Origin of the sequence: Burkholderia sp. IO2, from assembly GCF_029522185.1 — a bacterium.
GTDB classification, from domain to species: domain Bacteria; phylum Pseudomonadota; class Gammaproteobacteria; order Burkholderiales; family Burkholderiaceae; genus Burkholderia; species Burkholderia cenocepacia.
Genome location: NZ_JAKWFH010000022.1, coordinates 1 through 57671, shown reverse-complemented (window position 1 = coordinate 57671; position 57671 = coordinate 1). Strand labels below are relative to the sequence as shown.

Below are 57671 nucleotides of genomic sequence, written 5' to 3'. Positions count from 1 at the left end.
CGGCAACCTTCTTCGCAGCGGCCTTCTTAGCCGGTGCTGCCTTCTTCGCGGCGACCTTCTTGGCTGCAACCTTCTTCGTTGCGACCTTCTTGGCTGCGACCTTCTTCGCAGCGGCCTTCTTCGCCGGTGCTGCCTTCTTCGCGGCAACCTTCTTCACCGCGACCTTCTTCGCAGCAACCTTCTTCACTGCGGCCTTCTTCGCCGGAGCAGCAGCCTTCTTCGCAACGGTCTTCTTGGCAGCAACTTTCTTAGCAGCCGGTTTCTTCTTGGCAGTAGCCATGTTGTTCTCCTTCAGGTTCAGATGAGAGTCAGTTCAAACTACACCCTTCGTCAAAACCCGCTTCCCGCGGACGCTGTTCAGGACGTGCGCTTCGAAGCGGGCTATTCATCGGCGTACGCAGATACCGCGCGCTTACGCTAATGAATACGGTATGGCGCGCGTGGCCACCCGGCCTCGCGCGCCAAATCAAGTCGGTAGCCGGCGCACCTCGCGCCGCTACCCCTAATCGCTTGATCAAGCGGACCGCCACATGGCCGTCCGCTTTTTCCGGAGGGAAGTTTGCCCATCCCACTGAAGGGTTCGCAAAGTGCCTGTCGTATCGTTGGGCCGTTAAGGCACCGGGCATGCTTTGCATCAGGCGTTCTTGCTCCTAAACCTTGGGCCGGGGCCGAGAGGCCACCGGCTGCTCCATCATGTAACGGGTTCGCTGCTGCGGGTTATTCCCAGGACAGCGCGCCCCCCGTCTGATACTCGATCACACGCGTCTCGAAGAAGTTGCGTTCCTTCTTCAGGTCGATCATCTCGCTCATCCACGGGAACGGGTTTTCCTCGTTCGGGAACAGCGGATCGAGGCCGATCTGCTGGCAACGGCGGTTGCTGATGAAGCGCAGATAGCTCTTGAACATCGACGCGTTCAAACCCAGCACGCCGCGCGGCATCGTGTCTTCGGCGTAGCGGTATTCGAGTTCGACAGCCTGCTTGAACAGCTCGCGGATCTCGGCGCGGAATTCCGCGGTCCAGAGATGCGGGTTCTCGAGCTTGATCTGGTTGATCAGGTCGATGCCGAAGTTGCAGTGCATCGACTCGTCGCGCAGGATGTACTGATATTGCTCTGCAGCACCCGTCATCTTGTTCTGGCGGCCGAGTGCGAGGATCTGCGTAAACCCGACATAGAAGAACAGGCCTTCCATGATGCAGGCGAACACGATCAGCGACTTCAGCAGCTTCTGATCCGCCTCGAGCGTGCCGGTCTTGAAGGCCGGGTCCGTCAGCGTATGAATGAACGGGATCAGGAATTCGTCCTTCGCGCGGATCGACGTGACCTCGTGATACGCGTTGAAGATCTCGCCTTCGTCGAGGCCGAGCGATTCGACGATGTATTGGTACGCGTGCGTGTGGATCGCTTCCTCGAACGCCTGGCGCAGCAGGAACTGCCGGCACTCGGGCGCCGTGATGTGGCGGTACGTGCCGAGCACGATGTTGTTCGCGGCGAGCGAGTCGGCCGTCACGAAGAAGCCGAGGTTGCGCTTCACGATGCGGCGCTCGTCCTCGGTCAGACCGTTCGGGTCCTTCCACAGTGCGATGTCGCGGGACATGTTGATTTCCTGCGGCATCCAGTGGTTCGCGCAACCGGCCAGATACTTTTCCCACGCCCACTTGTACTTGAACGGCACCAGCTGATTGACGTCAGTCTGGCCGTTGATGATGCGCTTGTCGGCGACATTGACCCGCGCTTCCGTACCGCCGGCGGGAACAGCCGATGCTTGCGGCGGCACCGCAAGATCGCCTTCGAAAATGTCACGGACCTGATGGGCGGCAGGCGTTGCAGCCTGCATTCCGACAGCCATCCCGGCGGAGGTGCGCATCGCGTTTTGCTGCGCTCCGCTCGCGGGGGTTACGGCAGTCTTCTCGTCATCCCAGTTGAGCATAAATTCTCACCATCAATTTAGAACGGTTTGTACCATCTTTTCCTGAGCGATAAAAGGGTTCGCTCACGAAAAATCCTTTTTTCGATTCGCGTTGCGACCTCGATACAACACTTTGAGCAACGCATCGTCGTTCATGCAGCGCGCGATGTGAGTCGCGCTTGTATCGCGAGGTGCGCTCGACGCATCGAACGCTGATCGAAACGCGACGCCGTCGGGGCTGTTTCGATCGCTTGTCACTGCCTGCAACGCAGGTGTCGCGTTACAGATTCCTTATCATTTTTTTAGTTGAGAGCGGCGCACACTGCAACCTCGATCGGTCGTCGTGTGCGCCGCGCAGGCCTGCTTCTCAGGTCAGGCGCACTGCGTTACTGGCACGCTTCGCATTCGTCGAAGCCGGGATCGCCCGGACGCATCGTGCACACCGGACCGTCCGCTTCGACCGGCGCGAGTGCCGGCGCCGCGTTGATCGCACCCGACGATGCATCGCCGCCTGCCGCACCGAAACCGCCCGCCGCGCCTTGCGCGCCGCCGCTGCCCGAGCCGCCGCCTGCACCGCCCGTCGGCACTGCGTTCAGCGCGCCGTGTGCGACCGTCGACTTCTCGACGTGCGTCGCCGCCATCGTGCGGAGGTAGTAGGTCGTCTTCAGGCCGCGCAGCCATGCGAGCTTGTAGACCTCGTCGAGCTTCTTGCCCGACGCGCCGCCCATGTAGATGTTCAGCGACTGCGCCTGGTCGATCCACTTCTGGCGACGCGACGCCGCTTCGACCAGCCACGTCGGGTCGACCTCGAACGCGGTCGCGTAGATCGCGCGCAGGTCGGCCGGGATGCGGTCGATGCGCGACAGCATGCCGTCGAAGTACTTCAGGTCGGCGACCATCACCTCGTCCCACAGGCCGCGTTCCTTCAGGTCGCGGACGAGATACTCGTTCACCACCGTGAATTCGCCCGACAGGTTCGACTTCACGTACAGGTTCTGGAAGGTCGGCTCGATACAGGCCGACACGCCGATGATGTTCGAGATCGTCGCCGTCGGCGCGATCGCGACGCAGTTCGAGTTGCGCATGCCGTGCGCGGCGATCCGCGAACGCAGCGCCGTCCAGTCGAGCGATTCCGACGTGTCGACCTCGACGTAGCCGCCGCGCGCTTCCGTCAGCAGCTTCAGCGTGTCCTGCGGGAGGATGCCGCGATCCCACAGCGAACCGCGGTAGCTCGAGTAGCGGCCGCGCTCTTCGGCCAGCTCGGTCGACGCGTAGTACGCGTAGTAGCAGACGGCTTCCATCGAACGGTCCGCGAACTCGACCGCCGCTTCCGACGCGTACGGCGTGCGCAGCAGGTGCAGGCAGTCCTGGAAGCCCATGATGCCCATGCCGACCGGGCGGTGCTTCAGGTTCGAGTTACGCGCCTTCGGCACCGCGTAGTAGTTGATGTCGATCACGTTGTCGAGCATGCGCATCGCGACGCTGATCGTGCGCTTCAGCTTGTCGTGGTCGAGCGCGTAGCTGCCGTCGGCCTGCTTCACCAGGTGGGCGACGAGGTTCACCGAGCCGAGGTTGCACACCGCGATTTCGGTGTCGCTCGTGTTCAGCGTGATTTCCGTGCACAGGTTCGACGAGTGGACGACGCCGACGTGCTGTTGCGGCGAGCGCACGTTGCACGGATCCTTGAACGTGATCCACGGGTGGCCCGTCTCGAACAGCATGCCGAGCATCTTGCGCCAGAGCTGCTGCGCCGGGATCTTCTTGAACAGCTTGATCTCGCCGCGCGCGACCTTGTCTTCGTAAGCCGTGTAAGCCTTCTCGAAGTCGGCGCCGAACTTGTCGTGCAGGTCCGGGCAGGTCGACGGCGAGAACAGCGTCCAGTCGGCGCCTTCCATCACGCGCTTCATGAACAGGTCGGGGATCCAGTTCGCCGTGTTCATGTCGTGCGTACGGCGACGGTCGTCACCGGTGTTCTTGCGCAGCTCCAGGAACTCCTCGATGTCGAGGTGCCACGATTCCAGGTACGCGCAGACCGCGCCCTTGCGCTTGCCGCCCTGGTTCACCGCGACGGCCGTGTCGTTCACGACCTTCAGGAACGGGACCACGCCTTGCGACTTGCCGTTCGTGCCCTTGATATGCGAGCCGAGTGCGCGCACGCGCGTCCAGTCGTTGCCGAGGCCGCCCGCGAACTTCGACAGCAGCGCGTTCTCCTTCAGCGCTTCATAGATGCCGTCGAGATCGTCCGCGACCGTCGTCAGGTAGCACGACGACAGCTGCGAGCGGTGCGTGCCCGAGTTGAACAGCGTCGGCGTCGAGCTCATGAAGTCGAAGCTCGACAGCACGTTGTAGAACTCGATCGCGCGCGTTTCGCGGTCGATCTCGTTCAGCGACAGGCCCATCGCGACGCGCATGAAGAATGCCTGCGGCATTTCGATGCGGGTGCCGTCGACGTGCAGGAAGTAGCGGTCGTACAGCGTCTGCAGGCCGAGGTAGCCGAACTGCAGGTCGCGGTTCGCGTCGAGGGCTTCGCCGAGGCGCTTCAGGTCGAACTGCAGCAGCTTGTCGTCGAGCAGGCCGGCGTCGACGCCGCGCTTCAGGAACTGCGGGAAGTATTCGGCGTAGCGGGTCGACATCTCGGCCTGCACGACTTCCTCGCCGAGGATCTCGCGGCGGATCGTGTGCAGCAGGATGCGGGCCGTGACCTGGCTGTATGCCGGATCCTTTTCGATCATCGTGCGCGCCGCGAGGATCGCCGAGTCGTAGACCTGGCTCATCGGCACGCCGTCGTACAGGTTCTTCACCGTCTCCGCGACGATCGGGTCAGGGTTAACCGCAGCGCCGAGGCCGTCGCACGCCGACACGATCAGCGCGCGCAGCGCGTTCAGGTCGAGCGGGCGCGTGACGCCGTTGTCGACGACGTTGATGCCGGTGGTCGACTCGCCGCCCGCGGCCGCCGCTTCCTCGCCCGCATGCTGGCGCTCGAGGTGACGCTTCTCGCGATACAGCACGTACGCACGCGCGACGTTGTGCTCGCCGCCGCGCATCAGCGCGAGTTCGACCTGGTCCTGGATGTCTTCGATATGGAACGTACCGCCGTTCGGGCGGCTGCGCACGAGCGCGCGAACGACGTTGTGCGTCAGTTGTTCGACCTGCTCGCGTACGCGCGCCGATGCCGCGCCCTGCCCGCCATTGACGGCCAGGAAAGCCTTGGTCACCGCGATCGCGATCTTCGAGGGTTCGAACGACACCACGCTGCCATTGCGGCGGATCACCTTGTAGTCGGCGAACGTGGCCTGCGGCGCGAGCGCCTTCGCGCCCTGTTCGGTCCCGCCGAGCGGACGGCTCGAGGCGCTCTCGTACTGGGACGTCGCGTTGTCGGTGGTTTGCATGTGCAAAGCTCCTGGTGTTGGATGGTGCGGAGAGAACCGCGGATTAAAACGAACGCTGCGCAATGCGGTGCGCGAGCGGTAAGAGGCGAGCGATGCGCCGGGGAAGCCGGTTCGGTCGATGCGCGACAACCAAACCGGTCGTGTGCTTCGTCATGTATACCCTGCCCCGTCGATGTTCGCTGCGCTGATCGCGACGCCCGGACCGCCCGGCCTGACGCGCCGCCCTGAGAACCCTGTCCGCCAGCGTGGCCGCCGGCCGGTGCCGCTCGGGTTTTCCCCTGCGACACACACTATATCTAGTACAGAACTGCTCAACTGGCACCAAGTATAGTGGACATTCGGAGGACGTCCAAACGGATAATTTGCGATAGAGGTCTTGACATCGCTCACGCGCAGACACGGCAAGGCATTGGTCGGAGAAAAAACTTTCTCCGCTCAAAAAACCCCGCGATCAGTGCTGACGGAAAGGAAAGTATTCGGCGGAAAAACCGGCATCGCTCGCGAAGCGTTGCCAATCGAAATGCGGGCCCGGGTCGGTCTTGCGGCCCGGTGCGACGTCCGAATGCCCGGCGAACGCGTCGACCGGGTAGCGCGCGGCGAGCGCGCGGGAGAGCGCGGCGAGCACCGCGTATTGCGCATCGTCGAACGGCACGTCGTCCGCGCCCTCGAGCTCGATGCCGATCGAGAAGTCGTTGCAGCGCGTGCGGCCGAAGAACTCGGACGCGCCCGCGTGCCACGCGCGCTCGTCGCACGACACGAACTGCACGAGCTCGCCGCCGCGGCGGATCAGGAAATGGGCGGACACGCGCACGCCGCGCAGGTGGCTCTGGTAATAGGGGTGCGCATCGCAGTCGAGGCGATTCAGGAACAGCGCCTCGATCGCGTCGCCGCCGAATTCGCCGGGCGGCAGGCTGATGTTGTGGACGACCACGAGCGTCGGCACCGCACCCGCGGGCCGCATCTCGAAGTTCGGCGACGGCGCATGGCGCGCTTCGCGCACCCAGCCGTTCGCGTCGACCGACAACGCCGGCGCGTCGCTCATCGCGCGTCGCGGCCGTTCACGCGCGCGGCGTGGCGCTGCGCATGCTCGACGCTGCAGAAGTATTCGCCGCTCGCGGCCACGGCGTCGCCCTTCGGCGCATGCACGCCGCATTCGGCGCAGCGCACCATCGGTTCCGGCAGCGACCGCGCGTCGCCGCTCGGGCGCGCCGCGCCGGCGCCAGCACCGGGCGCACCGTCGTAACCGGCGCCGCGGCCGGCGCGCGCCTGCGCCTGTTCCTGCGCGTGGCGCAGCTTGCGCGCGAGCCACGAACCCGCGAAGAAGAGAAGGATCAGGAGAAGAATCTGTCGCATCGGAAACCTGCGGTCAAACCACGGAGCGGTGCAGCAGCACCTCGAAAACGAACCGGCTGCCGACATACGCGAGCAGCAGCGCGGCGAACGACACGAGCACCCAGCGCGCGGCGCCGCGGCCGCGCCAGCCCGACGTCTTGCGGGCAACCAGCAGGCCGCCGAACATCAGCCACGACAGGATCGCGAACACCGTCTTGTGGTCGAGCCGCAACATGCGCGCGTCGATCTGCTCGCTGAACAGGATGCCCGACGCGAGTGTCAGCGTCAGCAGCACGAAGCCGGCGCCGATCAGGCGGAACAGCAGCTTCTCGAGCGTGAGCAGCGGCGGCAGCGTTTCGAGCCAGCTCGCGATCCAGCCCGTCGAGCCGTCGCGCCCACCGCTTCTCAGCGACTGCAGGCGACGCTCGACCATCAGCATCAGGATCGCGTGCAGCGCGGCGATCGCGAACAGCCCGTAGGCGATGTTCGCGATCAGGAAATGCAGCTTGAACAGCGGCGCTGCGGCATAAGGAAGCACCCGCACGCCGCCGAACACGAGCGGCAGCAGCGACGCGCCGCACGCGAGCGGCAGCACCAGCAGGCGCAGGCTGTCGAGCGGGAAGAAGAAGCTCTCGATCCAGTAGATGCCGGCGCCGAGCCAGAACATCGCCGACAGCGCGAACGCGAAGCCGAACACCATCGCGTCGTTCGGAAAGATCGTCATGTGGAGCAGCACGCCGTGCGCGACCAGCGCGGCGAACAGCAGCGCGCGGCCGGCCCCGCTCATCCCGGACGCGGCGGACGCCGGAACCGGCACGGCCGGCACGCTCGCGACGAGCGGCGTCGCGCCCTGGCGGTGCGAGCGCCAGCCTGCGACGGCGAGGCCGCCGTACAGGAATGCGGTGAGGGCATACAGTACAATATCCATGTTCGAAGTTTACACTAGGCCCCCTTCCCGCGACGGCTCCCTTTGTTCGGTTCCGCCGCGCCTTCGGGCCCCACTGTCCATCGCTCCCCATGCTCGACAATCTCACTCAACGGATGGCGCGCGTCGTCAAGACGCTGCGCGGCGAGGCCCGGCTCACCGAGGCGAACACGCAGGAGATGCTCCGCGAGGTGCGTCTCGCGCTGCTGGAAGCCGACGTGTCGCTGCCGGTCGTTCGCGAATTCATCGCCAAGGTCAAGGAAAAGGCGCTCGGCGAAGAAGTGATCAGCAGCCTGTCGCCGGGCCAGGCGCTCGTCGGCGTGGTCCAGAAGGAACTGACCGCCGTGATCGGCGGCGACTACGAAGGCAAGGCCGCCGAGCTGAACCTCGCGGTCACGCCACCCGCCGTGATCCTGATGGCCGGCCTGCAGGGCGCGGGCAAGACCACGACCGTCGGCAAGCTCGCGAAGCTGCTGCGCGAGAAGTACAAGAAGAAGGTGCTGACCGTGTCGTGCGACGTGTATCGCCCGGCTGCGATCATGCAGCTGAAAACGGTGACCGAGCAGGTCGGCGCCGACTTCTTCCCGTCCACGCCGGACCAGAAGCCCGTCGACATCGCGCTCGCCGCCGTCGACTGGGCGAAGCGCCACTACCATGACGTGCTGCTCGTCGACACGGCCGGCCGCCTCGGCATCGACGAGGCGATGATGCAGGAAATCGCCGCGCTGCACGGCACGCTGAAGCCGGCCGAAACGCTGTTCGTCGTCGACGCGATGCTCGGCCAGGACGCGGTCAACACCGCGAAGGCGTTCAACGACACGCTGCCGCTCACCGGCGTCGTGCTGACCAAGCTCGACGGCGACTCGCGCGGCGGCGCCGCGCTGTCGGTGCGTCACGTCACGGGCAAGCCGATCAAGTTCGTCGGCGTCGCCGAGAAGCTCGACGGCCTCGAGGTGTTCCACCCCGACCGGATGGCGAACCGGATCCTCGGCATGGGCGACATCCTCGCGCTCGTCGAGGAGGCGCAGCGCGGCGTCGATGTCCAGGCCGCGCAGAAGCTCGCCGACAAGGTCAAGAAAGGCGGCGATTTCGACCTGAACGATTTCCGCGCGCAGATCTCGCAGATGAAGAACATGGGCGGCCTGTCGTCGCTGATGGATAAGCTCCCCGCGCAGTTCCAGCAGGCGGCGGCCGGCGCCGACATGGGCCAGGCCGAGAAGTCGATCCGCCGGATGGAAGGGATCATCAGCTCGATGACGCCCGCCGAGCGCGCTAAACCCGAAATCATCAAGGCGACGCGCAAGCGCCGCATTGCAGCCGGCGCGGGCGTGCCGGTGCAGGAAGTCAACCGGATGCTGAACCAGTACGACCAGATGCGTACGATGATGAAGAAGCTGAAGGGCGGCAACATGCAGAAGATGATGCGCGGCCTGAAGGGCATGATGCCCGGCATGCGCTGATTTCGCCCGTCGGCCGGCGCGCGGGTTTTTGCCGTAGCGCGCGCCTGCCGTTCTGCTTCATTCTTATTTGTATACCGACTGCCCGCCAGAACACATGAACCGCGAAGAAGCCCTCCACATTTTCGACCACTCCGAAGAGATCGTCTCGGCCGACGCCGTCAACGCGTCGATCTCGAAGATGGCCGACGCGATCCGCGCCGAGATCGGCGACGCGTTCCCGCTCGTTCTCTCGGTGATGGGCGGCGCCGCGGTGTTTACCGGGATGCTGCTGCCGCATCTCGATTTCCCGCTCGAATTCGACTACATCCACCTGACCCGCTACCGCAACACGACGCAGGGCAGCCCGGAGATGCACTGGCGCGTCGCGCCGCGCGAATCGGTGAAGGACCGCATCGTGCTCGTACTCGACGACATCCTCGACGAAGGCGAGACGATGGCCGCGATCCGCGACCGCATCCTCGACATGGGCGCGCAGCGTTTCATGTCGGCCGTGCTGTGCGAGAAGACGCTCGCGAAGGCGAAACCGCTGCACCCGGACTTCTGCGGCTTCTCGGTGCCGGACCGCTACGTGTTCGGCTGCGGGATGGACGCGAAGGGCTACTGGCGCAACCTGCCGACGATCCGCGCGCTGACCGCGAACGTCTGATCGCCGCCCTGCCCGCCATATAAATAGAAAGCGGCGCGCCGGTTTCCCGGCGCGCCGCTTTTTTCGTCGACCGCCCGCCCGCGCTACGGCTGCAACTGGTGCACGAACGCGCGAATGCCCGCGAGCAGCATCTCGACCGAGATCGCGACGAGCACGAGGCCCATCAGCCGCTCGAACGCCGCGACGGTCCGCTCGCCGAGCCACGCCTGAATCCTTTCGGCCAGCACCAGCGTGATCGCGCAGACGATCATCGTGACCGTCAGCGCGCCGACCCACTCGAACATCTTGCCCGGCGCCTGCGACGTCAGCAGCATCACGGTCGCGAGCGCGGACGGCCCGGCCAGCGCCGGAATCGCGAGCGGCACGATGAACGGCTCGCCGCCCGCGCGCGGATCGCTGCCGAGCGCGCCGTCCGGATGCGGGAAGATCATCCGCAGCGCGATCAGGAACAGCACGATCCCGCCGCCGAGCCGCAGCGACAGGTCGGTGAGGCTCATCATCCGCAGGAAGCGGTCGCCGACCACCATGAAGAACAGCAGGATCACGAACGCGATCCCCACTTCACGCAGGATCAGCTTCACGCGCCGCTCGCGCGGCACATCCCGCATCGCCGAAATGAACAGCGGGATGTTGCCGAGCGGATCCGTGATCAGCACGAGGAGCACGGTGGCCGACAGGAACGTGTATTCCATCGTGTCCCCCGGTCGCCGCGCTTAGTGCGCGAGCGCGGCGCGGATCTTCTCGGCGACCGTCGCCGCGGCCGTGTCGGCCGGCAGCAGCGTCGCTTCGGCATCGCGGCGGCCCTGGTACTCGATCTTGCCTTCCTTCAGGCCACGCTCGCCGATCACCAGACGATGCGGCACGCCGATCAGTTCCCAGTCGGCGAACATCACGCCCGGGCGCTCGCCGCGATCGTCGAGGATCACGTCGATGCCGGCCGCGACGAGTTCCGCGTACAGCTTGTCGGCCGTCTCGCGCACCAGGTCGCTGCGGTCATAGCCCATCGGGCACAGCACGACCTCGAACGGCGCGATCGACTCCGGCCAGATGATGCCGCGGTCGTCGAAGTTCTGTTCGATCGCCGCGCCGAGAATACGCGTGATGCCGACGCCGTAGCAGCCCATCAGCATCGGCTGCGGCTTGCCCGACTCGTCGAGGAACGTCGCGCCCATCGCTTCCGAGTACTTGGTGCCGAGCTGGAACACGTGGCCGACTTCGATGCCGCGGCAGATGTCGATCACGCCCTTGCCGTCCGGCGACGGATCGCCCTTCTTCACGTTGCGCACGTCGGCGACGTCCGGCTCCGGCAGGTCGCGGCCCCAGTTCACGCCGGCGATGTGATAGTCGACCTCGTTCGCACCGACGACGAAGTCGCTCATGTTCGCGACCGTGCGGTCGGCGATCACCTTCACCGGCTTCTTCGTGCCGACCGGGCCGAGGTAGCCCGGCGGCGTGCCGAACCACTCGACGATTTCCTGCTCGGTCGCGAAGCGGTGGTTCTTCAGGCCCGGCAGCTTCGACACCTTGATCTCGTTCAGGTCGTGGTCGCCGCGCAGCATCACGAGCCAGATGGTCGGCTCGGCGCCTTCGTTGTCGGTCGCGAGCACGATCGACTTGATCGTGCGCTCGAGCGGGATCGACAGCAGTTCGGCGACGGCCTCGCACTTCGCCTTGCCGGGCGTCGCGACCTTTTCCATCGCTTCGGCGGGCGCCGCGCGCTCGGCAATCAGCGGCAGCGCTTCGGCCGCCTCGACGTTCGCCGCGAACTCGGACGTCGGGCAGTACGCGATCGCGTCCTCGCCGGTGTCGGCGATCACGTGGAACTCGTGCGAGAAGTTGCCGCCGATCGAGCCGCTGTCGGCCGCGACCGCGCGAAACTCGAGGCCGAGGCGCGAGAAGATGCGCACGTACGCGTCGTACATCTTGCGGTACGACTCGTTCAGACCGGCCGCATCCTTGTCGAACGAATACGCGTCCTTCATGATGAATTCGCGGCCGCGCATCACGCCGAAGCGCGGACGGATCTCGTCGCGGAACTTCGTCTGGATCTGGTAGAAGTTCACCGGCATCTGCCGGTAGCTCTTGATCTGGTTGCGCGCGATGTCGGTGACGACTTCCTCGTGCGTCGGCCCGATCACGAAATCGTTGTCCTTGCGGTCCTTGAAGCGCAGCAGCTCGGGGCCGTACTGCTCCCAGCGACCCGACTCCTGCCACAGCTCGGCCGGTTGCACGGCCGGCATCAGCAGCTCGATGGCGCCCGCCCGGTTCATTTCCTCGCGCACGATCGCCTCGACCTTGCGAATCGAACGCAGGCCGACCGGCAGGTAGTTGTAGATGCCGCCGGCGACGCGACGGATCATGCCGGCGCGGACCATCAGCTTGTGGCTGACGATCTCTGCGTCGGCGGGTGCCTCTTTCAGGGTGCCGATAAAGAAACGGGAAGCTTTCATGCGGACGGTTCCAAAAACGGCGCCCCCAGGCGGGGCGCCCGAAAAAGTTTCAAGGTGAAAAAGCTGCGCGCGGCGAACAACGAGGGACGACGATGGCGCAGACGACGTAGCAGACTAATCAGGGACAATTCAGCCGGCGTACCCCGCGCGGATTCGCTCCGTCACGGTGCGCAGCGCCCGTTATCTGTTTATAATCAAAGCAATTTTAAAGGATTCGAAGGTGGTTGTATGCTGGATCGTGAAGGCTTTCGCCCGAACGTCGGCATCATCCTCTTGAACGCGCGCAACGAGGTGTTTTGGGGCAAGCGGCTCCGCGAGCATTCCTGGCAGTTTCCTCAAGGTGGGATCAAGTACGGCGAGACCCCCATGCAGGCGATGTACCGGGAACTGCACGAGGAAACGGGCCTGCATCCGGAACACGTCAAGATAATCGGCCGCACTCGCGACTGGTTGCGTTACGAGGTGCCTGACAAGTTCATCAAACGCGAAGTACGCGGTCATTACCGCGGCCAGAAGCAGATCTGGTTCCTGCTGCGGATGGTTGGACGCGATTGCGACATTTGCTTGCGCGCGACCGACCACCCGGAGTTCGATGCGTGGCGCTGGAACGAGTACTGGGTGCCGCTCGATGCGGTGATCGAGTTCAAGCGGGATGTCTATCAGTTGGCGCTGACGGAACTGTCGCGCTTCCTGCGCCGCCCGGCGCAGCGAGCCGAGAAGCCGCGCGGGCCGCGTGTGTCGCGCTATCCGCGCGTCATCGGCGCACAGGCCCAGACGCTGACGATTGTCGACGCATCGGTAGTCTGTTCGGAGATCGAAGTGGAGGCGAGCACGCTCGACGAGATGCCGCCCCGCGTGATCGTCGGCAAATGACGAGTCGGACTGCATGACCGGGCGCGACCTTGTGTCGCGCCCTTTTTTTACGAGGAATGCATATTGAAAGCGATTGCTCTCGCGCTCGCATCGATCGCCGCGCTGGCCGCCCTGGCCGGCTGCGCGAACTCGAAAGCGCCGTCCAACAAGGATGACAGCGAGTTCGTGTACCTGCTCGACCGTCAGGGAAGCTGGAAGGAAAATACCGTCGACACGCTGCCGCCGCTGCCGCAAACAGGCGATCTGCTGCCGTTCAACGTGTCGCAGAACACGCCGCTCAAGTTCTTCGTCGATGCGAAGTCGCTCGACGTCGGCACCGACGGCGTCGTGCGCTACGCAGTCGTCATCACGAGCCCGGCCGGTGCCCGCAACGTGAACTACGAAGGCATCCGCTGCGACACCTACGAATGGCGCCAGTACGCGGGCCTGAACGCCGACCACAACGGCTGGGATCGCACGGTCGAGAACGACTGGCGGCGCATCGAGAACGGCGAGCTGAACGCCTACCACTCCGCGCTCTACCAGGACTACTTCTGCGCGAACAAGATGCCGCAGGGCTCGACCCGGCAGATCCTCGAAAACATCCGGTTCCACCGCACCGCGATGACGCAGTTGCGCTGACGGTACGCGATGCGGGCCGCCCGCATCGTCCCGCCGCACGAAAAAGCCCGCATTGCGCGGGCTTTTTCATTTGAACGACGGCACCCGGCCGGCGATCACACCAGCACGAGGTTGTCGCGATGAATCAGTTCGGGCTCCAGCATGTAGCCGAGCACGGTCTCGATCTCGCCGCTCGGCTTGCGGTGAATCAGCTTCGTTTCCGCACTGCTGTAGTTCGTGAGCCCGCGCGCCACCTCGCGCCCGTCCGGGCCGACACATGCGATGACTTCGCCGCGCGCGAATGCGCCCTGCACGTCGATCACGCCGATCGGCAGCAGGCTCTTGCCGCCGGCCGTCAGCTTCTCGACCGCGCCCGCGTCGATCACGACGTGGCCGCGGACCTGCAGATGGTCGGCCATCCATTGCTTGCGTGCCGCCATCCGCGCGGTCCGTGCGATCAGTTGCGTGCCGATCGCCTCGCCGGCCGCCAGACGCACGAGCACGTCGGCCTCCCGGCCGCTCGCGATCACGGTATTCGCGCCGCTGTGCGCCGCACGCTTCGCCGCGAGGATCTTCGTCAGCATCCCGCCGCGACCGAGACTCGAACCCGCGCCGCCTGCCATCGCCTCGAGCTCGGGGGCGCCCGCATTGGCCTCGCCGACGAGCGTCGCATTCGGGTCCTTGCGCGGATCGGCCGTAAACAGCCCCGACTGGTCGGTGAGGATGATCAGCGCATCGCCTTCGATCAGGTTCGCGACGAGCGCGCCGAGCGTGTCGTTGTCGCCGAACTTGATTTCGTCGGTGACCACCGTGTCGTTTTCGTTGATGATCGGCACGACGCCGAGCCGCAGCAGCGTGAGCAGCGTCGAACGCGCATTCAGGTAGCGCTCGCGGTCCGCCAGATCGGCATGCGTGAGCAGGATCTGCGCAGTGCGGATGCCGTGCTCGGTGAAGCGGCTTTCGTAGACTTGCGCGAGCCCCATCTGGCCGACCGCGGCGGCGGCCTGCAGCTCGTCGATTTCCCGCGGCCGCTTGCTCCAGCCGAGCCGCTGCATACCTTCGGCAATCGCGCCCGAACTGACGAGCACGACTTCCTTGCCCTGCGCACGCAGCGCAGCGATCTGGGCCGCCCAGCGGCCGATTGCAGCATGATCGAGCCCCTTGCCGTCGTTGGTCACGAGGCTGGAGCCCACCTTCACCACCAATCGCTTCGAATCCGCGATGATCGAACGCATCCTGCACTGTCTCCTGTATCTGATGCCTGCCCGGCCGGGCGCGATTGAACGCCAACGCCGGGCGGCACGCCCGGCGCGTTGGCGAACGCTCAGGCGTCGTCGCCCGGCGTCGCACCGCCCTTCGCCGGCGGCGCATCGCGGAAACGCACGTCGGCCGCGAGATCCTCCGCCTCCGCCGCGCGATGCGCGTCCGAATGCTCGGAAAGGTAGTCGTAGATCGCGTAGCACAGCGCTTCGCAGCCCTGGCCCGTCAGCGCCGAGATCTCGAACACGGGGCCGTCCCAGCCGAAGCGGTCGAGGAAATCCGCGACGCGCGCCTCGCGCTCGTCTTCCGGCACCATGTCCAGCTTGTTGAGCACGAGCCAGCGCGGCTTCTCGTAGAGCGCCTCGTCGTACTTGCGCAGCTCGCCGACGATCGCCGTCGCTTCCGCGACCGGATCGACGCTTTCGTCGAACGGCGCGAGATCGACCAGATGCAGCAGCACACCGGTACGCTGCAGATGGCGCAGGAATTGATGCCCGAGGCCCGCGCCTTCGGCCGCGCCTTCGATCAGCCCCGGGATATCGGCGATCACGAAGCTCTTGCTCGGACCGACCCGCACCACGCCGAGATTCGGCGCGAGCGTCGTAAACGGGTAGTCGGCGATCTTCGGCTTCGCGTTCGACACCGACGAGATGAAGGTCGACTTGCCCGCGTTCGGCATGCCGAGCAGGCCGACGTCGGCGAGCACCTTCAGCTCGAGCTTCAGCATGCGCCGCTCGCCCGGCTTGCCGTCCGTCTTCTGGCGCGGCGCGCGGTTCGTGCTCGACTTGAAATGCAGGTTGCCGAGGCCGCCGGCGCCGCCCTGCGCGAGCATCACCCGCTGGTCGTGCTCGGTCAGGTCGGCGATCAGCTCGCCCGTGTCCATGTCGCTGATGATGGTGCCGACCGGCATGCGCAGCGTGACATCGTCGCCGCCCTTGCCGTAGCAATCCGAGCCGCGACCGTTTTCGCCGTTGCGCGCGAGGTGCTTCTTCGCGTAACGGTAGTCGATCAGCGTGTTGATGTTGCGGTCGGCGATCGCGTAAACGCTACCGCCGCGGCCGCCGTCGCCACCGTCCGGCCCGCCGAACGGGACGAATTTCTCGCGGCGCATCGACGCGCTGCCATCGCCTCCGTCGCCGGCGATGACTTCGATTCGTGCTTCGTCAATGAACTTCATTCGTCACTCCGCCCAGTATTTCCGCTATTGTGCCGCGCGCCGGCACGCTTGAACAATCTGCCGTTCGGCCGATCGTACGCCGGTCGCGCGAGGGTCGCCGGCCCGCATTTGCAGGCGGCGACCCAATAAAAAAGGCCCCGCGAAGACTGCGGGGCCTTTCGGCTACGAAGCCCGTGGGTGCCTGACTTAGGCAGCCGCCGGGACGACGATGACCAGATGCTTCTTGTCCGCGCCCTTCGTCGCGAACTTGACGTGACCGTCGACCAGCGCGAACAGGGTGTGATCCTTGCCCATGCCGACGTTCTCGCCAGCGTGCATGCGCGTACCGCGCTGACGCACGATGATGCCGCCGGCATTGATTGCCTGGCCGCCGTACACTTTCACGCCGAGACGTTTCGACTCGGAGTCGCGGCCGTTCCGGGAAGAGCCGCCTGCCTTTTTGTGTGCCATCTGATTGCTCCTTTACCGAGGCGCTTACGCGTTGATCGCGTCGATGCGCAGCTCAGTGTAGTTCTGGCGGTGGCCGCCGTGCTTTTGGTAGTGCTTCCGGCGACGCATCTTGAAGATGGTGACCTTGGCATGACGACCGTGCGACACAACGGTGGCCTTGACGGAAGCCCCACTGACCAGCGGCGTACCGAACTTAATCGATTCGCCTTCGCCCACTGCGAGAACCTGGTCGAGCGTGATTTCAGCGTCAATGTCAGCCGGTATCTGTTCTACTTTGAGTTTTTCGCCAACGGCAACCTTGTACTGCTTGCCGCCGGTTTTTATGACCGCGTACATTGAGAACCTCACTCTGGATCCAATTTTTCCGCACACCACGCGCGGAAAACACGTGATTATACATGGGGTTAGCACCGAAGTCAAAACCGATCGACGATTACCGCGCGCGGGCCTCGGCCAGACGGCCAAAATCGCGCTGCCGGTACGGCTGACAGACCGGCATATCGCGGATTCGACTTATAATCCGCCGCATCACCCAATTCCATCATCATGTCGTCGTCCACCGCCTCCCCCACCCTCAGCGCCGCCCACCTGCTCGCCCCGATCACCAGCGACATGGAGCAGGTGAATCGCGTTATCCGGCAAAGCCTCGCGTCCGACGTGCTGCTGATCAACCAGATCGCCGAGTACATCATCGGCGCGGGCGGCAAGCGGCTGCGTCCGGCGTTGCTGCTGCTCGTCGCCGGCGCGCTCGGCGAAACGTCGCACCAGCGGCACGTGCTGGCCGCCGTCGTCGAGTTCATCCACACGGCCACGCTGCTGCATGACGACGTCGTCGACGAATCCGAGCTGCGCCGCGGCCGCCAGACCGCCAATGCGCTGTTCGGCAACGCGGCGAGCGTGCTGGTAGGCGATTACCTCTACTCGCGCTCGTTCGAGATGATGGTCGGCGTCGGCAAGATGCGCGTGATGGAGATCCTGTCCGAAGCGACGACGATCATTTCGGAAGGCGAGGTGCTGCAGCTCCTGAACATGCACGACGCGGACGTCGACGAAACGCGCTACATGCAGGTGATCCGCTACAAGACGGCCAAGCTGTTCGAGGCGTCGGCGCGCCTGGGCGCGGTGCTCGCGGGCGCCGATGCGCCGACCGAGGCCGCCGCCGCCGAATACGGCCGCCGGATCGGCACCGCGTTCCAGATCATGGACGACTGGCTCGACTATGCGGGCACCGCCGAGGCAATGGGCAAGAATGCCGGCGACGACCTGCGCGAAGGCAAGCCGACGCTGCCGCTCATCTATCTGATCGAGCGCGGCACGCCCGAACAGTCGGCGCTCGCACGCGAGGCGATCGAACAGGGCGGCACCGATCGCTTCGACACGATTTTCGAAGCGATCACGCGCTCGGGCGCGCTCGATCACACGCTCGAATGCGCACGCCAGGAAGCGCAGGCCGCGGCAGCGGCGATTGCCGCGTTCCCCGATTCGATCTACAAGGAAAGCCTGCTCGGGTTGTGCTCGTACTCGACGTCGCGGCAGTCATGAACACGCCGCGAACGGGACGCGGCGCCTTGTCCCGAAAAATTTCTTCATCAAAGTATTCCCTTTTAGAAAAAACATCGTTATAGTTACGTTCTTGCTTGAGACGACGCAGCGATCTTCACGAAGACAGCGAAGTCCGAAGAGCAAAAATCGGGGTGTAGCTTAGCCTGGTAGAGCGCTACGTTCGGGACGTAGAGGCCGGAGGTTCGAATCCTCTCACCCCGACCAGATTTAAAAAAACCGTGCACCGTGTGCACGGTTTTTTTTCGTCCGGCCGCCGCGAGCCCCTCGTGTCGCGCGCGACACATCGCGGTCGCCGGCCTCTGCTATATTTCCCCCATCCCTGTCCTTCACTGCCCTTTCCAACGCGTGGACCAAATTCCCTTATGGGCGCAAATCGGCGCCGTCTTCCTGCTTCTCCTCTGTTCCAGCTTCTTTTCCATTTCCGAGACCGCGATGATGGCGCTCAATCGCCATCGGCTGAAGCATCTCGCCGGCCAGGGCGCACTCGGCGCGAAAACCACGCAGGGGCTGCTCACGCGCACTGACTTGCTGCTCAGCGTGATCCTGATCGGCAACAACCTGTTCAACACGATCATCCCCGTCCTCACGACGTCGCTCGCGCTCCATACGTTCGGCCGCAACAATCTCGCGCTGTCGATCGCGACCGGCGTCGTCGCGTTCCTGATCATCGTGTTCGCGGAAATCGCGCCGAAGATCGTCGGCGCGACGTTCCCCGAGCGCATCGCACTGCCCGCGAGCCTCGTGATCGCCCCGCTGATGCGCGTGTTCAAGCCGGTCGTCTGGTTCGTCAATGCGCTCGCGAACGGCGTGCTGTGGGTGCTGCGCATCAACACGAAGAAGGGCCGCGACCAGCGGATGTCGGCCGACGAGCTGCGGGCCATCGTGCTCGAATCGAGCAGTTTCATGCCGACCAAGCACCGCAGCATCCTGCTCAACCTGTTCGACCTCGAGAACATCACGGTCGACGACGTGATGGTGCCGCGTCGCCAGATCGAGTCGCTCAACTTCTACGCGCCGCTCGACGACATCCTCCATCAGCTCGAAACCTGCTATCACAACCGGCTGGTGGTCTACGAAGGCGACATCGACAAGGTGCTCGGCGTGCTGCACGTGCGCAAGACGCTCACCGCGCTGCACAACCAGGATTTCGACCGCGAGACGCTGCGCTCGCTGCTCACCGAACCGTACTACGTGCCGTCGGGCACGCCGGTGGTCCAGCAGCTCCAGTTCTTCCAGGAAACCCGGCATCGCACCGCGCTCGTCGTCAACGAATACGGCGAACTCGAAGGGCTCGTCACGCCCGAGGACATCATCGAGGAACTGATCGGCGAATTCACGACGTCGATGCCGCGCAGCGAACGCGCGGGCGGCTGGGACGAGAACGGCGAATGCATCGTCTCGGCCAGCATGCCGCTGCGCGAACTGAACCGCTGGCTGCACCTGAAACTGCCGACCGACGGGCCGAAGACGCTGAACGGGCTGGTACTCGAGATCCTCGAGGAAATTCCGGAAGACGACGTGTGCCTGAAAATCGGCGACGTGATGCTCGAAGTGATGCGCAGCGACGATCAGGCAGTGCGCACCGTCAAGCTGTTCAAGCCGCGCGGCGCGCGCACCGGACGCACCGCCGCGCGCTAGGGCCTGTTCGCACTAATAACGGGCTTGCGCTGGCCCTAGCCGAACGGCCGACTGCCGGCGCCGCCCGCGGCGCGCGATCATCTGCGCATCACGGTCAACAGGCGGCCCGCGTGCCGGCTCACATGCATTTCCCTTCCTCCGGGGCGCCGCTGCACCCGCAGTCGTCGCCCGCGCACGCCGGCGCGCCGCCCACCGCGCCCCACGCACTCGATGCGGCCCAGCTCGACGATGCTCCCGCCGTACGGCTGCTGACGGACACGCTGCATGCGGCGCGCGTGCGCGACGCGTCGGACATCCACGTCGAGCCATTCGAAGCCGGCTGGCGCATCCGTCTTCGCATCGACGGCGTGCTGCACGAACATGCGCGCCCGCCGCTACACCTGCGCGATGCGCTCGTCACGCGGATCAAGGTGCTCTCGCGCATGGACATCGCCGAGCGGCGGCTTCCGCAGGACGGCCGGCTGCGCATCGCGATCGACGGCGGCACGCGCGGCGACTACCGCGTCAGTTCGCTGCCCACGCTGTTCGGCGAAAAACTCGTGCTGCGGCGGCTCGAAACACTGCCGCCCGATCTCTCGCTTGCCAACCTCGGCTTCGACGCGCGGCAGGCCGCCGCGATGGAGGCCGCGATCCGCGCGCCGCACGGCCTCGTGCTCGTCACGGGCCCGACCGGCAGCGGCAAGACCCTGTCGCTCTACTGCGCGCTGCAGATGCTCGATCGCGACGCACACAACGTCTGCACGGTCGAGGATCCCGCCGAGATCCAGCTCGACGGGATCAACCAGGTCGGGGTCGCCGACAAGGCGGGACTCACGTTCGCGACCGCGCTGCGGGCGCTGTTGCGGCAGGATCCGGACGTGATCATGGTCGGCGAGATTCGCGATGCGGAGACGGCCGATGTCGCGATCAAGGCTGCGCAAACCGGCCACCTCGTGCTGTCGACGCTGCACACGAACGACGCGCCGGCCGCCGTCGCGCGGCTGCTCGATATCGGCGTCGCGCCGTACAACCTCGCGGTCGCGCTGCATCTCGTCACCGCGCAGCGTCTCGTCCGGCGCCTGTGCGTCGCCTGCCGCGTGCATTCGGACGCATCGGTGCGTGCGCTGCGGGAAGCCGGCTGTGACCCGGCGGCGCTGGCAGCCGGATGGCGGCCGTTCGTCGCGCGCGGCTGTTCCGCCTGTCACGGCATCGGCTATCGCGGCCGCATCGGCCTGCATCAGACGATGCCGGTATCGCCCGCGCTGGCGGAGCGCATCGTCGCGCGGGCGAGCGTCGGCGAACTCGCGCAGTGCGTGGCGGCCGAGGGGGTCCGCAGCCTGCGCGACGCGGCATTCGCCCGCGTCCTGGACGGCACGACGAGCATCGCGGAAGCCGTCGCGGCCACACCTGCGGCATGAGCATAAGTATGCGCACGCCACCGCGCGAAACCCGCTTTGCATGGCGCGGCCGCCATCGCGACGGCTCGCCGCGCCGCGGGATCGTCGTCGCCTTCGACGCCGCGGCCGCGCGCGCCACGCTCGCACGCGACGGCATCGCGGTACTGTCGCTCGACGGCCGCGGGCCGGCCCGTCCGCCCGCGGCGGCCGCACGCGACATCACGCGCTTCACGCGCCAGCTCGCAAGTCTGCTGCAGGCCGGCCTGCCGCTTGCGCCGTCGCTCGAGATGCTCGCCCGCACCCGCACGCGCGACGGCGTGCCGCGCATCGCCGCGGGACTCGCCCGTGAAATCGTCGGCGGCCGGCGCTTTGCCGATGCGCTCGCACGCTATCCATCGCAGTTCGGCACGCTGTATCGCCAGTTGATCGAGGTCGGCGAGGCGTCCGGGTCGCTCGGCATCGTGCTGACCCGGGTCGCGGAACATCGCGAGCGCGCCGATGCGCAATGGCGCAAGCTGCGCGCCGCACTCGCGTATCCGGCCGCCGTCATCCTGTTCGCGCTCGCGATCTCGGCAGCCTTGATGGTGTGGGTCGTGCCGACCTTCCGGCAGATCTTCGACGGTTTCGGCGCCGCCCTGCCCGCGCCGACCCGCGCACTACTCGCGCTGTCCTCGGCACTGTCGGCGTGGGGCGGTGTGCTGCTGGCCGGTGCGGCCGCCATAGCGCTGGCCGGGCAGCATGCGCTGCGGCGCTCGGTCGCGCTGCGTCATGCGCTCGCGCGGCGCCTGCTGCGCGCGCCGCTCGCGGGCAGCGCGCTGGAACGGTTCGCGGCCGCACGCTGGTGCCGCTCGCTGGCGACCCTGCTCGGCGCCGGCGTGCCGCTCGCCGATGCGTTCGCCACGCTCGAGCGCACGGCCGGCCACCCGGTGTTCGCGCACGCCACCGCGCACATCGCCGCACGCGTGTTGCGCGGCGTCCGTCTGGCCGATGCGATGCATTCGGCCGGCTGCTTTCCGGACGACGTCGTGCAACCGATCGCCGTCGCCGAGGAAACCGGTGCGCTCGACTCGATGCTCGGCGACATCGCCGCATTGTGCGAACGCCAGCTCGACGCGCGTCTCGATGCGCTCGCGGCGCTCGGCGAACCGTTGATCGTGATCGTCCTTGGCGCGCTCGTCGGCGGCCTCGTGATCGCGATGTACCTGCCGATCCTTCAGCTCGGCAACGTGGTGTAGCATCGCAACCGATTCTGTCGCCTTTTAGTCCGATCCTTGAGCCTCATGACGCCAGCGCCCCTGTCCGCCGTTTCCGATTCGCCCGAGAGCACGCTGCTCGCGCTGGCGATGCTGCCGCCCGCGCTGCAGTATGCGTTCGCGGTCGTCATCGGCCTTTGCATCGGCAGCTTCCTGAACGTGGTCGTGCACCGGTTGCCCGTGATGATGCAGCGCGCGTGGCAGGCCGAGATCGCCGAAGCGACGGGCGCCGCAAGCACCCCGCCCGACGATGGTTATCCGCCGCGCTACGATCTGTGGCGCCCGCGCAGCGCCTGCCCGCATTGCGGCCACGTGTTGCGCGCATGGGAGAACATCCCGGTCGTCAGCTATCTGATGCTGCGCGGACGCTGCCGGTGCTGCGGCCATGCGATCGGCATCCGCTATCCGCTCGTCGAGCTCGCGTGCGCAGGGCTCGCGGCCGGCTCGCTCGCGGCGTTCGGCCCGACCGTCGCCGCGCTTGCCGCGTTCGCGCTGTGCGCGGCGCTGCTCGCGATGAGCGCGATCGATATCCGGACCGGCTACCTGCCCGATTCGATGACGCTGCCGCTGCTGTGGGCCGGGCTCGTGCTGAACCTCGGCGGCACGTTCGCTTCGCTGCGCTCGGCCGTGATCGGCGCGATGGCCGGCTACCTGTTCCTGTGGTCGATCTACTGGCTGTTCAAATGGCTGCGCGGCATCGAGGGCATCGGTTTCGGCGACCTGAAGCTGCTTGCCGCGCTCGGCGCATGGATGGGCTGGGCCGCACTGCCGCAGGTCGTACTGTTCGCGGCGGTGACCGGCGCGGTCGTCGGGCTCGTCGCGACCTGGCGCGGCCGCATGCGCTTCGAGGAGCCGATTCCGTTCGGCCCGTTCCTCGCGGCCGGCGGCGTCGCCACGCTGTTTTTCGGCACCCCTTTCTATGCGGCGCTCGGAGGCTGACATGTTTTCAGTAGGACTCACGGGCGGCATCGGCAGCGGCAAGACGACCGTTGCCGACCTGTTCGGCGCCCGTGGCGCATCGCTCGTCGATACCGACCTGATTGCCCATCGCATCACCGCGCCGGGCGGTCTCGCGATGCCGGCTATCGAGCACGCTTTCGGTCGCGGCTTTGTGGCCGCCGACGGCTCGCTCGATCGCGCGAAGATGCGCACACTGATCTTCAGCGACGACGACGCGCGCCGGCGCCTCGAAGCGATCACGCATCCGCTGATCCGTGCGGAGACCGATCGCGAGGCGCGCGAGGCCCGGGGCCCGTACGTGATGTTCGTCGTGCCGCTGCTCGTCGAGTCGGGCACGTGGAAGGCGCGCAGCGATCGCGTGCTGGTCGTCGACTGTCCGGTCGAAACGCAGATCGCACGCGTGATGCGGCGCAACGGCTTCACGCGCGAACAGGTCGAAGCGATCATCGCGCGACAGGCGACGCGCGAGGCCCGCCTCGCGGCGGCCGACGACGTGATCGTCAACGACGCGGTCACGCCCGACGCGCTCGCCGCGCAGGTCGATGCACTGCACCAACGCTACGTCGCGTTCGCGGCCGCCGCGCACTGAGCATCGCGCGCAATCGTGATGGTGTACGAAATTGGCGCGTTGCTAGGGTAGAGAGGGGGCATTAGAATGTCCTTCATTGTTTCAATCCCTACCCAAGAGGCGAGCGCGCTTGATTCTTTACGAGTATCCGTTCAACGAGCGAATTCGCACGCTGTTGCGTCTCGAAGATCTGTTCGAGCGCTTCGCGTTCTTTTTGGCTCAGGAGGACCCGCGTGAACACCACGTCGCGCTGACGACGCTGTTCGAAATCGCCGAGGTAACGGGCCGCGCGGACCTGAAATCGGATCTGATGAAGGAGCTCGAACGTCAGCGCCAGACGCTCGCCCCCTTTCGCGGCAATCCGGGCATCGAGCAGAACGCGCTCGAAGCCGTGCTCGGTGAAATCGAGCAAACGCTCGCGAATCTTGCGCAGATGCAGGGCAAGACCGGCCAGCACCTCGTCGACAACGAGTGGCTCGCCAGCATCCGCAGCCGCGCGGTGATTCCGGGCGGGACATGCAAGTTCGACCTGCCGTCGTACTACGCGTGGCAGCAATGGCCCGCCGAGCAGCGGCGCCAGGACATCGCGAAGTGGGTCCTGCCGATGCTGCCGTTGCGCGACGCCGCGGCGATCGTGCTGCGGCTTGCGCGCGAATCAGGCCAGGCGTCGAAGGTCATGGCGATGCAGGGCAGCTACCAGCAGATGCTGTCCGGCCGCACCTATCAACTGATGCAGGTGCGGGTAGCGCCGGAGCTGCGCGTCATTCCCGAAGCGAGCGCCAACAAATACATGCTGTGGGTACGGTTCACCATGCAGGACGGCGACGTGCGGCCGCGTGCGGTGGACATCGACGTGCCGTTCCATCTGACCCTGTGTAATCTGTAACGGCCGCGTGCCGGTTCAACGCTTTCGTATGACTACCGTTGTGAAATGTCCGTCGTGCGGCGCAGAAGTGCGCTGGACGCCTGAAAACAAGTTCCGTCCCTTCTGTTCGGCCCGCTGCAAGCAGCTCGACCTTGGCGCATGGGCCGCGGAAAAGTATCGGATCGGCGGCGCCTCCGACGAGGGCCCGTCGTCGGAAGAGGACGGCACGGACAACCGCCGCGACAGCTGAGCGGCGCGCGGCGCCGCCGTCCGCCGATATGGCCCGCGTTTCCGGCGGGCCGCCGCGGCGTCATTGCGACGCCGCTTCCTTCTCGAGCAGTTCGAGCACCGGCAGCGCCGCCGGCAACAGCGGCGCGACCTCGACCGGCAGTTGCTGCCATACGAACGCCTGCCCTTCCTTGCTGTGCGGCTCGCCCGTCCAGCCCGTCACCTTGCAGAAATAGAGCCGCACGTACGCGTGCGGATAATCGTGCTCGAGCGTGTGCCAGCGGTGGCTGGCCGTGACCTCGATGCCGAGTTCCTCGTGCAGCTCGCGCGCCAGCGCATCCTCGACGCTTTCGCCGGCCTCCAGCTTGCCGCCCGGAAACTCCCAGTAACCTTCATACGGCTTGCCCTGCAGGCGTTGCGCGAGCAGATACCGACCGTCCGGCTGCACCATCACGCCGACCGCGACTTCCGTCACCTTGCGGCCGTCCGGCGCCCGCACGGCGCCCTGTGCCAGATCCGCGCTCATGCCTGCTCCTTGCGGCCCGACCAGTCCCGCGCGAACTGCCACGCGACGCGGCCCGAGCGCGAACCGCGCTCGAGCGCCCACACGAGGGCGTCGCCGCGTGCCGTGTCGATCTCCGTCTCCGGGCAGCCGAAGTGGCGCAGCCAGTGCGCGACGATGTCGAGGTAGTCGTCCTGCTTGAACGGATAGAAGCTGACCCACAGGCCGAAGCGCTCCGACAGCGAGATCTTCTCCTCGACCACTTCGCCGGGGTGAATCTCGCCGTCAGGAAGATGCTTGTACGACTCGTTGTCGCTCATGTACTCGGGCAGCAGGTGGCGACGGTTCGACGTCGCGTAGATCAGCACGTTGTCCGACTGCGCGGCGATCGACCCGTCCAGCGCGACCTTCAGCGCCTTGTAGCCCGATTCGCCGTCCTCGAACGACAGGTCGTCGCAAAACACGATGAACCGCTCCGGACGCTGCGAGATCAGGTCGACGATGTCGCCGAGATCGTGCAGGTCGTCCTTGTCGACTTCGATCAGGCGCAGCCCGTCGTTCGCGTACGCATTCAGGCACGCCTTGATCAGCGACGACTTGCCGGTACCGCGTGCGCCGGTCAACAGCACGTTGTTGGCCGGCTTGCGCTGCACGAACTGCCGCGTGTTCTGGTCGATCAGCGCCTTCTGGCGGTCGATGTTGTGCAGGTCGCCGAGCGTGATCGACGACACGGCCGGTACCGGCTGCAGGTAACCGCGCCCCTGGCGCTTGCGCCAGCGGAACGCGTGCGCCGCGTTCCAGTCGATGGCCGCCGGTGCGGGCGGCAGCATCCCTTCGAGACGGCCGAGCAGCGCTTCCGCGCGCGTCAGAAACTGTTCAAGCTTGTCCATGTCGTTCGAGCGCTCCCGATCAGGAGCGGTAATCCGCGTTGATGCTCACGTAATCGTGCGACAGGTCGCACGTCCAGACGGTGGCCTGCGCGTCGCCGCGCCCGAGCAGCACGCGGATCGTGATCTCGCTCTGCTTCATCACGCGCTGGCCGTCCTCTTCCTGGTAGGCCGGGTTGCGGCCGCCGGCCTTCGCGACGAGCACGTCGTCCAGATAGAGGTCGATCTTGCCGACGTCGAGATCCGCGACGCCCGCATAGCCGATCGCCGCGAGAATCCGGCCGAGGTTGGGGTCAGATGCGTAGAAGGCCGTCTTCACGAGCGGCGAATGGCCGATCGCGTACGCGATCTGGCGGCATTCGGCGACGCTCTTGCCGCCTTCGACCTGCACCGTCATGAATTTCGTCGCGCCTTCGCCGTCGCGCACGATCAGTTGCGACAGCACCTGCGCGACCTCCGTCACCGCGTCGCGCAGCGCCGCATAGGCCGGCGAATCGGTCGACGTGATGGCCGGCAGCGTGCTCTTGCCCGATGCGATCAGGATGAACGAGTCGTTCGTCGACGTGTCGCCGTCGATCGTGATGCAGTTGAACGAGCGGTCGGCGACTTCCTTCACGAGCGTGTCGAGAACCGGCTGCGCGACGTTCGCATCGAACGCGAGGAAGCCGAGCATCGTCGCCATGTTCGGCTTGATCATGCCCGCGCCCTTGCTGATGCCCGTCAGCGTGACCGTGTGACCGTCGATCGTCACCTGGCGCGACGTCGCCTTCGGCAGCGTGTCGGTCGTCATGATCGCCTGCGCGGCGTCGAACCAGTTCGCGGCCTTGCGGTTCGCGAGCGCGGCCGGCAGACCGGCCTTCAGGCGGTCGATCGGCAGCGGCTCGAGGATCACGCCGGTCGAGAACGGCAGCACTTGCGCCGGCTCGATGCCCGCGAGGCGTGCGAGTTCCGTGCACGTTTCACGGGCGTTCACGAGGCCCGGCTCGCCGGTGCCCGCGTTCGCATTGCCGGTATTCACGACCAGTGCGCGGATGCCCGCGCCGCCCGCACGCACCTTCGCCAGATGCTCGCGGCAGACGGTGACCGGCGCTGCGCAGAAACGGTTTTCGGTGAACACGCCCGCGACCGTCGCGCCTTCGTCGACGGAAATGACCAGCACGTCCTTGCGATTCGGCTTGCGGATGTTCGCCTCCGCCCAGCCGAGCGTGACGCCGGCGACGGGATGCAGTTGGGCGGGATCGATCGACGGAAAATTGACTGCCATGGGGCACACCTGCCGGATGGAAAATGCCGGCACGCGCCGGCATCGATTGGAAGAACCGGCGGCCGCACGCGCGGGCCGCCACAACTCACATCACTGACTCGAAGCTGCGAACGACGCGGCGCGCGTGACGCGCGCCGCCGCCGATCATGACAGCTTCCCGTGACATTGCTTGTATTTCTTGCCGCTGCCGCACGGGCACGGGTCGTTGCGGCCGACCTTCGGCATTTCGCCGCCGGGGCCGCCGTGCGTCATCGCGCTGCCGACCATGTCGGCCGTCGCCGTGGCCGCCGCAGCAGCAGTCGTGACGTTCGCCACCGGGGCGCCGGCGTCCGCGTAGTCGGCGTGCTGGTATTCGACGTTCTCGAGATGACCGCCGCGCTCCTCGATCTGCTCGGCCGCCTCCTCGAGCTGCTCCGGCGACTGGATCTGCACGTTCATCACGATGCGCGTGACTTCCTGCTTGATCGCGTCGAGCATCGCGGCGAACAGTTCGAACGCCTCGCGCTTGTACTCCTGCTTCGGGTTCTTCTGCGCATAGCCGCGCAGGTGAATGCCCTGGCGCAAGTGGTCGAGCGCCGCGAGGTGCTCGCGCCACAGACGGTCGACCGTCTGCAGCATCACCGAGCGCTCGAACGCGCTGAACGATTCGCGACCGACCATCGCGACCTTCGCCTCGTACTGCTCGTCGGCGGCCGTCGTCACCGCGTCGAGGATCTCCTCGGCCGTGATCGACGACGACTCGTTCACCATTTCCTGGATCGCGAGATCGAGCTGCCAGTCGTTGCGCAGCGCTTCCTCGAGCTCGGGCACGTCCCACTGCTCTTCGATGCTGCCTTCCGGCACGAACTGGCGGACGACTTCGGTGATCACGCCGTGACGCATCGCGGTGATCGTCTCGGTGATGTCGTGTGCTTCGAGCAGCTCGTTGCGCTGCTGGTAGATCACCTTGCGCTGGTCGTTCGACACGTCGTCGTATTCGAGCAGCTGCTTGCGGATGTCGAAGTTGCGCGCTTCGACCTTGCGCTGCGCCGATTCGATCGACCGCGTGACGATGCCGGCTTCGATCGCCTCGCCTTCCGGCATCTTCAGGCGATCCATGATCGAGCGCACGCGATCGCCCGCGAAGATGCGCAGCAGCGGATCGTCGAGCGACAGGTAGAAGCGCGACGAGCCCGGATCGCCCTGACGGCCTGCACGGCCGCGCAGCTGGTTGTCGATCCGGCGCGATTCGTGGCGCTCGGTGCCGATGATGTGCAGGCCGCCCGCGGCCTTCACCTCCTCGTGCAGCGTTTCCCACTCGTCGTGCAGCTTCTGGATGCGGCGCGCCTTTTCGTCGGCCGGGATCGAATCGTCGGCCTCGATGAACGCCGCCTGCTTCTCCGCATTGCCGCCGAGCACGATGTCGGTACCGCGGCCGGCCATGTTGGTCGCGATCGTGATGCGCTTCGGACGGCCAGCTTCCGCGACGATCGCCGCTTCACGCTCGTGCTGCTTCGCGTTCAGCACTTCGTGCGGCAGCCCGGCCTGCTTCAGCAGGTGCGACAGCAGTTCGGAGTTCTCGATCGACGTCGTGCCGACCAGCACCGGCTGGCCGCGCTCGTAGCAGTCGCGGATGTCGCGGATCACCGCGTCGTAGCGCTCCTTGGCCGTCTTGTAGATCTGGTCCTGCTTGTCGATCCGCTTCGGCGGGCGGTTGGTCGGGATCACGACCGTCTCGAGACCGTAGATCTCGTTGAATTCGTACGCTTCGGTGTCCGCGGTGCCGGTCATGCCGGCCAGCTTCGCGTACATCCGGAAGTAGTTCTGGAACGTGATCGACGCGAGCGTCTGGTTCTCGCTCTGGATCTTCACGTGTTCCTTCGCCTCGACGGCCTGGTGCAGCCCGTCGGACCAGCGGCGGCCGGCCATCAGGCGGCCCGTGAATTCGTCGACGATGACCACTTCGCCGTTCTGCACGACGTAGTGCTGATCCTTGTGGAACAGCGTATGGGCGCGCAGCGCCGCGTACACGTGGTGCATCAGCGTGATGTTCTGCGGCGCGTACAGGCTCTCGCCCTCGCCGATCAGGCCCCATTCGGCAAGCAGGCGCTCGGCCTTCTCGTGGCCCGATTCCGTCAGGAACACCTGGCGCGCCTTCTCGTCGAGCGTGTAGTCGCCCGGCTTCTCGACGCCCGTGCCGTCGGCCTTCTCTTCGCCGATCTGGCGCTCGAGCAGCGGCGGCAGTGCGTTCATCCGCACGTACAGCTCGGTGTGATCCTCGGCCTGGCCCGAAATGATCAGCGGCGTACGCGCTTCGTCGATCAGGATCGAGTCCACTTCGTCGACGACCGCGAAGTTCAGGGCCCGCTGCACGCGCGCGTCGGTCTCGTAGACCATGTTGTCGCGCAGGTAGTCGAAGCCGAATTCGTTGTTCGTGCCGTACGTGATGTCCGCCGCGTAGGCCTGCTGCTTCTGGTCGTGCTCCATGCCGGACAGGTTGATGCCGACCGACAGACCGAGGAAGTTGTAGAGGCGCGCCATCCATTCGGCGTCGCGCTGCGCGAGGTAGTCGTTGACGGTCACGACGTGCACACCGCGGCCGGCCAGCGCGTTCAGGTACACGGGCAGCGTCGCGACGAGCGTCTTGCCCTCGCCGGTGCGCATTTCCGCGATCTTGCCGTAGTGGAGCACCATGCCGCCGATCATCTGCACGTCGAAGTGCCGCATCTTCAGCACGCGACGGCTCGCCTCGCGACACACCGCGAAGGCCTCGGGCAGCAGCTTGTCGAGCGACTCGCCGGCCGCGACCCGCTGGCGGAATTCGTCCGTCTTGCCGCGCAACTGGTCGTCCGTCAGCTTCTCGATCTGCGTTTCGAGCGCATTGATCGTCGCGACGGTCTTTTGGTATTGCTTGACGAGCCGCTGGTTGCGGCTGCCAAAAATTTTCTGGAGAAAACCGGTTGTCATCGGATCGGATCCTGCGTCGCAGCACCGGCGCCCGGCGCGTGTTGCGCGCCCCGGCGCCCGAGCCTCGGCGGCTTAGCGAATTAGTGGACTCAAACGTCGAATTTTAGCACGCGGGGACGCGTGCGCCTGCGTCCCGGCCGCACGGGCATGGCGCGCCCGGGCCGGGCGGACAGGGGCGAAAGCCGCCCGTGCGCGGGCCGGCACGGGTACAATCGGCTGCAACGTCCGCGCGCGTGCGCGCTCGAATAAAGCCTCGATGAACCGATTTTCCAAGCGTTTCGGCCCGCTCGCCGCCTATCGTCCGCAACCCGTGTCCGAAGTGCTCGGTCGTACCGACGCATTCGCGGCGCTGCGCGCCGGTGTCGAGCAGATCGCGTCGCTGCAGCGCGACCTGGGCGCATGCCTGCCCGACTATCTGGCGAATCACGTCGAACCGGGCTTCATCAAGGACGGCACCCTGACCCTCTTTGCCGCGCACAATGCGCTGGCAGCACGGCTGCGACAGGTCGAGGTGCGGCTGCTCGGCGACCTCCAGAAGCGCGGCTGGCCCGTGACGACGCTGCGCGTGCGCGTGCGGCCGAAGGACGCGCCGGAGCCGCCGCACGTGAAGCAGGCTCGGATGACCTCGGCCGGCGCCGCCGCGCTGCGCGACCTCGCCGACCACCTCGAACCATCGCCGCTGCAGGCCGCGCTCGCGCGGATGGCGGCACGGCACGGCGCGAAGCCGCGTTGACCGCACCGGTCATCGGCGGCCGCCAGCCAACAAAAAAGCGACCCGAAGGTCGCTTTTTTTATCGCTTGCGCTGAACGCCGGTCACGCGAAGGCCGTCTGCGCGTCGAACGCGAACCCCTTCGGTGCAGCCTGCGGATCGTCGAACGTCACAATCTCGTACGCGTCTTCGTGCGCGAGCAGTTCGCGCAGCAACGCGTTGTTCAGGCCGTGGCCCGACTTGTACGCGGTGTACGACGCCAGCAGCGGATGGCCGATCACGTACAGATCGCCGATCGCGTCGAGCATCTTGTGCTTCACGAACTCGTCGTCGTAGCGCAGCCCGTCGTTGTTCAGGATCCGGTACTCGTCGAGCACGATCGCGTTGTCCATGCTGCCGCCGCGCGCCAGGCCGATCTCGCGCAGCATCTCGGCTTCGTGCGCGAAACCGAACGTGCGCGCACGCGCGATCTCGCGCACGTACGACGTGGTCGCGAAATCGACCTCGAGTTCCTGGCCCGTCTTGTCGACGGCCGGGTGACGGAAGTCGATCGAGAACTTCAGCTTGAAGCCGAAATACGGATCGAGCCGCGCGAACTTGTCGCCGTCACGGATTTCGACCGGCTTCTTCACTTTGATGAAACGCTTCGGCGCGTTCTGTTCCTCGATGCCGGCGGACTGGATCAGGAACACGAACGTGGCGGCGCTGCCGTCCATGATCGGGATTTCCTCGGCCGTCACATCGACATACAGGTTGTCGATGCCGAGACCCGCACACGCGGACATCAGGTGCTCGACCGTCGACACACGCACGCCATCCTTCTGCAACACCGACGCGAGCCGCGTGTCGCCGATCGACATCGCCGATGCGGGAATGTCGACCGGCGTGGGCAGGTCGACGCGTGAAAAGACGATGCCCGTGCCGGGCGCGGCGGGACGGAGCGTCAACTCGATCTTGCGGCCCGAGTGGACACCGATACCCACGGTCTTCACGATGGATTTGATGGTGCGCTGCTTCAACATGGTCTTCTTCGTCTTGATTGAAGATATCAATCAGGAGCTATATTCGATAGGCGGGATTATAGCGTAATTCCCTATTCAACGCTGCCTGAAACTGCGTATCAATCTGTTTCGACAGTTTACCCGTGCCGATACGGGACGGGCCGATGCCCGGAACGGAGGCGTTTCCGGTCATCAGCCCGTGTTACAACTGCCCTGAGGCCGGTGAGCAGCGTTGCCGGAAGGCAACGGCGCACCGCACGATCAGGACGTCAACGTCGCGAGAACACTCGCCGCATCGCTCACTTCGAATTTGCCCGGCGCCTCGACGGCCAGCGTCTTGACCACACCGCCGTCAATCACCATCGCGTAGCGCAGGGAACGAATTCCCATGCCACGCGCGGACAAATCCTGCGTCAGCCCCAGCGCATGAGTGAAAGCCGCGCTGCCGTCCGCCATCATGCGCACCTTGCCCGCGGTGTGCAGATCACGTCCCCATGCGCCCATCACGAATGCGTCGTTGACGGACACGCACCAGATCTCGTCGATCCCCGCCGCGCGCAATTGCTCGGCGTGTTCGACGTAGCCCGGCACATGCTGCGCCGAGCAGGTCGGCGTGAAAGCGCCCGGCAATCCGAAGATCACCACCCGCTTTCCCGCCACCTGGTCGCGCACGCTGCAGGCGTTCGGCCCCAGCGTGCACCCTTCGCGCGCGTCGTCGATGAACTCGAACAATTGCGCGTCGGGCAGCGCGTCGCCCACTTGAATCATGGCTGGTCCCTCATAGCGATACGGTTTTTCAGCGTGTTGCGGACAGCCCGGCCCATCCCGCTTCGCTCGAGCGAAGAGGGCACGTTTCCCGGCCCGGCGTCGCATCCGACGCGGCCTGTTTGGGTCCGTAGCATCCGTCACGCCGGCGTTACCGCGGCAACTTCGCCGCGGCTTCGCCTGTGTTTGCGTCAGTCAGCCTGCTTGCGCAGGAAAGCCGGGATGTCGTACGTGTCGACACCCTTCTCCTGCAGCGCCTGCACGTGCGATGCCGCGGTTTCACGCGAATTGCGCCACACCGCCGGCGTATCGAGCGCGCCGTAGTCGGCCGTGCTGACGTGCTGCGCCGGCGCGTAGCCGTGCGACACCGCGCTGACCGGCTGGTTGTCCGTACCCGTGCGCAGCAGCGTCATCGGTGCCGACTGCTGCTTCTTCGCCGCACGGCCCAGACCCGTCGCCACGACCGTCACGCGCAGTGCATCGCCCATCGCGTCGTCGTACACCGCACCGAAGATCACCGTCGCATCTTCCGCCGCGTAGCTCTTGATCGTGTTCATCACTTCGCGCGTTTCCGACAGACGCAGCGAACGGCTCGACGTGATGTTGACCAGCACGCCGCGCGCGCCCGACAGATCGACGCCTTCGAGCAGCGGGCTCGCCACGGCCTGTTCCGCCGCGAGGCGCGCGCGATCGACGCCGGCGACCGTCGCCGTGCCCATCATCGCCTTGCCCTGCTCGCCCATCACCGTCTTCACGTCTTCGAAGTCGACGTTCACGAGGCCGTCGACGTTGATGATTTCCGCGATGCCTGCCACCGCGTTGTTCAACACGTCGTCCGCGCACTGGAAGCACTTGTCCATCTCGGCGTCGTCGCCCATCACGTCGAACAGCTTGTCGTTCAGCACGACGATCAGCGAGTCGACGTGATCCTCCAGTTGCTGCGAGCCTGCTTCGGCGACGCGCATGCGCTTGCCGCCTTCGAACTCGAACGGCTTGCTGACGACACCGACCGTCAGAATGCCCATCTCCTTCGCGATCTGCGCGACCACCGGCGCCGCGCCCGTACCCGTGCCACCGCCCATGCCGGCCGTGATGAACACCATGTGCGCGCCGCGCAGTGCGTCGGCGATGCGCTCACGCGCTTCTTCGGCCGCCGCACGACCCATTTCCGGCTTTGCACCGGCACCAAGACCCGTGTTGCCGAGCTGGATCACCGACGATGCGCGCGAACGCGACAGCGCCTGGGCGTCCGTGTTCATCACGATGAAGTCGACGCCCTGCACGCCGCGGTTGATCATGTGCTGGACGGCATTGCCGCCAGCGCCGCCAACGCCGACCACCTTGATGATGGTGCCGTTGGTCTCGGTTTCCAGCATTTCGAATTCCATTGTTGCCTCCGTCAAGAGAATGACTGCTACTCGGCCGTTATTCGGCAGGAGATCGGGCAACCCCCTGTCGCGCGCCAGCCGCCGGCACCAGCGCGAATTTCGATTCGGTTTGTCAGAAGTTGCTCAGGAACCACTCCTTCATCCGCGAGAACACCTGCCCCGCGTTGCCGGACTGCACGGCGACCTTGCGGCCGCGCATGCGCTGCGCACTGCCTTCGACGAGCAGCCCCATCGCCGTCGAGTAGCGCGGATTGCGCACGACGTCGGACAGGCCGCCTGCGTATTCTGGCGCGCCGATGCGCACCGGTTTCAGGAAAATGTCTTCGCCGAGCTCGACCATGCCCGGCATCATCGAGGCACCGCCGGTAATGACCACGCCGGAGCTCAGGAGTTCTTCATAACCGGACTCGCGCACGACCTGCTGCACGAGCGAGAACAGTTCCTCGACGCGCGGCTCGATCACCGCCGCGAGCGCCTGGCGCGACAGCGTGCGCGGGCCGCGTTCGCCGAGGCCCGGCACTTCGACCATTTCGTCCGGATCGGCGAGCGCCTGCTTCGCGATCCCGTAGCCGACCTTGATGTCTTCCGCGTCCGGCGTCGGCGTGCGCAGCGCCATCGCGATGTCGCTCGTGATCTGGTCGCCGGCGATCGGGATCACCGCCGTGTGGCGGATCGCGCCTTCGGCGAAGATCGCGATGTCGGTCGTGCCGCCGCCGATGTCGACCAGCACCACGCCGAGATCCTTCTCGTCTTCCGTCAGCACCGCCAGCGACGACGCGAGCGGCTGCAGGATCAGGTCGTTCACTTCCAGCCCGCAGCGGCGCACGCACTTGACGATGTTCTGCGCGGCGCTCACCGCGCCCGTCACGATGTGCACTTTCACTTCCAGCCGGATGCCGCTCATCCCGATCGGCTCGCGCACGTCTTCCTGGCCGTCGATGATGAATTCCTGCGTGAGGATGTGCAGCACCTGCTGGTCGGTCGGGATGTTGATCGCCTTCGCGGTCTCGATCACGCGCGCGACGTCCGTCTGCGTGACTTCCTTGTCCTTGATCGCGACCATCCCGCTCGAGTTGAAGCTGCGGATGTGGCTGCCCGCGATCCCCGTAAACACGTTGGTGATCTTGCAGTCGGCCATCAGCTCGGCTTCCTCGAGCGCGCGCTGGATCGACTGCACGGTGGCCTCGATGTTGACCACCACACCTTTCTTCAGACCCTTCGACTCGCTCTGGCCGAGACCGATCACCTCGTAGTGACCCTCGCCCTTCAGCTCGGCGACGATGGCCACCACCTTCGACGTGCCGATGTCGAGGGAAACCAGCAGATCCTTGTAGTCTTTGCTCATAAAGTGCTCTTGCGTGTGATCTCTCGTTACTTCTTGCGCTTGTCGGTATCGGTCAGGAACCGCATGCCTGCCGCGCGAATCGCGAATCCGTTCGGATAACGCAGGTCCGCGTACTCGATGTCGTTGCCCCAACGCTCCGTGACGGCCGGCCACGCGGCGACCAGGCGCTGGCTCCGGTCATGCAGCGTGTCGCTGTTGCGTTCCTTGCCCAGCTCCACCTGCATGCCGTTCGACAGCTTCACCGTCCACGCGTACCGCGCCGACAGCGTCACTTCTTCCGGCGCCGCCTTCAGCGGCGCAAACCATTTCCCGAAGTCGCGATACCGCGTGACGACTTCCTTCGCGCTGCCTTCCGGGCCGTCGAACGCCGGCAGTTCCTGCTCCAGCTCGCCCTGGTTCGCGGTGAACAGCTCGCCGTCGACGCTCACCAGCTGATCGCTGCCCCAGGTCCCGAGCGGTTTGTACTCCTCGAGCGTGACAGCCAGCGCATTCGGCCACACCCGGCGCACGCTCGCGTGACGCACCCACGGCATCTGCTCGAACGCCGCGCGCGCCGTATCGAGATCGACCGTGAAGAAATTGCCCTTCAGCCGGCCGACCACGCCCGCGCGCACCGTCGGCGAGTTGATGTGCTCGGTATCGCCGTCGATCCGGATTTCCCGCAGCGCGAACGTCGGGCGCTGGATCAGCCAGTAGCAGCCGGCCGCCGCCAACACGAGCAGCAGCAGCGCGTACAGCGCGCTGGCGGCAAGGTTGAGTTGGCGAACGTTGTTCCACATACGTCGTTCCGTTCCTGCGTCAGTCGTTGAGCGTGAGCGACAGCACCTTCACGACCAGCTCCGAATAGCTGATGCCGACCGCGCGCGCGGCCTTCGGCGGCAGCGAGTGGTCGGTCATCCCGGGGGCCGTGTTCACTTCCAGGAAATACGCATTGCCGGCCGCGTCGAGCATGAAATCCGCGCGGCCCCAGTCGGTGCAGCCGAGCACGTCGAACGCGCGGCGCGCGATGCGCTTCAGTTCCGCTTCCTGTTGCGCCGGCAGGCCGCACGGGATCAGGTACTGCGTATCGTCGGCGACGTACTTCGCGTGGTAGTCGTAGAACTCGCCCGCCGGCACGATCTTGATCAGCGGCAGGTCGAGATCGCCGGCGATGCACGCGGTGTATTCGCCGCCGCCTTCGATGCTCTTCTCGACGATCACGATCTTGTCGTGCGTCGCGGCTTCCTCGAGCGCGGCCGGCAGCGCGTCGGCCGTCTTCACCTTCAGCACCGCGACGCTCGAGCCCTCGCTCGCCGGCTTCACGAACAGCGGCAGACCGAGCTTCGCGACGATGTCGGTCGCGCGCGCGGCCAGGTCGTCGCCGCGCATCACCGTCTCGAACGGCGGCGTCGGCACGCCCGTCTGCTGCCACACGAGTTTCGTGCGGAACTTGTCGAGGCCGAGCGCCGAGCCCAGCACGCCGCTGCCCGTGTAGCGAATCCCGTAGAAATCGAGCGCGCCCTGGATCTGGCCGTTCTCGCCGTAGCCGCCGTGCAGCGCGTTGAACGCGCGCACGAAGCCTTCGTCCTTCAGCGCCGACAGCGGCCGCTCGGCCGGGTCGAACGGATGCGCGTCGACGCCCGCGTCACGCAGGCCCTGCAGCACGAGGCGGCCCGAGGTGAGCGACACCTCGCGCTCGGCGGATTCCCCGCCGAACAACACTGCCACCTTGCCGAAACGTTTCGGATCGATCCCGCTCATGTCATGCCTTCTGTTGAATGTGTTGCGCGAGCTTCGCCGGCACGCCGCCGATCGAACCCGCTCCCATCGTGATCACCACGTCGCCGTTCTGCGCGACTTTCGCCAAAGCGTCCGGCACGTCGTCGACCGTCGCGACGAACACCGGATCAACCTTGCCCGCCGCGCGCAGCGCGCGCGACAATGCGTCGCCGCTGGCCGTCGGGATCGCGGCCTCGCCGGCCGCATAGACTTCGGTCAGCACCAGCGCATCGACGGTCGACAGCACGTTGACGAAATCGTCGAAGCAGTCGCGCGTGCGCGTATAGCGGTGCGGCTGGAACGCCAGCACGAGGCGGCGGCCCGGGAACGCGCCGCGCGCGGCCGCGATCGTCGCCGCCATCTCGACCGGGTGATGACCGTAGTCGTCGATCAGCGTGTACTGGCCGCCGTCCGCGCTCGCCACTTCGCCGTAACGCTGGAAGCGCCGGCCGACGCCGTTGAACTCCGCCAGCGCCAGCTGGATCGCGTCGTCCGACACGCCGAGATCGGTCGCGATCGCGATCGCCGCGAGCGCGTTCTGCACGTTGTGCAGGCCCGGCATGTTCAGCACCACCGCGAGCGGCGCGCGCCCTTCGCGGATCACCGTGAAATGCATCCGGCCGTCGCGCGCGTCGATGTCTTCCGCGCGCACCTGCGCGTCCGGCGACAGGCCGTAGCGCACGACCGGCTTCGAGATGAACGGGATGATCTGCCGTACGTTCGGATCGTCGACGCACACCACCGCGCTGCCGTAGAACGGCAGGCGCTGCGTGAATTCGATGAACGCCTGCTTGAGCCGCGCGAAATCGTGGCCATAGGTGTCCATGTGGTCCGCGTCGATGTTCGTGATGACTTCGATCACCGGATACAGGTTCAGGAACGACGCATCCGACTCGTCGGCCTCGGCGACGATGAAGTCGCCCGTGCCGAGCCGCGCGTTCGCGCCGGCGCTGATCAGCCGGCCGCCGATCACGAAGGTCGGGTCCAGCCCGCCCGCCGCGAGCACGCTCGCGACGAGGCTCGTCGTCGTGGTCTTGCCGTGCGTGCCGGCGATCGCGATTCCCTGCTTCAGGCGCATCAGCTCCGCCAGCATCACCGCGCGCTGCACGATCGGCACGCGCTTCGCGCGCGCGGCCAGCACTTCCGGGTTGTCGGAGCGCACGGCCGTCGACACGACGACCGCGTTCGCGCCCTCGATGTTCGCCGCGTCGTGACCGATCGCGATCCGCGCGCCCAGCGCCTCGAGCCGGTCGGTCACCGCATTGCGCGACAGGTCCGAGCCGCTGACCGCGTAGCCGAGGTTGACCAGCACTTCGGCGATGCCGCTCATCCCCGCGCCGCCGATCCCGACGAAATGAATGTGTTTGACGATGTGTTTCATTGCAGTTGTTCCAGGTTCGCGCCGGCCGCCTTCGCGCAGACGCGCGCGACTTCGTCGGTGGCCTCGGGCTTCGCGAGCGAGCGCGAACGTTCCGCCATGTCCGCGAGCGAGGCCCGCGACTGGCCGCGCAGCCAGTCGGCGAGCAGTTCCGCCGACAGGTCGCGTTGTTGCACCAGCACGGCCGCGCCCGCATCGGCGAGAAACGCGGCGTTGGTCGTCTGGTGATCGTCGACCGCATGCGGGAACGGCACGAACAGCGCCGCCACGCCCACCGCCGCGATCTCCGAGACCGTCATCGCGCCCGACCGGCAGATCACCAGATCCGCCGCCGCATACGCGGCCGCCATGTCGTCGATGAACGGCACGAGCCGCACGTCCTCGCCGGCCGCGAAACCGGCCGCTTCGTAATTCGCCTTCAGTGCCTCGATGTGCTTCACGCCGGCCTGGTGCACGACGCGCGGACGCTCGCCCGGCGCCAGCAGCGCCAGCGCGCGCGGCACGACTTCGTTCAGCGCGGCCGCCCCGAGGCTGCCGCCGACGACCAGCACGTTCAACGGGCCGCCGCGCGACGCATAGCGTGCCTGGGGTGGTTCCGTGTGCGCGAGTTCCGCGCGAATCGGGTTACCGGTCCATTCCGCGTGCGGCAGCGCGCCGGGGAACGCGACGAGCACGCGCTTCGCGAGTTTCGCGAGCACCTTGTTCGTGAGGCCCGCGATCGAATTCTGTTCATGCAGCACGAGCGGACGCCCCGACAGCGCGGTCATCACGCCCGCCGGAAACGTGATGTAGCCGCCCATCCCGAGCACGACGTCGGGCCGCACGCGGCGCAGCGCGCCGAGGCTCTGCCAGCATGCGCGCAGCAGGTTGACCGGCAGCGTCAGCTTGGTCTTCAGGCCCTTGCCGCGCAGCCCGCCGAACCGCACGTACTCCATCGGAATACCGTGTTTCGGCACGAGCGTCGCTTCCATCCCGGCCGGATTGCCGAGCCATACGACGCGCCAGCCCGCCGCTTCCATCCGGTGCGCGACCGCGAGCCCCGGGAACACGTGGCCCCCGGTGCCGCCTGCCATCACCATCAGCGTGCGCTGCGACGCGGTCATACCTTCCCTCCGCGCATCAGCACCCGGTTCTCGTAGTCGACCCGCAGCAACACCGCGAGCGCGACGCAGTTCAGCAGGATGCCGGAGCCGCCGTAGCTCACGAGCGGCAGCGTCAGGCCCTTGGTCGGCAGCAAGCCGAGATTCACGCCCATGTTGATGAACGTCTGCGCGCCGAACCAGATGCCGATGCCCTTCGCCATCAGGCCCGCGAACGTGCGATCGAGCGCGAGCGCCTGGCGGCCGATCTCGAACGCGCGGCGCACGATCCAATAGAACAGCAGGATCACGACCAGCACGCCGACGAAGCCGAGCTCCTCGCCGATCACCGCGAGGATGAAGTCGGTATGCGCTTCCGGCAGGTAATTCAGCTTCTCGACGCTGCCGCCGAGGCCGACGCCGAACCACTCGCCGCGGCCGAACGCGATCAGCGAGTGCGTGAGCTGGTAGGCCTTGCCCTGCGCGTAGCGCTCGTCCCACGGATCGAGATACGCGAAGATCCGCTCGCGACGCCACGGCGACAGCCACACGAGCATCGTGAACGTGCCGACCGCCGTCGCGACGAGGCCGCCGAACAGCTTGCCGTTCACGCCGCCGAGGAACAGCACGCCCATCGCGATCGCGGCGACCACCATGAACGCGCCCATGTCGGGCTCGAGCAGCAGCAGCGCGCCGACCAGGCCGACCGCGAACGCCATCGGCAGGAAGCCCTTCGCGAAGCTCTGCATGTATTCCTGCTTGCGCACCGTGTAGTTCGCCGCGTAGATCGTCACCGCGAGCTTCATGATTTCCGACGGCTGCATGTTGGTGATGCCGAGCGGAATCCAGCGGCGTGCACCGTTCACGCCCTTGCCGACGTGCGGGATCAGCACGATCACGAGGCCGACCAGTGCGATCAGGAAAAGATGCGGCGCGTACTTGTCCCAGGTCGACACCGGCACGCGGAACGCGAGCACCGCCGCGATGAACGCGACGGTGAGCGACACGCAGTGGCGCATCAGGAACGCGTAGTCGTGATACGACGCGTATTTCGGCGAATCGGGCATCGCGATCGACGCCGAATACACCATCACGACGCCGAGCCCCAGCAGCGCGATCGCGACCCACAGCAGCGAATAGTCGAAATCGAGCATCCGCGAACGGCTCGGGCGCACGCCGTTGACGACGCTCGCGAGGCCGCCCGTCGCGGCGCGCGTGGCCGACGCGACGCGGCCGCCCGCGGCATTGCCGCCGGTGTCGCGCCGGTCGTTGAAACGGGAGACGAGGCGATCGGACCAGCTCATGGCGTCGCTCCTTTGTCGATGGCGATTTCGTCGACCGCCGCGCGGAACACTTCCGCGCGATGGGCGTAGTTCCTGAACATGTCGAGGCTCGCGCATGCAGGCGACAACAGCACCGCATCGCCCGGCTCGGCCAGATCGGCCGCCGCGCGCACCGCGCCTTCGAGCGTCGCGTGGTCCACGAGCGGCACGCCGGTTTCGGCGAGCGTGTCGCGGATCGCCGGCGCGTCGCGGCCGATCAGCATCACCGCGCGGCACCAGCGCGCGACCGGCGCGACCAGCGGCGCGAAATCCTGCCCCTTGCCGTCGCCGCCCGCGATCAGCACGATCTTCTGCGCGAGCCCGTCGAGCGCGGCCACCGTCGCGCCGACGTTCGTGCCCTTGCTGTCGTCGACGTAGTCCACGTCGTCGATCGTCGCGATCACTTCGACGCGATGCGCTTCGCCGCGGTATTCGCGCAGTGCGTGCAGCAGCGGCGCTGCCGGCAGGTCGATCGCGCGTGCGAGCGCGAACGCGGCCAGCGCGTTCGCCGCGTTGTGCAGCCCGCGGATGCGCAGCGCGTCGGCCGGCATCAGGCGCTTTTGCGCGATGTCCGGCGTATGCGCGGCGTCGCGCTTGCGCCGGCGGGTCGTCGTCGCTTCATCCGGCGCGTCGCGATCGACGGCTTCCACCAGCCACGCGATGCCGTTGTCGCGCGACAGGCCGTAGTCGCCGTCCTGCGTCGGTTCGTTCAGACCGAACGTGACCGTGCGCGGCGCGTCGGCCGCGCCGGCGACGGGCGCGAACTTCATCACGGCCGCGTCGTCGCGGTTCAGCACGCGCGTCGTCGTCGCGCCGAAGATCCGGCCCTTCGCCTGCGCGTACGCGTCGAAGCTGCCGTGCCAGTCGAGGTGGTCCTGCGTGATGTTGAGGATCGCGGCCGCATCGGGCGCGAACGTGCGTGCCGTCTCGAGCTGGAAGCTCGACAGTTCGAGCACCCATACGTCGGGCAGCGCGGTGTCGTCGATCGCGCTCGCGAGCCGGTCGAGCATCGCCGGGCTGATGTTGCCCGCGACGGCGACCTTCTTGCCCGAACGCTGGCACAGCAGGCCCGTGAGGCTCGTCGTCGTGGTCTTGCCGTTGGTGCCAGTAATCGCGAGCACCTTCGGCTGGTAGCCGCTCGTGCCGAGCGCGCGCAGCGCCTGCGCGAAGAATTCCAGCTCGCCCCATACCGCGACACCGCGCTCGTGCGCGGCGGCGAGCAGCGCGGCGAGCGCCGGTTCGAGCGGCGACAGGCCGGGGCTCAGCCCGACGATCTCGACACCGCCATCGAGCAGCGCGGGCGTGAACGCCCCGCCGACGAATTCCGCATCGATGCCTTCGGCCTGCAGCGCGGCAAGGTGCGGCGGCGCCTCGCGGGTATCGGCAATACGCAGCCGGCACCCGTGCCTCGCGCACCATCGCGCGATCGCGAGACCCGATTCCCCGAGCCCCAGTACGAGCACCATCGGCCGTTGCCGATCTCCAAACATCTCGCCAGACATCCTTGTTACCTTTCCTTTACCGCAGCTTGAGGGTGGTCAGACCGAACAGGCACAGCATCAGCGTGATGATCCAGAAACGCACGACCACCTGCGTTTCCTTCCAGCCGGACAATTCGAAATGGTGATGCAGCGGCGCCATCTTCAGCAGGCGCCGCCCTTCGCCGTAACGCTTCTTCGTGTACTTGAACCACGACACCTGCAGCATCACCGACAGCGTTTCCGCGACGAAGATGCCGCCCATGATGAACAGCACGATTTCCTGGCGCACGATCACCGCGACCGTGCCGAGCGCGCCGCCGAGCGCCAGCGCGCCGACGTCGCCCATGAATACCTGCGCGGGGTGCGTGTTGTACCAGAGGAACGCGAGCCCGGCCCCGCCCATCGCGGAACAGAAGATCAGCAGTTCGCCCGCGCCCGGGATGTGCGGGAACAGCAGGTATTTTGAATAGACCGCGCTGCCCATCACGTACGCGAACACACCGAGCGACGCGCCCACGAGCACGACCGGCATGATCACGAGGCCGTCGAGCCCGTCGGTCAGATTCACCGCGTTGCTCGCGCCGACGATCACGAAGTAGGTCAGCACGATGAAGCCCCACACGCCGAGCGGATAGCTGATCGACTTCAGGAACGGCAGCATCAGGTCGGCGCGCGCCGGCAGCCCCATCGACAGGCCGCTGCGCACCCACGCCATGAACAGGTCGAACACGCGCACGTTGTTCGCCTCGGACACGCTGAACGCGAGATAGACGGCCGCGAACAGCCCGATCACCGATTGCCAGAAATACTTCTCGCGCGACGACATCCCGCGCGGATCCTTGTGGACGACCTTGCGGTAATCGTCGACCCAGCCGATCACGCCGAAACCGAACGTCACGAGCATCACGATCCAGATGAAACGGTTCGTCAGGTCGCCCCACAGCAGCGTCGCGACCGCGATGCCGATCAGGATCAGCACGCCGCCCATCGTCGGCGTGCCGGACTTGACGAGGTGGGTCTGCGGGCCGTCCTTGCGCACGGCCTGCCCGACCTTCATTTGCGTCAGCTTGCGGATCACCCACGGTCCGCACACGAGCCCGATCCCCAGCGCGGTGATGGTGGCCATCACCGCACGGAACGTGAGGTACGTGAACAAGCGCAAAAAGCTTGCGTCTCCTTGCAGCCATTGCGCCAGCGCCAGCAGCATGCTTCCTTCCTTCTACTCAGTGTGCGGCGGGCACGGTGCCCGCCGCGGGTTGGTTCGTCAGCGCGTCGACCACGCGCTCCATCTTCATGTACCGCGAGCCCTTCACGAGCACCGTCGCCTGCGCGCCGTAACCGGCCGCGAGCAGCGCCGACACGAGCGCGCCGACGTCGTCGAAATGGCGCGCGGTGTCGCCGTAGGCCGTGCACGCGTCGCGCGACGCGTCGCCGAGCGCGAACAGCGCGTCGATCCCGCGTTCGCGCGCGTACGCGCCGATCTCGCGGTGGAATGCCGGCCCTTCGTCGCCGACTTCGCCCATGTCGCCGATCACCAGCACACGCGGCGCCGGATGCGCGGCGAGCACGTCGATCGCCGCACGCATCGAATCGGGGTTCGCGTTGTACGTATCGTCGACGACCGTCGCGCCCGCGAGGCTGCCGACGCTCGCGGGCTTCACCTGCAGCCGGCCCTTGACCGGTTCGAACGCTTCGAGACCCTGCCGGATCGCCGACAGCGCGACGCCGGCGCCGAGCGCCGCGGCCGTCGCGGCCAGCGCGTTACGCGCGTTGTGCTCGCCGAGCGCACGCAGCCGCACCGTGACGGCGCCGGCCGGCGTATCGATCGCGAGTTCGCCGCCGTGCATGCGACCGACGATCTGTGCGTCGTTCTGCCGTTCGGCGTCGTGCAGCGCGAAATCGAGGATCCGGTTGCCGGTTGCCGCGACGCGCCAGATGCCCGCGTACGCGTCGTCGGCCGGGAACACCGCGACGCCGTCCGGCGGCAGCGCGTGGATCACGGCCGCGTGTTCGAGCGCAACGGCTTCGACCGTCGCCATGAATTCCTGGTGCTCGCGCTGCGCGTTGTTGACGAGCGCGACCGTCGGCGCGGTGAGGCGCGCGAGGACTTCGGTTTCGCCCGGATGGTTCATGCCGATCTCGATCACCGCGAGACGATGCGCGGCCGACAGGCGCAGCAGCGTCAGCGGCAGGCCGACATCGTTGTTCAGGTTGCCGGCCGTCGCGAGCCGCGCGTCGGCACCGACCGCCGCCGCGAAGATCGACGCGATCATTTCCTTGACGGTCGTCTTGCCGTTGCTGCCCGTCACCGCGACGACCGGCAGCGGGAATCGCATCCGCCAGCCGTGCGCGAGCGCGCCGAGCGCGGCACGCGTTTCGCCGCCGGCGATCATCGGCATCGCGACGCCCGCCGGCGCGTGCGCGACGAGCGCCGCGGCGGCCCCGCGCGCGGCGACGTCGCCGAGAAAGTCGTGCGCGTCGAAGCGCTCGCCCTTCAGCGCGACGAACAGGTCGCCCGGGCCGACCGTGCGGCTATCGGTCGACACGCGGTCGAACGTGACGCCCGCGTCGCCGTGGACGGTGGCGCCGGGAATCAGGCGGGCGGCTTCGCCGAGACTGAGCATCGTCATTCGGCGCCTCCCTTGCCGTGCGTGGCGCGCGCTGCAAGCGCGAGCCGCGCGTGATCCTGGTCGGAGAAGGTGCGCTTCTTGCCCATGATTTCCTGCGTAGCCTCGTGGCCCTTGCCGGCCAGCACGACGACATCCTCGCGTGCGGCGCCGCGCACCGCCTGCAGGATCGCGCTCGCGCGATCCTCGATACGGCGTGCGCGCTCGGGCGCGGTCATGCCCGCGATGACCTGGTCGATGATGTACTGCGGATCTTCGCTGCGCGGGTTGTCGCTCGTGACGACGACTTCGTCGGCGAGCCGCTCCGCGATCGCGCCCATCAGCGGGCGCTTCGTCGCATCGCGATCGCCGCCGCAGCCGAACATGCAGACGAGCCGGCCGCCGCGCGCCGCGGCGATCGGGCGCAGCGCGTCGAGCGTCTTGTCGAGCGCGTCGGGCGTGTGTGCGTAATCGATCACGACGAGCGGTTCGTCGTTCTGCAACCGGCCGCCGAGCCGCTGCATCCGGCCATTGACCGACTCGAGCCGCTCGATCTCGGCGAGGGCCGCGTCGAACGGCACGTCGGCCGCGAGCAGCGAGCCGAGCACGGCGAGCAGATTGCTGACGTTGAACGTGCCGAGCGTGCCGACCTCGACGTCCGCGTCGCCCCACGACGAACGCAGGCGGAAGGCGGTACCCGTCGCGGTGGCGCGCACGTCGAGCGCGACCAGTTCGCGATCGGCGTCGGGCGCCGGTGCGTCGCCGATCCCGTACGCGATCGTGCGCACGCGACCGGCCAGCTTCTCGAGCAGGCGGCGGCCAGCCGCATCGTCGCGGTTGATCACCGCCGCGCGCAGGCCGCGCCACGCGAACAGCTTCGCCTTCGCGGCCTCGTACGCGTCGAACGTGCCGTGATAGTCGAGGTGATCCTGCGTGAGGTTCGTAAACACCGCGATGTCGAACGCCGTCCCGTTCACGCGACCCTGGTGCAGCGCATGCGACGACACTTCCATCGCCACGGCCTGCGCGCCCGCCGCACGCAATTGCGCGAGGCTGCGCTGCAGTTGCGGCGCGTCGGGGGTCGTGAAGCCGGTCGGCACGAGCTGGCCGGGCATCCCGGTGCCGAGCGTGCCGATCACCGCGCACGGCTGATGCAGCGCCGTCAGCGCGGTGGCGATCCACTGCGTGCACGACGTCTTGCCGTTCGTGCCCGTGACACCGACCGCGAGCAGGCTGTCGCTCGGATCGCCGTACCAGCCGCTGGCGATCTCGCCCGCGAGCTGGTCGAGCGCCGGCACCGCGAGGGCGACGGGGACGGCCGGCGCATCGGTCAGCCCGTCCGGCTGATACAGCACGGCGGCCGCACCGCGCGCGACGGCGTCGGCCATGAAAGCGCGGTTATCCGCCCCGTCGACCGCATACGCGACGAACACGTCGCCAGCCTGGAGGCTGCGCGTGTCGGCATGCAGTTGCGCCGCGGGGGCCACATGCTGACGCAGCCACGCGAGCGCGGCTGCGATCTGCTGATGCGCCGGATGGGAACTGCGGGCGGCGCTCATCGAACTACTCCTGGTGAATTACGCGTCGTGCTGGACACGATCATATGCTTTGCGCCGCTACCCGCGGCCAGCTTTTGCGGGCCCTTGGCGGCAGGCGATTCCGGCGAATCGTCGGACACGACGAGCTGCTTGATCGGCATGTTCGGCGGCACGTTCAGCGCACGCATCGTGTCGCCGGCGATCGCGGAGAATACGGGGCCGGACACCTGGCCGCCGAAGTGGCTGCCGGCCGTCGGCTCGTCCACCGACACCGCGATCACGACGCGCGGATTCGGCATCGGCGCCATTCCGACGAACGACGCGCGGTACTTGCGCGTATAGCCGTGACCTTCGTGCTTGTACGCGGTACCGCTCTTGCCGCCGACGCGATAGCCCGGCACGGCCGCATCCGGCGACGTGCCGCCCGGCGCGACCACCGTCTCGAGCATCGCGCGCACTTCCCGCGCGGTGGTGGGGTTGAACACCTGCGTGCCGGCGATCGGCTGATTGGGGTCGGTCTTGAAAATGGTTACGGGCATCAGCTCGCCGTCGTGCGCGATCGCCGTGTACGCCCGGGCGAGCTGGAACAGCGACACCGACAGGCCGTAGCCGTACGACATCGTCGCCTGCTCGATGCGGCGCCAGCTCTTCCACGGACGCAGGCGGCCGGCCACCGCGCCGGGGAACCCGACCTTCGGCGCCTGGCCGAGGCCGATGCTCGTATACATATTCCACATTTCCTCGGGCCGCATCGTCATCGCGATCTTCGTCGCGCCGATGTTGCTCGACTTCTGGATCACGCCGCCGACCGTCAGCGTACCGAAACCCGCGTCGTCGGTGATCGGCGCGCCGTCGAGCACGAAATGCCCGTTGCCCGTCTCGACGAGCGTGTTCGGCGTCACGCGATGCAGGTCGAGCGCGAGTGATACCGTAAACGGCTTCATGATCGAGCCCGGCTCGAACACGTCGGTCATGATCCGGTTGCGCAACTGCTCGCCGGTCATGCGCGAGCGGTCGTTCGGGTTGTACGTCGGGTAGTTGACGAGCGCGAGCACTTCGCCGGTACGCACGTCGACGACCATCGCCGCGCCGGCCTTCGCCTTGAACTTCTCGACGGCGGCCTTCAGGTTCGCGTACGCGATGTACTGGATCTTGCTGTCGATCGACAGGTCGACGTCGGTGCCGTTGTGCGGCGGAATCTGCTCGGCGACATCCTCGATGATGTGCCCCATCCGGTCCTTGATCACGCGGCGCATGCCGGACGTGCCGGACAGCATCTTCTGGTCACCCAGTTCGACGCCTTCCTGCCCTTCGTCCTCGACGTTCGTGAAGCCGATCAGGTGAGCGGTGATCTCGCCTTCCGGGTAGAAGCGCTTGTATTCGTTGCGCTGATAGATGCCGGGGATGTCGAGCGCGGCGACCTTGTCGGCGACGTCGATCGGCACCTGGCGCTTCACGTAGACGAAACCCTTGTCTTCCGACAGCTTCACGCGCAGTTCCTTCGACGTCATGCCGAGGAGCTTGCCGAGCTGGTTGATCTTGTCGGCGTCGAGGTCGTCCGGCACCGCATCGGGAATCGCCCAGATCGCGCGCACGGGCAGGCTCGTCGCGAGCACGAGCCCGTTACGATCGAGGATCTTGCCGCGCGTCGCGGGCAGTTCGATCGTGCGCTGGTAGCGGCTTTCGCCCTGCTTCTGATAGAACGCGTTGCCGGGACCCTGGATCCAGAACGCCCGGGCGGCCAGCGCGACGAACGCCATGAACAGCATGAACACGACGAGCTTCGAGCGCCACATCGGCAGATGCACGCCCAGCACGGGGCTCGACGAGAACTTCACGTTCTGGCGCTTCTGGGACGGCTTCATCGCGCGCCCCCCTTGCCCTTGCCGGCCGTGTCGGCCGACGCCGGGATCGGCGCGTCGATCGCCTTCGCGGCGCCCGGCGGCAGCGTCAGGTATTGCGTGCGGCCGGTCGAGATCGGCTGCATTTTCAGCGAATCGTTCGCGAGCTGCTCGATGCGCGACGTCTTCGACAGCGCGCTCTGCTGATATTGGAGCTGCGCATAGTCCTGCTGGAGCTGGCGCTCCTGCGACTGCGCGCGCTGCAGCTGGATGAAGATCTGGCGTTGCTGGTTCGTCGAGTTGACGACCGACAGCGCGCAACCCATCACGATGATCAGCAGGAAGATATTGAGGCGGCTCATGGCGTGACGCGCTCCGCAATGCGCATCACGGCCGAGCGGGCGCGCGGATTCGCGGCGACTTCCGCTTCGCTCGGAAACTGGCGGCTGATGATCTTGAGCGGCGGGCTCGGGAGGTCGACGGCGCGGATCGGCAGGCGACGATCGACCGCAGGCGCACTCGCGTGCGCCTGCATGAATCGTTTGACGATCCGGTCCTCGAGTGAATGAAAGCTGATGACCACCAGCCGCCCCCCTTGCTCCAGCAACGACAATGCCGCGTCTAGTACGACTTGCAGGTCCGCAAGCTCTTGATTGACGTGAATCCGTATAGCCTGAAAGGTGCGGGTTGCCGGATCCTTGCCCTTCTCACGGGTTTTGACGACGTGACCCACGATTTGGGCAAGCTCGCCCGTGGTGTCGAGAGGCCCAAGACGGTCGGACTCTGCCCGGCGAGCAACAAGCGCCTTTGCAATCTGAAAAGCAAACCGTTCTTCCCCATAATCCCGTATCACCTCCGTCAATTCCTGCACCGAAGCCCGCGCGAGCCATTCGGCCGCCGACTCGCCACGCGTCGGATCCATTCGCATGTCCAGCGGACCATCGGCGCGGAAACTGAAGCCGCGCGCCGGATCGTCCACCTGCGGCGAGGACACGCCCAGGTCCAGCAACACCCCCGACACCTTCTCGACGCCGCGCGCCGCAAGCGCGTCGCGCATCGAAGCAAAGCTGTCATGCACGATCGAGAAGCGCGCATCCTCGATGCCCTGCGCCGTCTCGATCGCCCTCGGATCCTTGTCGAACGCGATCAGCCGCGCGGCCGGCGCCAGCCGCGCGAGCACCGCGCGGCTATGGCCGCCGCGCCCGAACGTGCCGTCGACGTACACGCCGTCCGGCCGCGTCACGAGCGACTCGACCGCCTCATCCAACAGCACCGTCCGATGCCGCAATTCATTTCCCATCGCGGGCGTCTCCGTCACCGCAATCAGAACGTGAAATTCTTCAGCGCGTCGGGCATGCCCTGCGCCATCGCTGCCTGCTCCTTCGCGTTGTAGGTCTGCGAATCCCACAGCTCGAAGTGACTACCCATTCCCAACAACATGACTTCCTTTTCCAGTCCGGCTGCCATGCGCAGCTCGGGCGATACGAGAATCCGGCCCGCGCTGTCGAGATCGACGTCCATCGCATTGCCGAGAAAAATTCGCCGCCACCAGTGCGCGTCCATCGGCAACGCGGCGATCTTGGCGCGGAACACTTCCCATTCGGGGCGCGGAAACAGCAACAGGCAGCCGTCCGGGTGCTTGGTCACAGTCACCCGTCCTTCTGCCTGTCCTTGCAGCGCTTCGCGATAGCGAGCCGGCACCGACATCCGCCCTTTCGCATCGAGCGTCAGCGCCGACGCCCCTTGGAACACTTTCCGCTCTCCCGTTCAGGGCACCGAAGCACCCGCTCAATGCTGAGAATTTAGCCGGAATAGCCTGCTAAATCACACAAAAATACACTTTCTCACACTGTCTCCCACTTTAGAGGAAGGGTGTGGCACGGTCAAGGGAGCGGCCCGCTTTTTTGACGAATTTTGTTAGTTAGAACAAGGACTTACGCGCACATGCTCATGCGACCCCTCATTCCAAAAACCGTTATAAATGAATGAGCTAGTGCAACTTGTGAAGGTGATACGTGAGAAAGACGGCCCAGACGGGCGTGCGGACGGGGCTTTCGGGGGCGGGAAAACGAGGAGTGAGCGGGCGGTATCGGGGGCGGTGAACCGGGGCGGCGTCCCACGCCACCCCGGCGCCAATCTCAGAGATAGTACGCAGTGCTCGTCATGACCTTCGACGCGGCGCGCATCAGCATCCGCGCGGGCAGCGGCAGCTCGATGCCGCCGGCGTCGGTCGCGGCCTTGCCGTGTTTCACCTCGTCGATCCGCATCTGGTCGACGATCGCGCGCGACGCGGTGTCGGTCGCCGGCAGCTCGGACATGTGGCCTTCGAGATGGCTCTCGACCTGCCGCTCCGTCTCGGCCATGAAGCCGAGGCTGACCTTGTCGCCGAGCGCACCAGCCGCCACGCCGATCGCGAGCGCGCCGGCATACCACAGCGGGTTGAGCAGGCTCGGGCGCGAGTCGAGCTCCTTCAGGCGGTGCGCGGTCCACGCGAGGTGATCCTCCTCCTCGCGCGCGGCCTCCTCGAACATCGCCTTCGCCGACGCCGTGCGCGCGGTGAGCTTCTGCGCCTGGTAGAGCGCCTGCGCGCAGACCTCGCCGACGTGATTCACGCGCATCAGGCCGGCCGCGTGCGTGCGCTCGGCGGGCGTCAGCTCGACGTCCGGCGCATCGGCCGGCGCGGGCACCGGCCGGCTCATCCGGCTAATGCCGGTCAGCGATCGCAGGCCGCGATCGAATTCGCTGATCAGTTCATCCAACACCATCCTGTTCTCCTGGCTGCAGGTGCCGCTGCACGCGGCAAGGGCACGAGTCCGCTGCGTAACCGACTTGATTATTCAGCGGAAATTGCGGTTAACCCGTGATTTTAACCATTGTTGCATAAAGGAAACATGGCGGCGTTGAGCTGCAGCATTTCGCTTTGTGGCAAAAATCGGCTTTGCTACATTACGTGCGACTTCTTGCGAAGTTGATGGGGCCCGTCAACAGAACATAACTATCCGCCCCGCCAAAAAAATTCAGTGATTCTTGGAGATCCGTTAATGAAAAAGTCGCTTCTCGCGCTCGTCGCGCTGGGCGCGTTCGCTGGCGCTGCCCATGCGCAAAGCAGCGTGACGCTTTACGGCATCATCGATGAAGGCCTGCTCTTCAACAACAACGCCGGCGGCAAGCACCTGTACAGCATGGCCAGCGGCGTGATGCAAGGCAGCCGCTTCGGTCTGCGCGGCACCGAAGACCTCGGTGGCGGCCTGAAGGCGATCTTCACCCTCGAAAACGGTTTCGACGTGAACAGCGGCAAGCTCGGTCAGGGCGGCCTGATGTTCGGCCGTCAGGCTTACGTCGGCCTGTCGAGCCAGTACGGTACGGTCACGCTGGGTCGTCAGTACGACTCCGTCGTCGACTTCGTCGGCCCGCTCGAGGCAGGCGACCAGTGGGGCGGCTACATCGCCGCTCACCCGGGCGACCTCGACAACTTCAACAACGCGTATCGCGTGAACAACGCGGTCAAGTTCACGAGCCAGAGCTACGGCGGCTTCACGTTCGGCGGCCTGTACAGCTTCGGCGGCCAGGCAGGTCAGTTCGCGAAGAACCAGGTCTGGTCGCTCGGCGCAGGCTACAACAACGGCCCGCTGGTCCTCGGCGTCGGTTACTTGAACGCACGCACGCCGAACCAGTTTGGCGGCATGTTCAACAACGGTTCGACGTCGTCGTCGGTCTCGTCGCCGATCTACGGCGCGTACGCGAACAACGCGAACACGTACCAAGTCATCGGCGCAGGCGGCGCGTACACGTTCGGCGCAGCGACGATCGGCGCGACGTACTCGAACACGAAGTTCAAGGGCTTCTCGGCAGGCCCGTTCGTGAACCAGACCGCGACGTTCAACAACGGCGAAATCAACTTCAAGTATCAGTTGACCCCGGCGTTGATCCTCGGCGCGGCGTACGACTACACGCAAGGCAGCAAGATCGACGGCAACTCGGCAGCCAAGTACCACCAGGGCTCGCTGGGCGTCGACTACTTCCTGTCGAAGCGCACCGACGTCTACGCGATCGGCGTGTACCAGCACGCATCGGGCAACGTGCTCGATTCGAACGGCAACGTCCTGAAGGCAACGGCAGCGATCAACGGTCTCGCAGGTTCGAGCACCAGCAACCAGGTCGCAGCACGCGTCGGTATCCGTCACAAGTTCTAATCAGCTTGTCTGACAAGCCGCAGCATCTTGAAGGCGCCTTCGGGCGCCTTTTTCTTTTTGGGGGCGGTGGGTCGGTGGATCGACATGCAGACGCGCGTCGCAGCGTGCCGACACCAGCCGTCAGGTCGAAATGCACGAACTGCCACCGGCTCGCGCACGAAACCCGTGCCCCCCGGCCGATCCACCCGCAGCCGCAAACAAAAAGCCCGGCATGGGCCGGGCTTTTTCGTTCAACCGTCTCGTTGCGTGCGTTACGCGCGTCCGTCACGCAGTTCGCGCCGCAGGATCTTGCCGACGTTCGTCTTCGGCAGCTCCGTGCGGAACTCGACCAGCTTCGGCCGCTTGTACCCGGTGAGCCGCTCCTTGCAGTAGGCGAGGATGTCCTTGTCGGTCAGCGCCGGATCCTTTTTCACGATGAACAGCTTCACGGCTTCGCCGGAATGCTCGTCGGGCACGCCGACCGCCGCGACCTCGAACACGCCCGGATGCGACGCCACCACGTCCTCGACTTCGTTCGGATACACGTTGAAGCCAGACACGAGAATCATGTCCTTCTTGCGATCGACGATCTTCACGTAGCCGCGCGCATCCATCACGCCGACGTCGCCCGTCTTGAAGAAGCCGTCCGCGAACATGACCTTCGCGGTCTCGTCCGGCCGGTTCCAGTAGCCGGCCATCACCTGCGGCCCGCGGATGCAGATCTCGCCGGGCTCGCCGAGCGCGACGTCGTTGCCTGCATCGTCGCGGATCGCGACTTCGGTCGACGGCAGCGGCAGGCCGATCGTCCCGCTGTATTCGGTCGCCGTCACGGGGTTGCAGGTCGCCACCGGCGACGTTTCGGACAGCCCGTATCCTTCGATGATCGCGGTCCCGGTCTTTTCATACCAGCGCCTCGCGACGCCCTCCTGGATCGCCATGCCGCCGCCGTTGGCGATCACGAGCTTCGACAGGTCGAGCTGACCGAACTCGGGATGGTTCAGCAGCGCGTTGTACAGCGTGTTGACCGCAGGAATCGTCGAGATCCGGTAACCCTTCAACTCCTTGATCATGCCGGCGATGTCGCGCGGATTCGGGATCAGGATGCCCATGCCGCCCGTGCGCATCGTCAGGAAACCGCAGACGGTCAGCGCGAACACGTGATACAGCGGCAGCGCGACAACCGTCACGAACTGTTCCACCTCCGGATACTTCTCGTGAGCCGGGTGGTGCCACGCGCCGGCCTGCAGCACGTTCGACACGATGTTCCGGTGCAGCAGCGTCGCCCCCTTCGCGACGCCGGTCGTACCGCCCGTGTACTGCAGGAACGCGACGTCGTCGGGACCGATCTTCTGCGGCTTGAACGCCTGTCGCGCGCCCTCCGACAGCGCGGCCTTGAAGCGCGTGAACGACGGCAACTGCCACGCGGGCACCATCTTCTTCACGTTGCGCACGACGTAATTGACGAGCCATCCCTTGATGCCCAGCAGGTCGCCCATCGATGCGACGACCACGTGCTTGACGGCCGTATTGGCGATGACGGCCTGCAGTGTCGACGCGAAATTCTCCAGGATGACGATCGCCTCCGCACCGCTGTCCTTCAGTTGATGCTCGAGCTCGCGCGGCGTATAGAGCGGGTTGACGTTGACGACGGTGTAGCCGGCGCGCAGCACCGCGGCGATCGTCACCGGGTACTGCAGCACGTTCGGCATCATGATCGCGACGCGCGCCCCGCGCGCCAGGCCGCGGGATTGCAGCCACGCGCCGAACTGGCGCGACAGCTTGTCCAGTTCGCCATACGTGATGCCCTTGCCCATGCAGACGAACGCGGTACGGTCGCGATACTGCCGGAAGCTCTCGTCGAGCAGGTCCGGGACGGACGGATAAGCAGAGGAGTCAATTTCGGCTGGAACGCCGGGTGGGTACGATTTCAGCCAAATTTTGTCCATGCCGCGCGTCTCCTCACAGATTTTCGAATGGTCGTGCTAAAACGCATCGTAACGGCTCCCCCGCCCCGAGACAACAGGGTTAGATGTCCACTTCGAACTTCCATATCAATTTCGTCTGATCATACGGCGATATTCGATCAAATGCGCTCAACTTCCACAAGACAATCGTAAAACGTCGCCGAATTGCCCAGATCGGTCAGTGCCTGGCTCGTCACTTCGTTCGCGTTCCTGCCGTCCGGCGACAACTTCTTCCACCAGATCGACAATCCGACGACCAGCCCGGCGCGCGCACGATCGGTAATACGCGCGAGCGCCTGCATCGAGCCGCGATCGTTGAAGATACGGACGACGTCGCCGTCCGCAATGCCGCGCGCGCTGGCGTCGGACGGGTGCATGTCGAGGTGCGGCTCGCCTTCCGTCGAACGCAGGCTGTCGACGTTCACGAACGTGCTGTTCAGGAAGTGACGGGCCGGCGGCGAAATCATCGCCAGCGGATAGCGTGCGGCGAGTTCGGGCGCGGCTTCGACTGATTCAAACGGCGGCAGATAGTCGGGAACGGGGTCCATGCCCATCTGCTCGAGCCGCGGGCTGTAGAACTCGCACTTGCCCGATGGCGTGCGGAAACCGCCATTCGCGAACGGCGCCTCCGGCAGTTTGAGTTTCAGCCAGCCGGCCTGCTTCAGCGTGTCCCAGTCGCTGTCGAGCACCGGATCGTCCCAGCGAAGCGCTGCGCGCGCGACCGCTTCGTCGCTGTGATAGAGCGCGGGCTCGTCGAGTCCCATGCTGCGCGCGATCCCGCGAAAGATCTCCGTGTTCGGCCGCGCGTCTCCCACCGGTGGAATCACCGGCAGATTCGCCATCACATAGGTATGGCCGTACGACTTATGGATATCCAGATGTTCGAGCTGCGTGGTTGCCGGCAATACAATGTCGGCGAAATCGACCGTATCTGTCTTGAAGTGCTCGAGAACGACCGTGAACAAATCGTCGCGCGCGAAGCCCGCGGCGACCTTCGACGAATCGGGCGCGACCGCCACCGGATTCGAGTTGTACACGATCAGCGCTTCGACTTTCGGCCCGAACGTCGCATCGCCCGGATGCAGCAGCGCGTCGCCGATCGCGTTCATGTTGATGATGCGCGGCAACTTGTTCGGCCAACCCGGCATCAGGTCCGGACGTAGCAGCGCGGCCTGGTTGACCGGCGCGGACTCCGACGACGAGAGCAGCAAGCCGCCCGCCCGATCGCGCCACGCCCCCGTCAACGCCGGCAGGCTGGCAATCGCGCGCACGGCATTGCCGCCGCCGCGAACGCGTTGCATGCCGTAGTTGAGGCGGATCGATGCCTTGCGGGTGGCGCCGTAGCGACGGGCAAGATCGACCAGCTCCGACGCGTCGATGCCGCAGATCTGCGCGACGCGTTCCGGCGGATAGGTCAGGGCACGCGCCTTCAGTTCGTCGAAGCCGAGCGTATGGTCGGCGATGTAGTCGTGATCGAGCAGGTTTTCGGTAATCAGCACATGCATCATGCCGAGCGCAAACGCGCCATCGGTACCGGGCTTCAGGGCGATGTGCTGATGGCACTTCTCCGCGGTCAGCGAACGATACGGGTCGATCGCGACAAGACGCGCACCACGGCGCTTCGCTTCCTGCGCGCGGGTCCAGAAGTGCAGACTCGATGCGATCGGATTCGCGCCCCATATCAGAATCAGTTCGCTTTCCTCGAAGTGCTCGAGGTGCATGCCGACACTGCCGCCATACGTGTATCGCAGCCCCGCGGCACCGGCCGCCGCGCAGATCGCACGCTCGAGCCGCGACGCACCGAGCTTGTGAAAGAAGCGCTGGGCAATGCCCTCGCCTTGTACGAGTCCCATCGTTCCCGCATAGCTGTACGGCACGATCGCTTCCGGCGCGCGCGCGGCGATCTCACCGAGGCGACGCCCGATCTCGTCGAACGCCTCGTCCCAACTGATCGGCACGAAGCGCCCCTCCCCTTTTGCGCCGATACGCCTGAGCGGGACAGTAAGGCGATCGGGATGATGAACGCGATCCGCGTATCGGCTGACTTTCGTACACAAGACGCCCTGTGTCGGCGGATGGTCGGGATCGCCCGTGACCTTGATTGCCTTGCCGTTCTCGACGGTCACGCGCATTGCACACGTGTCCGGACAATCATGCGGGCAAACGGCCCGGGCTACCTGGGTGACGGCGTTCATCGTTTTGAATGCTGAGATGGGGGTACGCAAATTTTACGTGGACCACGCCGAATAACGCGTTCATTTCACAGCGTTTTTGGACGACCTGATGGAAGACTGGGTGGTAGTGGCAGGTTTCGGCGGGCGGGAGGCCGTGGACGTAGCCTTGGCACCGTTGCGCCGCACGCTTTTTTGGCGCACCAATGCAAAAACCCCCGCCTTTCGGGCGGGGGTTCTTGGCTTAGGGAGCCTGACGATTACCTACTTTCACACGGGAATCCGCACTATCATCGGCGTAGAGTCGTTTCACGGTCCTGTTCGGGATGGGAAGGGGTGGGACCGACTCGCTATGGTCATCAGGCAAAGGGGGTTGTTCTGCTGGCGTGGCCAACAGAACCAATCTGGGAAGAAGCAGTAATTAGGTTGTGTGTATCACACACGAGAATTCAACATGTCGCTTTGGATCGCGACCGGTGCTTTCGCACGGCGCCGATCTACAAGGCAGACTTGTTATAGGATCAAGCCTTACGGGCAATTAGTATCAGTTAGCTGAACGCATTACTGCGCTTACACACCTGACCTATCAACGTCCTGGTCTCGAACGACCCTTCAAGGGGATCTAGTCCCCA

The 57671-nt window shown here is 66.0% G+C and carries 51 protein-coding genes, 1 tRNA gene and 2 rRNA genes (1 of these 54 running past the window's edge); 15 read left to right on the top strand and 39 right to left on the bottom strand.

From position 1 onward, the window contains the following. From MMB92_RS16215 to ccsA, 7 genes are all read right to left on the bottom strand, one after another. Window positions 1-280, bottom strand: partial view of a histone H1-like DNA-binding protein gene (locus tag MMB92_RS16215; RefSeq protein ID WP_006490719.1) — the beginning only. Its footprint begins 371 nt before the window's first position; only the first 280 of its 651 coding nucleotides appear in the window; it begins with the start codon at window positions 278-280; its stop codon lies off the left edge, out of view. Window positions 281-308: 28 nt separating this feature from the next. Next, the gene (locus MMB92_RS16210) at window positions 309-635 is read right to left on the bottom strand and encodes a hypothetical protein (protein ID WP_077021886.1); all 327 of its coding nucleotides are present in this window, start codon (window positions 633-635) and stop codon (window positions 309-311) included. An 82-nt stretch (window positions 636-717) separates the two neighbouring features. After that, window positions 718-1929 (bottom strand): ribonucleotide-diphosphate reductase subunit beta, encoded by a 1212-nt coding sequence (locus MMB92_RS16205; protein ID WP_006476978.1) that lies wholly within the window; start codon window positions 1927-1929, stop codon window positions 718-720. Window positions 1930-2294: 365 nt separating this feature from the next. Beyond that, window positions 2295-5297, bottom strand: a complete 3003-nt coding sequence (locus MMB92_RS16200; RefSeq protein WP_080331125.1) for a ribonucleoside-diphosphate reductase subunit alpha — start codon at window positions 5295-5297, stop codon at window positions 2295-2297. Window positions 5298-5748: 451 nt separating this feature from the next. Beyond that, window positions 5749-6339 carry a 1,6-anhydro-N-acetylmuramyl-L-alanine amidase AmpD gene (ampD, locus tag MMB92_RS16195; RefSeq protein ID WP_034201046.1) on the bottom strand — a complete coding sequence of 197 codons (591 nt, stop codon included), beginning with the start codon at window positions 6337-6339 and terminating at the stop codon, window positions 5749-5751. After that, window positions 6336-6650, bottom strand: coding sequence for a PP0621 family protein (locus tag MMB92_RS16190; RefSeq protein WP_006491491.1), 315 nt, complete (start codon window positions 6648-6650; stop codon window positions 6336-6338). The genes ampD and MMB92_RS16190 overlap by 4 nt, the downstream gene beginning before the upstream one ends. 13 nt (window positions 6651-6663) lie before the next feature. Next, window positions 6664-7557, bottom strand: a complete 894-nt coding sequence (gene ccsA / locus MMB92_RS16185; RefSeq protein ID WP_277562783.1) for a cytochrome c biogenesis protein CcsA — start codon at window positions 7555-7557, stop codon at window positions 6664-6666. An 89-nt stretch (window positions 7558-7646) separates the two neighbouring features. On the opposite strand from ccsA, the gene ffh reads away from it, so the two are divergent. After that, on the top strand, window positions 7647-9014 hold the full coding sequence (ffh, locus tag MMB92_RS16180; protein WP_006476982.1) for a signal recognition particle protein: 1368 nt from the start codon (window positions 7647-7649) through the stop codon (window positions 9012-9014). Window positions 9015-9108: 94 nt separating this feature from the next. Beyond that, window positions 9109-9660, top strand: a complete 552-nt coding sequence (locus MMB92_RS16175) for a hypoxanthine-guanine phosphoribosyltransferase (RefSeq protein WP_006489240.1) — start codon at window positions 9109-9111, stop codon at window positions 9658-9660. 83 nt (window positions 9661-9743) lie between these two features. Here MMB92_RS16175 and MMB92_RS16170 read toward each other — a convergent pair whose 3' ends face one another. Then, complete coding sequence (locus MMB92_RS16170) at window positions 9744-10352, bottom strand: MarC family protein (protein ID WP_006496761.1); 609 nt, start codon at window positions 10350-10352, stop codon at window positions 9744-9746. A 21-nt stretch (window positions 10353-10373) separates the two neighbouring features. Next, entirely contained in the window at window positions 10374-12110 is a 1737-nt protein-coding gene (locus tag MMB92_RS16165; RefSeq protein WP_006489236.1) for a proline--tRNA ligase, read from the bottom strand. A 228-nt stretch (window positions 12111-12338) separates the two neighbouring features. On the opposite strand from MMB92_RS16165, the gene MMB92_RS16160 reads away from it, so the two are divergent. Then, the gene (locus MMB92_RS16160; protein ID WP_006496762.1) at window positions 12339-12983 is read left to right on the top strand and encodes an RNA pyrophosphohydrolase; all 645 of its coding nucleotides are present in this window, start codon (window positions 12339-12341) and stop codon (window positions 12981-12983) included. A 63-nt stretch (window positions 12984-13046) separates the two neighbouring features. Continuing rightward, complete coding sequence (locus MMB92_RS16155; RefSeq protein WP_006489238.1) at window positions 13047-13604, top strand: CNP1-like family protein; 558 nt, start codon at window positions 13047-13049, stop codon at window positions 13602-13604. Between the two features lie 95 nt (window positions 13605-13699). Here MMB92_RS16155 and proB read toward each other — a convergent pair whose 3' ends face one another. The 4 genes from proB to rplU form a co-directional block, all read right to left on the bottom strand. Further along, window positions 13700-14818: a glutamate 5-kinase gene (gene proB / locus MMB92_RS16150; RefSeq protein WP_006476997.1), complete on the bottom strand. Its 1119-nt coding sequence runs from the start codon at window positions 14816-14818 to the stop codon at window positions 13700-13702. Window positions 14819-14907: 89 nt separating this feature from the next. Beyond that, window positions 14908-16020 (bottom strand): GTPase ObgE, encoded by a 1113-nt coding sequence (gene obgE / locus MMB92_RS16145; protein ID WP_006489254.1) that lies wholly within the window; start codon window positions 16018-16020, stop codon window positions 14908-14910. 186 nt (window positions 16021-16206) lie between these two features. Beyond that, window positions 16207-16470, bottom strand: a complete 264-nt coding sequence (rpmA, locus tag MMB92_RS16140; protein ID WP_006476999.1) for a 50S ribosomal protein L27 — start codon at window positions 16468-16470, stop codon at window positions 16207-16209. 24 nt (window positions 16471-16494) lie between these two features. Further along, on the bottom strand, window positions 16495-16806 hold the full coding sequence (gene rplU, locus MMB92_RS16135; RefSeq protein ID WP_006025184.1) for a 50S ribosomal protein L21: 312 nt from the start codon (window positions 16804-16806) through the stop codon (window positions 16495-16497). A 210-nt stretch (window positions 16807-17016) separates the two neighbouring features. On the opposite strand from rplU, the gene MMB92_RS16130 reads away from it, so the two are divergent. The 9 genes from MMB92_RS16130 to MMB92_RS16090 all read left to right on the top strand — a co-directional run bounded on the left by MMB92_RS16130 (window position 17017) and on the right by MMB92_RS16090 (window position 24943). Next, window positions 17017-18012 (top strand): polyprenyl synthetase family protein, encoded by a 996-nt coding sequence (locus MMB92_RS16130; RefSeq protein ID WP_011544516.1) that lies wholly within the window; start codon window positions 17017-17019, stop codon window positions 18010-18012. A gap of 148 nt (window positions 18013-18160) precedes the next feature. Beyond that, window positions 18161-18237, top strand: a tRNA-Pro gene (locus MMB92_RS16125). Window positions 18238-18378: 141 nt separating this feature from the next. Then, a complete protein-coding gene (locus MMB92_RS16120; protein ID WP_006489250.1) occupies window positions 18379-19671 on the top strand; it encodes an HlyC/CorC family transporter in 1293 nt (430 codons plus the stop codon). 122 nt (window positions 19672-19793) lie between these two features. After that, a complete protein-coding gene (locus tag MMB92_RS16115) occupies window positions 19794-21068 on the top strand; it encodes an ATPase, T2SS/T4P/T4SS family (RefSeq protein ID WP_264835501.1) in 1275 nt (424 codons plus the stop codon). Window positions 21069-21076: 8 nt separating this feature from the next. Further along, window positions 21077-22282, top strand: coding sequence for a type II secretion system F family protein (locus MMB92_RS16110; protein ID WP_277562782.1), 1206 nt, complete (start codon window positions 21077-21079; stop codon window positions 22280-22282). 45 nt (window positions 22283-22327) lie between these two features. Further along, the gene (locus MMB92_RS16105) at window positions 22328-23239 is read left to right on the top strand and encodes an A24 family peptidase (protein WP_006487139.1); all 912 of its coding nucleotides are present in this window, start codon (window positions 22328-22330) and stop codon (window positions 23237-23239) included. 1 nt (window position 23240) lies between these two features. Then, window positions 23241-23849, top strand: a complete 609-nt coding sequence (gene coaE / locus MMB92_RS16100) for a dephospho-CoA kinase (protein WP_006487123.1) — start codon at window positions 23241-23243, stop codon at window positions 23847-23849. A gap of 109 nt (window positions 23850-23958) precedes the next feature. After that, window positions 23959-24714 carry a cell division protein ZapD gene (gene zapD / locus MMB92_RS16095; protein ID WP_006487143.1) on the top strand — a complete coding sequence of 252 codons (756 nt, stop codon included), beginning with the start codon at window positions 23959-23961 and terminating at the stop codon, window positions 24712-24714. Between the two features lie 28 nt (window positions 24715-24742). Beyond that, window positions 24743-24943, top strand: coding sequence for a DNA gyrase inhibitor YacG (locus tag MMB92_RS16090; protein ID WP_011544509.1), 201 nt, complete (start codon window positions 24743-24745; stop codon window positions 24941-24943). Window positions 24944-25003: 60 nt separating this feature from the next. On the opposite strand, the gene MMB92_RS16085 is transcribed toward MMB92_RS16090, so the two are convergent. The 4 genes from MMB92_RS16085 to secA form a co-directional block, all read right to left on the bottom strand. After that, window positions 25004-25447 (bottom strand): NUDIX domain-containing protein, encoded by a 444-nt coding sequence (locus tag MMB92_RS16085; protein ID WP_006487137.1) that lies wholly within the window; start codon window positions 25445-25447, stop codon window positions 25004-25006. Further along, a complete protein-coding gene (locus MMB92_RS16080) occupies window positions 25444-26313 on the bottom strand; it encodes an ATP-binding protein (protein ID WP_006487097.1) in 870 nt (289 codons plus the stop codon). Before MMB92_RS16080 ends, MMB92_RS16085 begins: the two co-directional genes overlap by 4 nt. Window positions 26314-26332: 19 nt before the next feature. Beyond that, window positions 26333-27574, bottom strand: a complete 1242-nt coding sequence (gene argJ / locus MMB92_RS16075) for a bifunctional glutamate N-acetyltransferase/amino-acid acetyltransferase ArgJ (RefSeq protein ID WP_006496770.1) — start codon at window positions 27572-27574, stop codon at window positions 26333-26335. A gap of 144 nt (window positions 27575-27718) precedes the next feature. After that, window positions 27719-30520 carry a preprotein translocase subunit SecA gene (secA, locus tag MMB92_RS16070; RefSeq protein ID WP_006493335.1) on the bottom strand — a complete coding sequence of 934 codons (2802 nt, stop codon included), beginning with the start codon at window positions 30518-30520 and terminating at the stop codon, window positions 27719-27721. Between the two features lie 256 nt (window positions 30521-30776). Between secA and MMB92_RS16065 the strand changes: the two genes are divergently transcribed. Further along, a complete protein-coding gene (locus MMB92_RS16065; RefSeq protein ID WP_006487136.1) occupies window positions 30777-31253 on the top strand; it encodes a DUF721 domain-containing protein in 477 nt (158 codons plus the stop codon). An 81-nt stretch (window positions 31254-31334) separates the two neighbouring features. On the opposite strand, the gene lpxC is transcribed toward MMB92_RS16065, so the two are convergent. The 18 genes from lpxC to coq7 all read right to left on the bottom strand — a co-directional run bounded on the left by lpxC (window position 31335) and on the right by coq7 (window position 51497). Further along, complete coding sequence (lpxC, locus tag MMB92_RS16060) at window positions 31335-32252, bottom strand: UDP-3-O-acyl-N-acetylglucosamine deacetylase (protein ID WP_006487145.1); 918 nt, start codon at window positions 32250-32252, stop codon at window positions 31335-31337. Window positions 32253-32492: 240 nt separating this feature from the next. Next, window positions 32493-32999, bottom strand: coding sequence for a peroxiredoxin (locus MMB92_RS16055; RefSeq protein WP_012492974.1), 507 nt, complete (start codon window positions 32997-32999; stop codon window positions 32493-32495). Window positions 33000-33187: 188 nt separating this feature from the next. Continuing rightward, window positions 33188-34384, bottom strand: coding sequence for a cell division protein FtsZ (gene ftsZ / locus MMB92_RS16050; protein WP_006487140.1), 1197 nt, complete (start codon window positions 34382-34384; stop codon window positions 33188-33190). Between the two features lie 112 nt (window positions 34385-34496). Beyond that, window positions 34497-35729, bottom strand: coding sequence for a cell division protein FtsA (ftsA, locus tag MMB92_RS16045; protein WP_006487138.1), 1233 nt, complete (start codon window positions 35727-35729; stop codon window positions 34497-34499). Between the two features lie 26 nt (window positions 35730-35755). Continuing rightward, window positions 35756-36508 (bottom strand): cell division protein FtsQ/DivIB, encoded by a 753-nt coding sequence (locus MMB92_RS16040; protein ID WP_006477014.1) that lies wholly within the window; start codon window positions 36506-36508, stop codon window positions 35756-35758. Window positions 36509-36527: 19 nt separating this feature from the next. Next, window positions 36528-37469, bottom strand: a complete 942-nt coding sequence (locus MMB92_RS16035; protein WP_006487105.1) for a D-alanine--D-alanine ligase — start codon at window positions 37467-37469, stop codon at window positions 36528-36530. A gap of 1 nt (window position 37470) precedes the next feature. Continuing rightward, a complete protein-coding gene (gene murC, locus MMB92_RS16030; protein ID WP_048989306.1) occupies window positions 37471-38868 on the bottom strand; it encodes a UDP-N-acetylmuramate--L-alanine ligase in 1398 nt (465 codons plus the stop codon). Further along, on the bottom strand, window positions 38865-39968 hold the full coding sequence (gene murG, locus MMB92_RS16025) for an undecaprenyldiphospho-muramoylpentapeptide beta-N-acetylglucosaminyltransferase (protein WP_006487111.1): 1104 nt from the start codon (window positions 39966-39968) through the stop codon (window positions 38865-38867). Before murG ends, murC begins: the two co-directional genes overlap by 4 nt. Next, entirely contained in the window at window positions 39965-41248 is a 1284-nt protein-coding gene (ftsW, locus tag MMB92_RS16020) for a putative lipid II flippase FtsW (RefSeq protein ID WP_006487115.1), read from the bottom strand. The genes murG and ftsW overlap by 4 nt, the downstream gene beginning before the upstream one ends. Then, entirely contained in the window at window positions 41245-42756 is a 1512-nt protein-coding gene (gene murD / locus MMB92_RS16015; RefSeq protein ID WP_277562781.1) for a UDP-N-acetylmuramoyl-L-alanine--D-glutamate ligase, read from the bottom strand. Before murD ends, ftsW begins: the two co-directional genes overlap by 4 nt. A gap of 28 nt (window positions 42757-42784) precedes the next feature. Further along, window positions 42785-43954, bottom strand: a complete 1170-nt coding sequence (gene mraY / locus MMB92_RS16010; protein ID WP_006477019.1) for a phospho-N-acetylmuramoyl-pentapeptide-transferase — start codon at window positions 43952-43954, stop codon at window positions 42785-42787. A 16-nt stretch (window positions 43955-43970) separates the two neighbouring features. Then, entirely contained in the window at window positions 43971-45377 is a 1407-nt protein-coding gene (gene murF / locus MMB92_RS16005) for a UDP-N-acetylmuramoyl-tripeptide--D-alanyl-D-alanine ligase (RefSeq protein WP_006496774.1), read from the bottom strand. After that, entirely contained in the window at window positions 45374-46912 is a 1539-nt protein-coding gene (locus tag MMB92_RS16000) for a UDP-N-acetylmuramoyl-L-alanyl-D-glutamate--2,6-diaminopimelate ligase (protein ID WP_058901231.1), read from the bottom strand. The genes murF and MMB92_RS16000 overlap by 4 nt, the downstream gene beginning before the upstream one ends. Then, window positions 46909-48756, bottom strand: a complete 1848-nt coding sequence (locus MMB92_RS15995) for a penicillin-binding protein 2 (RefSeq protein WP_006487157.1) — start codon at window positions 48754-48756, stop codon at window positions 46909-46911. The genes MMB92_RS16000 and MMB92_RS15995 overlap by 4 nt, the downstream gene beginning before the upstream one ends. Then, the gene (gene ftsL, locus MMB92_RS15990; RefSeq protein ID WP_006487110.1) at window positions 48753-49094 is read right to left on the bottom strand and encodes a cell division protein FtsL; all 342 of its coding nucleotides are present in this window, start codon (window positions 49092-49094) and stop codon (window positions 48753-48755) included. Before ftsL ends, MMB92_RS15995 begins: the two co-directional genes overlap by 4 nt. After that, window positions 49091-50032 carry a 16S rRNA (cytosine(1402)-N(4))-methyltransferase RsmH gene (gene rsmH / locus MMB92_RS15985; RefSeq protein ID WP_006496776.1) on the bottom strand — a complete coding sequence of 314 codons (942 nt, stop codon included), beginning with the start codon at window positions 50030-50032 and terminating at the stop codon, window positions 49091-49093. The genes ftsL and rsmH overlap by 4 nt, the downstream gene beginning before the upstream one ends. A 23-nt stretch (window positions 50033-50055) precedes the next feature. Continuing rightward, window positions 50056-50484: a division/cell wall cluster transcriptional repressor MraZ gene (gene mraZ / locus MMB92_RS15980; protein ID WP_006487094.1), complete on the bottom strand. Its 429-nt coding sequence runs from the start codon at window positions 50482-50484 to the stop codon at window positions 50056-50058. Between the two features lie 386 nt (window positions 50485-50870). Then, window positions 50871-51497 carry a 2-polyprenyl-3-methyl-6-methoxy-1,4-benzoquinone monooxygenase gene (gene coq7, locus MMB92_RS15975; RefSeq protein WP_006496778.1) on the bottom strand — a complete coding sequence of 209 codons (627 nt, stop codon included), beginning with the start codon at window positions 51495-51497 and terminating at the stop codon, window positions 50871-50873. Between the two features lie 276 nt (window positions 51498-51773). Here coq7 and MMB92_RS15970 point away from each other — a divergent pair, with 276 nt between their 5' ends. Then, window positions 51774-52925, top strand: a complete 1152-nt coding sequence (locus MMB92_RS15970; RefSeq protein ID WP_006487141.1) for a porin — start codon at window positions 51774-51776, stop codon at window positions 52923-52925. 251 nt (window positions 52926-53176) lie between these two features. Here the strand turns inward: MMB92_RS15970 and MMB92_RS15965 are convergent, their stop codons facing one another. The 4 genes from MMB92_RS15965 to MMB92_RS15950 form a co-directional block, all read right to left on the bottom strand. Then, window positions 53177-54850, bottom strand: coding sequence for a long-chain fatty acid--CoA ligase (locus MMB92_RS15965; protein ID WP_006493337.1), 1674 nt, complete (start codon window positions 54848-54850; stop codon window positions 53177-53179). 137 nt (window positions 54851-54987) lie between these two features. After that, window positions 54988-57063 (bottom strand): molybdopterin oxidoreductase family protein, encoded by a 2076-nt coding sequence (locus MMB92_RS15960; RefSeq protein WP_060263329.1) that lies wholly within the window; start codon window positions 57061-57063, stop codon window positions 54988-54990. A gap of 227 nt (window positions 57064-57290) precedes the next feature. Continuing rightward, window positions 57291-57403 (bottom strand): 5S ribosomal RNA (gene rrf, locus MMB92_RS15955). 153 nt (window positions 57404-57556) lie between these two features. Continuing rightward, window positions 57557-57671 (bottom strand): 23S ribosomal RNA (locus tag MMB92_RS15950); the annotation flags it as partial.

Coding starts and splice junctions, on each gene's coding strand:
- MMB92_RS16210 (WP_077021886.1), bottom strand. CDS start 635: ATGCAAAGCATGCCCGGTGCCTTAACGGCCCAACGATACGACAGGCAC.
- MMB92_RS16205 (WP_006476978.1), bottom strand. CDS start 1,929: ATGCTCAACTGGGATGACGAGAAGACTGCCGTAACCCCCGCGAGCGGA.
- MMB92_RS16200 (WP_080331125.1), bottom strand. CDS start 5,297: ATGCAAACCACCGACAACGCGACGTCCCAGTACGAGAGCGCCTCGAGC.
- ampD (WP_034201046.1), bottom strand. CDS start 6,339: ATGAGCGACGCGCCGGCGTTGTCGGTCGACGCGAACGGCTGGGTGCGC.
- MMB92_RS16190 (WP_006491491.1), bottom strand. CDS start 6,650: ATGCGACAGATTCTTCTCCTGATCCTTCTCTTCTTCGCGGGTTCGTGG.
- ccsA (WP_277562783.1), bottom strand. CDS start 7,557: ATGGATATTGTACTGTATGCCCTCACCGCATTCCTGTACGGCGGCCTC.
- ffh (WP_006476982.1), top strand. CDS start 7,647: ATGCTCGACAATCTCACTCAACGGATGGCGCGCGTCGTCAAGACGCTG.
- MMB92_RS16175 (WP_006489240.1), top strand. CDS start 9,109: ATGAACCGCGAAGAAGCCCTCCACATTTTCGACCACTCCGAAGAGATC.
- MMB92_RS16170 (WP_006496761.1), bottom strand. CDS start 10,352: ATGGAATACACGTTCCTGTCGGCCACCGTGCTCCTCGTGCTGATCACG.
- MMB92_RS16165 (WP_006489236.1), bottom strand. CDS start 12,110: ATGAAAGCTTCCCGTTTCTTTATCGGCACCCTGAAAGAGGCACCCGCC.
- MMB92_RS16160 (WP_006496762.1), top strand. CDS start 12,339: ATGCTGGATCGTGAAGGCTTTCGCCCGAACGTCGGCATCATCCTCTTG.
- proB (WP_006476997.1), bottom strand. CDS start 14,818: ATGCGTTCGATCATCGCGGATTCGAAGCGATTGGTGGTGAAGGTGGGC.
- obgE (WP_006489254.1), bottom strand. CDS start 16,020: ATGAAGTTCATTGACGAAGCACGAATCGAAGTCATCGCCGGCGACGGA.
- rpmA (WP_006476999.1), bottom strand. CDS start 16,470: ATGGCACACAAAAAGGCAGGCGGCTCTTCCCGGAACGGCCGCGACTCC.
- rplU (WP_006025184.1), bottom strand. CDS start 16,806: ATGTACGCGGTCATAAAAACCGGCGGCAAGCAGTACAAGGTTGCCGTT.
- MMB92_RS16130 (WP_011544516.1), top strand. CDS start 17,017: ATGTCGTCGTCCACCGCCTCCCCCACCCTCAGCGCCGCCCACCTGCTC.
- MMB92_RS16115 (WP_264835501.1), top strand. CDS start 19,794: ATGCATTTCCCTTCCTCCGGGGCGCCGCTGCACCCGCAGTCGTCGCCC.
- MMB92_RS16110 (WP_277562782.1), top strand. CDS start 21,077: ATGCGCACGCCACCGCGCGAAACCCGCTTTGCATGGCGCGGCCGCCAT.
- MMB92_RS16105 (WP_006487139.1), top strand. CDS start 22,328: ATGACGCCAGCGCCCCTGTCCGCCGTTTCCGATTCGCCCGAGAGCACG.
- coaE (WP_006487123.1), top strand. CDS start 23,241: ATGTTTTCAGTAGGACTCACGGGCGGCATCGGCAGCGGCAAGACGACC.
- MMB92_RS16090 (WP_011544509.1), top strand. CDS start 24,743: ATGACTACCGTTGTGAAATGTCCGTCGTGCGGCGCAGAAGTGCGCTGG.
- MMB92_RS16085 (WP_006487137.1), bottom strand. CDS start 25,447: ATGAGCGCGGATCTGGCACAGGGCGCCGTGCGGGCGCCGGACGGCCGC.
- MMB92_RS16080 (WP_006487097.1), bottom strand. CDS start 26,313: ATGGACAAGCTTGAACAGTTTCTGACGCGCGCGGAAGCGCTGCTCGGC.
- argJ (WP_006496770.1), bottom strand. CDS start 27,574: ATGGCAGTCAATTTTCCGTCGATCGATCCCGCCCAACTGCATCCCGTC.
- secA (WP_006493335.1), bottom strand. CDS start 30,520: ATGACAACCGGTTTTCTCCAGAAAATTTTTGGCAGCCGCAACCAGCGG.
- MMB92_RS16065 (WP_006487136.1), top strand. CDS start 30,777: ATGAACCGATTTTCCAAGCGTTTCGGCCCGCTCGCCGCCTATCGTCCG.
- lpxC (WP_006487145.1), bottom strand. CDS start 32,252: ATGTTGAAGCAGCGCACCATCAAATCCATCGTGAAGACCGTGGGTATC.
- MMB92_RS16055 (WP_012492974.1), bottom strand. CDS start 32,999: ATGATTCAAGTGGGCGACGCGCTGCCCGACGCGCAATTGTTCGAGTTC.
- ftsZ (WP_006487140.1), bottom strand. CDS start 34,384: ATGGAATTCGAAATGCTGGAAACCGAGACCAACGGCACCATCATCAAG.
- ftsA (WP_006487138.1), bottom strand. CDS start 35,729: ATGAGCAAAGACTACAAGGATCTGCTGGTTTCCCTCGACATCGGCACG.
- MMB92_RS16040 (WP_006477014.1), bottom strand. CDS start 36,508: ATGTGGAACAACGTTCGCCAACTCAACCTTGCCGCCAGCGCGCTGTAC.
- MMB92_RS16035 (WP_006487105.1), bottom strand. CDS start 37,469: ATGAGCGGGATCGATCCGAAACGTTTCGGCAAGGTGGCAGTGTTGTTC.
- murC (WP_048989306.1), bottom strand. CDS start 38,868: ATGAAACACATCGTCAAACACATTCATTTCGTCGGGATCGGCGGCGCG.
- murG (WP_006487111.1), bottom strand. CDS start 39,968: ATGACCGCGTCGCAGCGCACGCTGATGGTGATGGCAGGCGGCACCGGG.
- ftsW (WP_006487115.1), bottom strand. CDS start 41,248: ATGAGCTGGTCCGATCGCCTCGTCTCCCGTTTCAACGACCGGCGCGAC.
- murD (WP_277562781.1), bottom strand. CDS start 42,756: ATGTTTGGAGATCGGCAACGGCCGATGGTGCTCGTACTGGGGCTCGGG.
- mraY (WP_006477019.1), bottom strand. CDS start 43,954: ATGCTGCTGGCGCTGGCGCAATGGCTGCAAGGAGACGCAAGCTTTTTG.
- murF (WP_006496774.1), bottom strand. CDS start 45,377: ATGACGATGCTCAGTCTCGGCGAAGCCGCCCGCCTGATTCCCGGCGCC.
- MMB92_RS16000 (WP_058901231.1), bottom strand. CDS start 46,912: ATGAGCGCCGCCCGCAGTTCCCATCCGGCGCATCAGCAGATCGCAGCC.
- MMB92_RS15995 (WP_006487157.1), bottom strand. CDS start 48,756: ATGAAGCCGTCCCAGAAGCGCCAGAACGTGAAGTTCTCGTCGAGCCCC.
- ftsL (WP_006487110.1), bottom strand. CDS start 49,094: ATGAGCCGCCTCAATATCTTCCTGCTGATCATCGTGATGGGTTGCGCG.
- rsmH (WP_006496776.1), bottom strand. CDS start 50,032: ATGGGAAATGAATTGCGGCATCGGACGGTGCTGTTGGATGAGGCGGTC.
- coq7 (WP_006496778.1), bottom strand. CDS start 51,497: ATGGTGTTGGATGAACTGATCAGCGAATTCGATCGCGGCCTGCGATCG.
- MMB92_RS15970 (WP_006487141.1), top strand. CDS start 51,774: ATGAAAAAGTCGCTTCTCGCGCTCGTCGCGCTGGGCGCGTTCGCTGGC.
- MMB92_RS15965 (WP_006493337.1), bottom strand. CDS start 54,850: ATGGACAAAATTTGGCTGAAATCGTACCCACCCGGCGTTCCAGCCGAA.
- MMB92_RS15960 (WP_060263329.1), bottom strand. CDS start 57,063: ATGAACGCCGTCACCCAGGTAGCCCGGGCCGTTTGCCCGCATGATTGT.